Raw genomic sequence first — 57,452 nt, 5'->3', positions numbered from 1 at the left:
ACTTACTGCTTCCATGGTTTTACCTTTTGTATGTGGGAATAACTTGAATACAAAGGTAACGTATTGGTTATTAACCAATACTTAGGCAAATGTTCATATTCAATTCACAATATGAATAGATAATCCAATAACGCCTTCTTTACAAAAACACCTTTACTTGTACAAGTTCCAAGCAAACGCTCTAAAAAGGTTAGATATTTCACTGAAAAGGAAGGCTTACTATTGCCCGAAGTATAAGAGGATGTTAGTATCCGCGCTCGCTCAAACAGGAACTTGTTCTTGTATGAGCATTAGCACACTGACAAGGTCGCATTGTCGTGTGAAATTAAACTTTTACTAATTTGAGAGTAAAACTATGAAATTCGAAGCAGTAGTACGTACTGAACTAGGTAAAGGTGCGAGCCGCCGCCTACGTCACGCTGGCAAATTCCCAGCAGTTGTTTACGGTGGTGAAGCAGCACCAGTATCTATCGAACTTGTTCACGCTGACGTGATCAACCAGATGGATAAGCCAGAATTCTACGAAGCAATCACTCTAGTGATTGACGGCGCAGAAGTTAAGGTTAAGCCACAAGACGTTCAACGTCACGCGTTCAAGCCAAAAGTTGAGCACATGGACTTCATCCGCATCTAATTCCCTACCAAGGAATTAGTTGGATAAATCCAACCTTTTGCATAAATAAGATGATCGACCTTACCAATCGAGAAGTCTAAAAATTAGAAACCCCGATGCTACCAACATCGGGGTTTCACCGTTTTTGAGCCCTCAAAAACGCCATAAATCTCGCGCAATACACTGAAAATAATCAACTTTCCTCTTCCTACCTTACCCCTACTTTTCTTAATTTCTTGTTATGCATCTAGAAGTTTTTCCATTAGAACCGCTTTTTTTTCCGTAACTAGAAGATACATTAACTCCTTTTATCTCTTGGAAACCAAGTATCGACCAAAAGCTTTCCGCACCTTGTATCGCGACTAGACTTATTCTGTTAATTCATTTTTGTTGTGCCACTTCAAACAACTTTAGGGCTGCAGCTCGGCCTATTCCCTTCCCCTTTGATTGAGGGCTGATTGCAATATCATGAAGATATAAATACTCGCAGTTTTCGACATTTGGTAAAGGCTCAAACAGTTTTAGAGGAGAAATTCCACGCCACGGATGGGCTAACAAGTAACCGACTACAGATTCACAGTCTGACAAGCATACAAAGCAAGTATCAGGAGATGCGTCATTTTTACTTTTGAGTACATCTAGTTCTTCACAACCAATCTCCCGATAAGATTTATCCTGTATTTCTAAAATACTATTCCAGTGTACTTCTTCTATTTCTCTAAATATCATACGATTCCTCGGCCCCATAACGCTAAGCTAAGTTACAGCTAACACCGCACTCAACTAACCACCTTAACCAAAAAACTCTCACCCATTAAAACATACTAATTAGCAACACCGCTGAAAATAGACCGGCAACAAAACTTGATAGATGAAACGATTGTTTTTTTGAAACCTTATACTCTCGTGATATTTCTTCTTGAAAACTTTTTGTTGCTAACTCTTTTACGTAATTATTTTGCATAACCTACCCCTTTTGGCTCATTTGGGGTAAGCATAAAACCTCAAGTTAAGTTGAGGTCAACCGCATTATCAAACTCCAGAAATTTATCTAGATTGCCAGTTTCGACACTCAGACAAATCTAAATATCACCCACAGTCCTGACTCCAAGCGAAATTTCATGCTCGTATGAATGCTTTGAACCATCGCTAATTAATCGAGCTTATACCCTTTTGGGATATACACTTGTCACGTCCCCCTTAATAAGCCCTTTGAAATCGCAACCCTTATTCATGGTTTATAGTTAACACTATCAGTTTCGAATACATGCGGGCTAAGAGGTTATCGACATGGCTAAACGTTTTTCAATTTCGCGGAAAATTTATCTAGGATTCGGCTTTATGGTTTGTATCTTAGTGGCAATCTCTACCGTCGCAGTACTCTCTCTCGATGCTTCAGAAAAAGGATTCAATGAGTATCGAAGCTATGCCAGAAATACAAATAATGTCGGCCGAATTCAGGCGAATCTACTCAGTGTTAGGATAGCGGCACAGCGCTATATTATTCATGGCGAGCAATCGGATTTGAGGGCTTCACAGCGACGCTTTGAACTGTTTAAAGAACTGATGATTCAGTCAAAACTTGAGGCTATTAACAAGAATCAGTTACAAACCTATGAAGAGATTGAGCGACTGTTTAACCAATATATTGAAGTTTTTGAAGAAATAGAAAAAAAGATCAATGCTCGTAATGAGGTAGTAAATAGCCGACTTAACGCTTTAGGTCCATCGTTAGAAGTGGCGCTATCGAAAATTCTGGTTACAGCTAAAAACGACAACGATACTGAAGCTGCCTACTCTGCCTCTATTTCAATGAGGAACCTACTGTTGGCGCGTCTGTACGTGATGAAATTCTTGGACACCAATGCTCTACCAGAACAAGAGAGAGTCATTAAAGAGTATCAAGAACTCCAAGCCAATTTAAGCCAGTTGGACGTCGAATTGCAAAACTCGGAACGTCGACAACTCTATGCTGATGTAAGACAAAAGCTGCCTCAATATATAGAGGCCTTTACTGAGTTAGTCGAACTCATTAAAAGTCGTAACGAACTTAAGAGAGATCAACTAGACAGAATTGGTAGTCAGGTCGCCGACATTGCAGAGAACTTGAAACTTGACATCAAAAGGTCCCAAGATACCTTAGGCCCAGATTTAAAAGAGAAAAAAGAAGGGTACCTCGCCTTCTTTGTTTTATTCAGTAGCGCTGCGTTTTTTATTGCTAGTACCATTGCATTTGTTATGGCGAGAACCATAACAAATCCAATTCAAAAAGCAGTGAAAGTTGCGAATCAACTCGCGGACGGTTACCTCACCATACCTATTCAGGTGACGACAAAAGATGAGACTGCAGAGTTACTTAATGCGATGAAAAAGATGGTCGCCAAGTTCAAAGAGGTGCTCTTGCAAGTGAATGGCTCCGCAGATCAATTAGCCCAAGCCTCCAATGATGTAAATAAGAATGCAAGTACAATTAATGCCTCGGCTCAGCACCAAGCGGAAAGTGTCAAACAAACCATTGAAGAGCTGGAGCGAATGACCTCATTTATTAACAAAAACAAAGAGGTTGCTATTGCAACCGATGTCTCGACAACACAAGCATCAAGTGATACCGAAAAAGGTGGTAAAGCAGTTGCAGAGACTGTGGATGCGATGAAAACCATCGCGCAGCGGATAAACATTATTGACGAGATTGCTTATCAAACTAATTTATTGGCGCTCAACGCAACCATTGAAGCCTCGAGAGCTGGTAAATTTGGCAGCGGTTTTTCAGTAGTGGCAGCAGAGATTCGCAAATTGGCAGAGCGTTGCCAGATAGCAGCTGAAGAAATAGGGAAAATTGCTGATAACAGTGTCGTATTGGCAAACAAAGCGGGTCAATTACTTGATGCCCTTGTTCCTTCTATCGATCAAACTTCAACGTCAGTTCAATCGATTTCTGAAGCCTCAATTGAGCAGTCACAACGTGCTAAATCGGTGAACTCAAGTATGAAGTCACTCGATCAAGTCGCAACCTCTAACCTAAAATCGAGCCAAGATTTACTTAGCACCGCAGCTCGAATGGATCACGAATCTAACTCTTTAAGGGAGGCTATTTCATTTTTTGATATATCGAGTTCTTCAGTGACGCCAAAAATTGATCCATTTGGCGCCCCTAAATCATCAACCTAAGTAAGTATCCGTGATCCTTGTCTACTAAGCTCTTAGATATACGCTATGAAGCGTCGATTAATTTATGGTTACGCATCACTCACGTGAGCAACCGCATCTCGAACTAGTGCACCTAGTTCGTCCCATTTCCCTTCATCCATGAGTTTTGTCGGAACCATCCAAGTACCACCACAAGCCAGCACTGATGGTAAAGACAAGTACTCATCCACATTCTTCAGACTCACACCACCAGTTGGCATAAAGTTAACAGGGTAAACAGCTGTAAGTGCCTTTAGCATGCCTACGCCGCCAGAGGCTTCTGCTGGGAAGAACTTTAGAGTACGTAGCCCCATGTCCATCGCTTGCTCAACTAGGCTTGGGTTGTTGACACCAGGAACAATTGCGACACCTTTATCAATACAATATTGCACGGTGCGAGGGTTGAAACCAGGGCTAACAATGAAATCTACGCCCGCTTCGATAGAGGCATCTACCTGCTCATTAGTTAGCACAGTTCCTGAACCAATTAACATATCAGGGAACTCTTTACGCATTAAACGAATCGCTTCAATGGCACACTCGGTACGAAGAGTAATTTCGGCACAAGGCATGCCATTTTCAACCAATGCACGGCCTAGTGGAATTGCATCTTCAACTTTGTTTATTGCAATAACAGGAATAACTTTTAGGTTTGCTAAATGTTCATTTAACGTAGTCATTAGGACTCTCTCTTCGTTGAACGGGTTATAAATACAAATCTGGCATTACATCTCTGGGGATGATTGCGCCTTTATGTTGAATTACGGTGCTGGCTACAATGTGCCCTGCTTCCGCTGATTGTGTTCCGCTACCACCACTAAGGCGCTTAGCGAGAAAACCAGCACTAAATGAATCACCGGCTGCTGTCGTATCCACCACATTTTTAACTTTATTCGCAGCGACTGAGGAACAAGCGCCACCTTCATAAACCAGGCAATCTTTACTGCCTCGTTTCACAATGATTTCAGAGACACCAGCGTCTTTCGTACGTGCGATACATTGCTCAATGTCTTTATCACCATATAACGCTTCTTCATCATCAAAGGTCAACAAGGCGGTATCTGTGTAAGACAGCATTTTTAAATATACTTTCTGAGCGTCTTTACGGTCTTGCCATAACTGGGGGCGGTAGTTGTTATCGAAGAACACTAGACCCGCAAAACTATCCAACAGTTTAAATAGCATGTTGCGACTGGTTTCAGTCAAAATCGCCAGCGTAATACCACTAAGATAAATCGCATCAAATTGCTCTAGTTTAGCTAGTAATTCATGCGCGTTATCCTGGTCAAACATGAACTTTGCAGACGCTTCATTACGCCAATAATAGAAGCTACGCTCACCCATTGAATCGGTTTCAATGTGATAGATTCCCGGTTGTTTGCCCGATACTTGATGGACTAACGAAGTATCAATCCCCTCTTCTTGCCAAGCGTCTAACATCGCTTGACTATAAGGGTCTTCACCTAATGCCGTTACATAAGTGGTTTCGATATCCTGAGCCTTGCACAAGCGAGATAGATAAAGGGCGGTATTTAATGTATCTCCGCCGAATGACTGCTGCAGAGTCCCATTTTTATGCTGTAGCTCTACCATGCATTCGCCAATAATGGCTATTTTTGTTTTTTTCATCTTTAGTCTCAGCAGCGCTGGGGGAATTAAACGTCCGACAATAGTTGTGTACCGGTTGTAGAACAGCCCGAGTATCATCAAACTGGGCTGAACCCACTATTAGCGCACGACTTATCGTCTAGTTACTTGCCAATTTGTTGCGCCTGCAAGTTATCCCAGGCTCCAAGGATATACATAATCCCCAGAGCTCGGTCATACAAACCATACCCAGGGCGAGCCCATTTTTCTTCACCCCAAATATGGCGTCCATGATCTGGTCGAACATAGCCTTGATAACCGTGCTTATGAAGTGTTTGGATGACTTTAATAATGTCTACTGAACCGTCACATGCTCGGTGCGAAGACTCTATAAAGTCTCCATTTTCAAATCTTTTTACATTACGTATATGTATAAAATGAATTCGTTCGTGAACTTCATCGATAATGTCTGGAATATCGTTATTGCTCGAACCAAGTGATCCGGTACATAAACTTAATCCGTTATATGGACTATCGACCAAATTTAAGAACCTAAGAATATTCTCTTTATTAATAATAATTCGAGGTAGCCCAAAGATAGGGAATGCTGGGTCATCTGGGTGAATTCCCATTTTAATATCGTATTCTTCACAAACAGGGATAACTTTTTCTAAGAAATACTGAAGGTTTCCCCAAAGGTCTTCCGCTGTAAAACCTTTGTATTTTTCGAACGTTTCTTTTAATTGGGATAGTCGCTCTGGTTCCCACCCTGGCATTGTTACAGATACGTTCTTTGATAATTTTTCGATAAGTTCAATAGGCTCAATATCACTGATTTTGCTCTTTTCAAAAAACAGAGCGTTAGAACCGTCTTCCATTTCTTTATACAGCTCGGTTCTGGTCCAATCGAATACTGGCATAAAGTTATAGCAGACAACTTTCACCCCGACTTTAGCAAGCCTTTTTAAGGTTTCAATATAGTTGTCAATATACTTATCTCTTGATGGCAGACCGAGTTTAATGTCTTCATGAACATTAACACTTTCAACGACATCAATATGAAAACCTGCTTTCTCTATTATTTCTTTTTCAGCGAGAATGCGTTCTTCACTCCAGACTTCTCCAGCAGGCATATCATGTAATGACCAAACAATACCTTCTACACCCGGAACCTGTTTAATAAAAGGTAAACTTACCTCATCATTCCCTTCACCATACCAACGAAATGACATCTTCATATTTATCTCCCAAAAAGTTTTTAATTATTTAATAAATCGGATGAATAAAATTTAGAGATTTGATGCGATATTAATTGAGATAATATAGATTCAACCCTATAGACATAATTCATATGCCCATCCAATAAATATTTTTATTACAGAAACGTACCAACCTAGTTATTCGATAACGAGTAACTATTTTCCAAAATTAAATGAGCGTTTATTTATATCTAGTTTGCGAGGAACTCTGACAAATCAGCGGGGTTCTCACACCTAATTTGTTCCATCACTTGAGTAAGTTGCTGCATTAACACTTCGATTGCATGCTCTCCACCTTCCTTACCCAAGGACGACACGGCGTACATGAAAAAGCGCCCCAAAAATGTAAATTGAGCACCAGATGCTAAGGAAGTGGCAATATCCACACCCGATCGGATACCGCTATCCATCATCATCGTCACTCCCGAAGGGACTGAATCTCCATCTATTTTTTTTAGAAGATCTATTGGGGATTCACAAGCATCTAGCTGCCGAGCTCCATGGTTAGATAAAATAACCCCGTCGGCATTCACTTCTTCAAGTAACTTGAGATCGCTACTAGAACAAACGCCTTTTACGATTAAATTCCCTTCCCACTTGTCTCTTATTCTTTTCAAGCCTTCCGTGTCCACTTTCCCCATCGCCATCGAGCGCATCATTTCTGGCAAATCGAGACGATGCTCTCTCATGTATGGTTCCAAATTTTTAAATTTTGGAATTCCATACTTGAGAGTTTGAGTCGCCCAATGCGGCGTTTTGCATACATCGATGAAGTTCTTCACAGAATGCTTAGGAGGCATAGTTAACCCATTCACGATATCATTGGGCCTAAACCCAAACGTCGGAATGTCGACCGTGACAACCAAGTTTTTATAGCCGCAGCTCTTCAAACGTCCCAGTATTGAATCTTGTATTGTTTCATCCACTGGGTTGTAGAGCTGAAACCATGCATTGTCTTCTGCTAACTCTGCGATTACTTCTATCGACTCAGACGAAACGGTGCTTAGAACATATGGGATATTGTATTTCTTTGCTGCTTTCGCCAAAATCACCGGTGAATTAGGCCAAATTAGACCTTGTAAACCGATTGGTGCAATGCCGAATGGAGCGCTATATCCTTTCCCAAGGATTGTGGTGTTTAAATCGCACTTTGAATACGGCGCTAAATACCTCGGTGCTAACTTAGATTTCTGCAATGCTAAACGGTTTGTCTCCAATCCAATATCATCAAAACATCCTCCTTCCAAATATTCATATATAAACTTGGGGATATTCTTTTCTGTTTTTTTTCTCATTCGAGAATAATCTGGGTATCGACCATCTAACATTGCATCAACTCTAATTGTTTATAAGAACACGCTTGGTAGCCAAAGTGATAATGCTGGTATATATGTGACCATCAATAACACGGCTAAATTACACAATAAGAAAGGCACGATTGCTTTCACGACTTTCTCCATTGGAATACCACCAATTCCTGCAGCAACGAACAAACAAACTCCTACAGGTGGTGTAGTTAGACCAATCATTAAGTTAAGCACCGCGATAATGCCAAAGTGCACCGGGTCTACACCAACAGCAGTCGCTACGCCTAATAATGTAGGAAACAGTATGATCAGTGCCGCAATGGTTTCCATGAACGAGCCTACCAACAGCAACAATAAGTTGATGATTAGCAATACAATAATTGGATTTTCACTGATCGTTAGTATCGTAGACGCTATCATTTGTGGGATTTTTTCTGACGTTAGTATCCACCCAAACACATTAGCTAAGCCAACCAGTAGCATTAATGATGCAGTGGTTACAGCAGTCGAAAGTAGTATTTTTGGAAGATCTCTAAATGAAAGCCCCTTATAAACAAACATACCAATAATCATTGCGTAAAGTGCCGCGACGACAGAGGCCTCGGTCGGTGTAAAGAAGCCACCCACAATGCCAATCAGTATTAAGAATGTCAGTGAAATCGCCCAACAACTTGTACGTAAGTGAAGGATAATTTCAGATAACGTTGCACGCTTTTCTTTCGGGTAGCCTCGTTTTACCGATAGAAAATAAGTCGTTGCCATCATCCCCACACCCAGTAACAAGCCCGGTACAGCACCAGCTAGAAACAGTTTTCCAACCGATATACTGGTCAACGTACCTACAATGATCATAGGTACACTAGGAGGAATAATTGGCCCGATGGTTGATGAGGCAGCAGTCACCGCGGCTGCAAATGGTTTGTCGTAACCACTTTTTGCCATACCAGGGATCATGACCGAACCAATCGATGCAGTATCAGCAACCGCAGTACCAGACACGCCACCAAATAACATTGAGCCACTAACATTCGCTAGCCCAAGTCCGCCACGAATATGCCCTAGCATCGCGTTACTTAACCCGATGATCTGCTCGGTGATGTTCCCCCGATTCATCAAGTTTCCGGCGAGGATGAAACCACCGATACAAAGGAGTACAAACGAATCAATGCCCGCAAACATTTTTTGTGGAATTACGGTCAATGAAATATCAGCCATCAATAAGTAAGCCATTGATGCTATTCCAAGCGTAATTGCAATAGGAAAGCCTAATATTAATAAAACAAAGAAAACCGAAAATAATATATAGACTTCCATATCATCCTCTCCGACTTGTGTGTTTAATAATTATTTTTATAGAATCTAAAGCTATAAATAGTTGTAGGTTTGCAAAGATAAGAACACTTGAAAAAAAGATGTAGTCCATTTGAACTGCAAGTACTGGTGATGTTTGCCATTCACCGATACTCATAAATTGAAATGCATTTGGTAAAGCAATAAAGATAAAGATAGAAATAACGATATTAACAATTAGTTGATATATGCTTTGCCATTTTTCACTTAGCCTGGAGACTATAATATCGACACTAACTAGTTCTTTTGACTTAAAGGCTAAACCAGCTCCAAAAGCAACCGTATAGATGAAGAAGTAGCGAGAAAGTTCTTCTGTCCAAGCAGGAGTACTTTCTAAAAACATTCGAGCAAATACTTGTAGTAAAACCACACCACATAAAGCGACTAAACTGCAGATTGTAAAAAAGCTAAAAAAACGAGTGGCAAGTCGATCAATGTGATCTACGGCTCTCGATACGAGTGACTCTTTTGGTTCTTCGGCCACATTTACGATTGTCGTCATAATTTCCCTCATGAGAAAATAGGGAGGCTATCCACCTCCCCAAGGGTTACTTATAGTTTTTGAATATCTTCAAACAGCGGTAACTGCTCTTTATTCAAACTTTTACGAACAGCCGGAAGCGCAGCTTCACGGAATGCTTCTTGATCAACATCTACGAATTTCATCCCTCTTTCTTGCAATAACTCAGCTAGCTTTCTTTCATCTTCTAGGAATAACTCTCGCTCGTAGGCTTGTGTTTCAGCAGCGGCTTCTTTAACCACAGCTTGTAAGTCCTTAGGTAGTTTTTCTAATTGACGCTTACCCATAACGACGTAAATCCAACTACGTACGTGCTCTGTTTTGTTCACGTAGCCTTGAACTTCAAAGAACGATGCACTGTTAATCAGTGATAACGGGTTCTCTTGGGAATGGATCGTGCCTTGTTGTAAAGAAGTAAACACTTCCGAGAATGCCATCGGAGTCGGCTTAGCACCAAGTTGTTCCCACACTTTCACAAAAATTGGAACATTAGGAACACGTAGGATCGTACCGTTGAGATCTTCTGGCGTTGTGATTGGTTTATTAGAAGTCAGGTTACGCGCACCACGTTCGAACCAAGTTAGTGGCACTAGACCAGAACGTTGAGTGATTTGTTCTTCAATCTCTTTACCAACCTCACCATTTGCTACCGCCGCTAAGTGCTCGCTATCGCGGATTGCATATGGGATTGCAAGTAATGCCGCTTTAGGTGCCCAGTTTTGCAATGATTCACCCGAGATTGTTAGGTCAACTGTGCCTAATTGGATACCGTTAATAATATCCATCTCTGAACCTAGCTCGGAGTTCGGGTACACCAAGACTTCAATTCGTCCTTCAGATTTTTCTTCCACCGTTTTTTGGAAATGTAGAGCAGCTTTGTTCCAAACATTGTCATCGTTTGCCAGATGGCCAAATTTCAAAGTGTAGTCGGCAGCAGATGCAATTCCAGTAAAAAGAGAAGACGCTAATATAGCGGCGCTCAATAGTTTTTGCTTCATCATATTCTCCATTTTTATCCATTTTTATCCATTATTGTACAGACCAATTAAATCTAACATCGGATAAATGTTTCACAATTGATAAAAACGTTAAGTGTGATAAATATGACAGAAACACGGTACTTAGCATGGCGTTTTTATGCGCAAAGTCTCAGCTTTAGCACTCTATAATTTCTATTTTCCAACCTATAAACAGTAATTCCCCATGTTAACCACTCAATTTTCATGCTTGTTTTACCTTCCTTTATTTAAGTTAAATTCACGACAAGCACTCCACATTGCTTTAAAGCTATCGAACAACCCCACCTTTCCCCCACACACAAAACAAAACAAAAACACAAATAAAAACAATAACTTAAAAAGAAAAAACCAACTAACCCCAAGCTAATCAGTGAGTTAGCCTTGTTACAAAATTCACCAAAATACTATTTTCAACAAATTCTGAACACAGCCAGTCATAACTATAAAGGCTGCTTTTTTACTAAAATAATGTAAGTCATTGACCTTGTGCATTTTTCACCATCTGTCGATCTATAAAAATGTCACAATATCGCCTAGCGCGACTTGCTAATTATATATTCTCGTTATATTCACCCGTCGAAAAATTGATTTGGTCGCACATAAAACCAAAATAAACCAAATTGGTCTAGACAATATCATCACGTTAACTTGCCTTTGGTCACATAACTTTTTAATAAATGATGGTTTAATTGGTACATAACAGTGCTTGCATAATGAGCCAACACCCCCTCAAAGCAATTTTTCTGGGTTAATTGCATTAGATGGAATGAGCTAAGAGACGAACACACGGCTCATAGCAGCACAAAAAAACGGATTACGAACAAGGTAGATATAGGCATGACAACAAAAACTGACCGGCTGTACATAACTGTCGCCAATCAGATCATTAACCGGATTAATGCAAAGCAGTACCTTGTAGGGGACAAAATCCCACCAGAACGGAAGCTGTCAGAAGAGCTCAATGTTAGTCGTACCGTCATACGCGAAGCTATGGTGTATTTAGAGCTTTCTGGAATTGCTGAAATTAAAAAAGGGGCTGGCGTTTTCGTCTTACAAAGTCAGCCTCAACTGCCTTCTCCTTCAATAAGCGAATTTACGCCGAACGATATTTTGTCAGCGAGAAAACTCATTGAAGGTGAATTTGCGAAACAAGCAGCGTTAAACAATACGCCAGAGTTGATAAACGAACTTCAGCAATGCCTTGACATGATGAATGCCTCTCAATTTTTCTCAAGTATCGAATTGAGGCATCAAACATCTCATGACGCAGACCAACAGTTTCACTGTGCGATCGCTAGCGCTTGCCAGAACCCACTGTTAACTATTTTCCACCAAGATCTGATGTCGCTACATATGAAAGGAAAAATGTGGGATCGCATGGAAGTCATAGCTAACGAGCCGACAGCAAAAGGAATTTGGGTTGACGATCATCAAGCGATCTTCAACGCGATCAAAGCCGGAGATCCTGAGCAAGCAGAATCGGCAATGATCATGCACATCGATAACGTGATAGATAAGTTGAGTAACTAAAAATGAAATCGTTTATTGTAAATGGAATTAATGACTACCAAGTCGTTGAGCAAAACGTACCCTCTTTCTCTGATGACCAGGTATTGGTTCGTGTAGAGTACGCCGGGATTTGTGGCTCTGATCTGCATATCATTCACGGTCAAAACCCATTTGCTACCTACCCTAGAATCACCGGACATGAGTTTGTAGGATGCATTGAAAAGGTTGGAGACAACGTAACTGGACTGGAAGTTGGGACAAAAGTTGTCGTTAACCCCGTGATCAGTTGTGGTCAGTGCCGCCCTTGCAAAATCGGTCGCTCGAATGTTTGTACTGAACTTCAAGTGATAGGTGTTCACACCGATGGCGGATTCACACAATTTCAAGCCGTACCTGCAGCCAATATCATTGCACTACCAGACAGCATCAACTTAAGAGATGCAACCTTAATAGAGCCTTACAGTATCGCCGCTAATGTGTTTAACCGATTAGATGCTTCTTCGGATGACACAATATTGATTTATGGCGCGGGCGTTATTGGCTTAACCATCGTACAAATTGCTAATGTTCTAGGTATTCCATCTATAATCGTCGATCTTCTCGATGAAAAGTTAGAAACCGCCAAGCAATTAGGTGCAACTCATACCATTAACCCTAAACAAGAAAACACCGAACAACGAGTCATGGAACTGACAAATGGGCAGGGTGTACCGCTAATCGCTGACGCAGCATGTATTCCAGCTCTTATTCCTGAAATTATGAGGCTTGCAGCTCCTGCAGGAACTGTTTGCTTGCTCGGTTTTTCTAGTGAACATAGCCCACTTCAACAAGTCGAAGTGATCAAGAAGGAGCTGACCATTGTAGGCTCACGACTAAATAACAATATGTTCCCTAAAGTGATTGACTGGATGGCTCAAGGAAAACTCGACACCGAATTTTTAATCAGTCATGAGTTCACCCTAGATACTGCTCCTGATGCTATTGCACTTATTGAGAACGACCCACAAAAAGTACGTAAAGCATTGATAAAAATGCACTAACAGCTCGTACTGGCAATCATCCGTATACATTTTGTTCAATATATAGAGTCTCCAATACTCATTTGGAGACTTCGATAGCTCATTCGCTCTCCCGAATTCGCTTTACCTCTAAGGATATTTATATGGCTTCTAGTCGAACTGAATATGATCAGAAATCACATGCAAACTATGATCGCTCGGCACTTAAAAACCGAATTGTTCATATTGGTTGTGGTGCATTTTTCCGTGCTCACCAGGCTTTGGTATTAGAAAAACTCAACCAGATAACGCCTAGTGATTGGGGCTATACGACCGTAAGTTTGTTTAGTGGAAAGCCCTTTATTCAAGAGTTGAGAAATCAGAGGCATCGTTACACCGTCGTTGAACAAGATCATACCACCACCAATGTTCACACTATCGAATCAGTGATAGATAGCATGCATCCGGGCCTTGACGGTATTGACTCTATTATAGAGAGAATGGCAGAGCCTCAAGTATCGATCGTTTCCTTAACGATCACTGAAAAGGGCTATTGTGTAGACCCGAACACTCGCCAATTTCATGCAGGACACCCGTTAATTACACAAGACATCGCCGATCCAAAAGCACCGAAATCAGCCTTAGGTGTGATAGTTGCTGCGTTAAATTTGAGAAAAGAACGAAACCTACCCGCTTTCAGTGTCATGTCGTGTGACAACATGCCCCATAATGGAGAAGTAACGAAAGCCGCCATTATTGAGTACGCCAAAATGATAGACCCAGCTCTATCTGAATGGATCTCAACCAATGCGAGCTTCCCTAGTACGATGGTTGATAGAATTGTTCCCGCAATAACCGACGAATCATTGAAAACTATCGAGTCATTAACTGGTAAATTTGATCCTTGTGGCCTGGTCACAGAACCGTTTTTACAATGGGTTATTGAAGATAACTTTGTATCTGGCCGCCCTGAATGGGAGCTAATTGACGGAGTATCACTCGTAAAAGATGTGCAGCCTTATGAAGAAATGAAACTAAGAATGCTCAATGGTAGCCACTCTTTTCTTGCTTACACTGGGTACTTATCCGGTTATGAATACATTTCGGACATGATGGAAAACCCTAGTTTCAAAGAAATGACTCGTCGCCTTATGCTCAATGAGCAAAAACCAACCCTACAAGAACTCGATAATATCAATCTTGTCGAGTACTCCGAGCTGCTCTTGAATCGATTTTCAAATCCCTATTTGAAGCATAAGACGCATCAGATCGCCATGGATGGCAGCCAAAAGCTCCCGCAACGTATTATTGAATCGATGGGAATTCTAGCCAAAGGCGAACGTAATTTTACCGCTTTAGCATTAGGCACTGCGGCATGGATGCGTTACATCAGAGGTATTGATGAAAACAATCAACCAATTGAGGTAGTAGACCCTCTCTCTGATCATTTATTGTCAATCAGCAAAAAGCACGACTCAGTTGAGCCATTGATTAACGCTCTTTTGAGTGAAGAAACGATCTTCGACCAATCCATTGTTCAGCAAAAATCTGTTATTGATGCTATCACTCAGGCGTACATCAATATTGAACAAAAAGGCGCTAAAAAAGCGGTGATGGAAGCAGCTATTTAGTTAATTGTGTTGTAGCGTTCTTCCTGTAATTAACATCACATTAATTCAAGAGTGCGTACAGCAAACTTTAATCAAACTGAGTAGCCCTTTCATATAGGATTAATCTGCAAGTGAGAAAGTATTGCTCACTTGCAGATCATCCATCGAGTATTTCTTACTTATCACCTACACTTTTCACTTATTTCTTATAACGCTTCATTCAGCTGAAATAAGCCCTACCCTCAACTTGATGACCCTAAAGTAATTAAAGCATTGCCAGGCTTGAAGGGACTAAGCCTCTCGCTTAACTAACAGCCATCTTTACAGCCATGATTAACAACAAAATCGAAAAGATCTTTTTGATTGTTGATACAGGTAACGTCTGAGTTGATTTTGCACCTAACGGCGCGGTAAACCAAGACGTGCACACGATCCCAGCTAAAGCTGGTAGATATACAAACCCTGCGAACCCGTCAGCTAACGAAAAGTGTGTACTCCCCGAGCTGATGTAACCTATCGAGCCAAATAATGCGATAACAATGCCACACGCAGAAGCGCAGCCAATGGCCTTTTTCATATCAAGTGAGAAGAAAGTTAACAGAGGTACCAATAGTGCACCGCCCCCAATCCCTATCATTGCGGATAGGCCACCTGTAATTGTGGTGAAAACAGTTAATAGCCCTTTGTTAGGCATTTTCCTATCTGTTGGCGCATCCTTTTTACTGCTTAAAAACATTTTCAGAGCAATAAGTACCACACTCACAGCAAACACAATACGAACAATCTGCTCTGGTAAAAGTGCTGCCATAAAGCCACTGATAAGTGCGCCAAAGGCAACGCCAGTCATGATCCAAGGAGCAAGTTCCCAAGGTACATTGCCATTTTTGTGGTGAGCAATGGCCGAAGAAGTTGAAGTGAACAATATCGATGCTAAAGACGTAGCAATTGCGGCAACAACAACTTGCTCTGTTGGTAAAACTTCAAAGTGAAGTAAAATGCTGCTTAGGATTGGAACGATCACTAGCCCCCCTCCGATGCCTAACAACCCTGCCAAAAAACCTACGCCACTGCCTAGTAATGCACAGTAAAAAATTAATAACAGCAATTCACTCACTTAGTTAACCTCATATAAATAATGGATATACATAGCAGTAAACTAGCCATGCTTAAATTAAGGCCACTAATATAACGGTTTAAAAAATAATGAAACATGAATATTTCTCATAATGAAAATGAAGTAAATCCATTGTCATTTAAGTAACGATAGAAGTTATAAATAACTCTCAGCTCGTTACTACCGCTTTGGAGTCATTAAGATGAAACCACCGCGAAGGTTATTACTGGAAATAAAGAAAACCACAAACCCAGTAAGAGTAAGGAATAAATTCAGCTTTCATCTTAGGAATTAGGATAACCAAATACTATGAATACAGACTTCAATTTCACAATCAAAAGCCTTAGTCTCGATGAAAATTACCACCCGTCAGACAGCACTCGTATCACAACCAATTTTGCTAACTTGGCTCGAGGTGAAAGCCGTCAAGCTAACTTACGTAACGCCTTAAAGATGATCGATAACAGTTTCAATGCCTTAGCGCATTGGGATAACCCAAAAGGCGAACGTTACTCTGTCGAGCTTGAGATTATCTCTGTCGATATGGACATTGAAGGTAATGACCAAGCCTTCCCTTCGATTGAAGTATTGAAGACAAATATTGTCGATCATAAAACTAACGAACGTATCGAAGGGATTGTCGGAAATAACTTCTCTTCTTATGTTCGAGATTATGATTTTAGCGTATTACTCTTAGATCATAATAAAGACCAACCGAAGTTTACTATTCCAGATAATTTCGGCGACCTTCATGGAAAGCTTTTCCAATACTTCGTTAATTCGAATACTTATAAGCAGCACTTTAATAAACTTCCGGTTATTTGTTTAAGTGTCTCTGATAACAAAGTCTATAGCAAAACGGATAATCAGCACCCTGTGTTAGGTTTTGAATATCAACCAAACGAATCATCTTTAACTGAGCAATATTTTAAGAAAATGGGCTTACAGGTTCGTTACTTTATGCCACCAAATAGTGTTGCACCTTTAGCGTTCTACTTCTTTGGTGATCTACTTAATAACTATTCAAACCTTGAGCTGATCAGCACCATCAGCACCATGGAAACGTTCCAGAAGATTTATCGTCCAGAGATTTACAACGCTAATGCGGTTGCAGGTAATTGCTATCAACCTAACTTGAAAAACCAAGACCACTCACTAACTCAAATTGTTTATGACCGCGAAGAACGCAGCCAGTTAGCAATTAAGCAGGGTAAGTTTGCTGAAGAACACTTCATCAAGCCATACCAAACCGTGCTTAAGCAATGGTCAGAAAGTTACGCATAATAATTAACGAGATTCGATAGCGGCATATACTATGAAAACACTATTACCTACTTCAACGGCAGGAAGCTTACCTAAACCTTCTTGGCTTGCACAACCCGAAACGCTTTGGTCTCCTTGGAAACTGCAAGGGGAAGAGTTAAACCACGGCAAAAAAGATGCGCTCCGTGTTTCACTCAAAGAACAAGAAATCGCAAACGTCGATATTGTTAGTGATGGAGAACAAACTCGCCAACACTTTGTCACGACGTTCATTGAGCACCTCAGTGGTGTCGATTTCGAAAATCGAAAGACTGTCAGAATCCGAAATCGCTACGACGCAAGCGTGCCGACAGTCACCGGTCCTGTTACCCGTCAAAAGCCCGTATTTGTGGAAGATGCGAAATTTCTCCGTCAACAAACCGATAAACCAATCAAATGGGCACTGCCTGGCCCTATGACGATGATCGACACGCTCTATGATGATCACTACAAAAGTCGCGAAAAGCTCGCTTGGGAATTTGCAAAAATCTTAAACCAAGAAGCTAAAGAACTCGAAGCAGCCGGCGTCGATATTATTCAGTTCGATGAACCTGCATTCAACGTCTTTTTCGATGAGGTAAACGACTGGGGAATTGCCTGCTTGGAAAGAGCAATTGAAGGGCTTAAGTGTGAAACCGCAGTCCATATTTGTTATGGCTACGGCATTAAAGCCAACACAGATTGGAAAAAATCGCTCGGCTCTGAGTGGCGTCAATATGAAGAAGTGTTCCCAAAGCTTCGTGAGTCGAATATCGATATTATCTCACTAGAATGTCAAAATTCACGCGTGCCAATTGAGCTGCTTGAACTCATCCGCGGAAAAAAAGTGATGGTAGGTGCAATTGATGTCGCTACTCATGAAATCGAGACTCCTGAGGAAGTTGCCGCTACTTTAAAGCAAGCACTTAAATTTGTAGATGCAGACAAGCTCTACCCAAGCACTAACTGTGGTATGGCTCCACTGCCCCGTGAAGTTGCGAACGCTAAGCTAAACGCGCTAAGTGCTGGGGCTGAACTCGTTCGGAAAGAACTCGCATAATATAGACGCATGAAAGTGGCTTTTGTGGCCACTTTCTTATTTTCAACACTATCACCTTCACTAAATTCAACGAGCTAAGTTTCGTAGCGGAGACACATGTTCGTCGAATGGCACCTGCCTTCTCATAAAAGATGTTCCTTCGATAACTTCAGGATGCTTAATGCGATCCATTCTAAAATGTCTGAAGTCATCTCTCATTGGATCCCATGCAACCAAATACCATAACGGCGGCAAAATAAGCATCGCTTGAGGCTCTACCGCTCGATGGGACTGCTCACCTTTCGCATCAACATATTCAAATTTAAGATGTAATCGCTGTAAGAAAGCCTTTTCAAAAACATGCAGTAACTCAGAATCCATCTCCTGCATATTTGAAATATCCACTTGAGGTGCAATTTTTCCAACAAACAAGCAATCGAGTAAACGTCGTAAATCATGAAGCTTGTCAGACGGTAGAGACTTTTCTATTTTCGTAAGAGCACTGTTTGCGGCCCCCGAGAAGGGCAGCCCACCAATTGCATACATGGTAGCCACGCTGACAAGAAGTGCAAAAACCTCCTCAACAGACAACCTTACGGTCGTTTGCACGGAACGTGAGTCCAATTGCAACCCCCCGCCCCTACCAGGCTCTGAATGAATCGCATAACCTTCATCTCTTAATGCAGCCAGGTCGCGTAACACCGTTCGACGCGACGCTCCAACTTGTGCCGCTAGCTCTGAAACTGTCAACGTCCCATTACGACGCAGGCTGCGGATGATCGCCTCATGCCTTACACGAATATTCATTTCCTAATTCACCATTTAATGGTGCCACTATTTGGCACCATTAGATTATATAAATTACTCATCGACTTCAGCTTTGTTCTCGCAAAGTTGTAACAGCATCGACGTTCTCTGAAAGAGCAGCATCCCACTCACATAAAACTATTAACAAATTAAAAGGCATAATTATGTTCAATCTCAATGACTTCCCGTTACCCACAATGATTCAACTCGAAAATGTTGAGCTTGAAGTGTTTGAAGCAGGACAAGAGAACCGTGGCAATCCCATCGTACTCTGCCACGGTTGGCCAGAGCACGCTTTTTCCTGGAGGTACCAAATTCCGAGCCTTGTCGAAGCGGGTTATCATGTCATCGTCCCAAATCAAAGAGGCTATGGAAAATCATCTCAACCAGCAGATGTTGAAAGCTACGATATTGTCCACCTTGCCAACGATCTCGCATTACTTCTAGATCACTACGGTTATGAAAATTCGACGTTTGTTGGGCATGATTGGGGAGCGATGGTGGTGTGGGGGTTGGCTTTATTACACCCAGATCGAGTCAATAAAATAATAAATTTAAGCCTGCCGTATCAAGAACGTGGAGCCACTCCTTGGCTCGAGATGATGGAACAATTTCTAGGTGAAAACTATTACTTTGTCCATTTCAATCGCCAGCCTGGAGTCGCCGATGCAATTCTTGAGAACAATACCCATCAATTTCTCAATAACTTATATCGGAAAAATACTCCTAAATCAGAGCCTGAAACAGGAATGGTTATGATAGACCTTGCTAACTCCACAGTTCCAAACGGAAGCCCGATAATGAGTGAGGTAGAACTTGCCATTTTCGTAGAATCGTTTGAATCATCAGGGTTCACGGGAAGTATCAATTGGTATAGAAACCTAGATCGGAATTGGCATTTGTTACGAGACGTTGACCCCGTAATCAAGCATCCCACACTTATGGTTTATGGTCTGCAAGATCCCATCCCTCAATCAGAAAGCTTGTCTAAATTTGTACCGAATGTAGATGTCGTCAGCCTAGATTGCGGACACTGGATACAGCAAGAAATGCCGAACGAGACAAACCAAGTTATGCTTAACTGGCTGAGCCGACAATCTGGAGATTAATCGAGCCCCCCAGCCCGGTCTAAGCTCACTGGCTCTAAAAATATAACACTCGCGTTATGGGTGAAATAGCCAAATTTATATTTTCACCCGTATCGCTTTAATAGATGTCTCACAAAACTCAATCTCAAATCGATAAGATTAGCGGTCGTATTCTAGTTACTGTTTAGCCCCTAATTCAAATAACCAATAAATCACTAAGCAATTAGTCAAAGTGTTAAACTGTTTCCATATTTAGTTAACCCAAATGAAACCAAAAACAGATTCATACAAAAAATATATAGATGTATCGCATCGTTAAATTTGAATCACTAATATGTAATCAGTAGATGAAATATATTAATTCAACTTTACAGCCAAAATCAGACAAGATAAAACCCTACCCAAGCCCATATAAAAGCCCATTCATCTTCAAAGCGATAATATTTCTACATTTTAATTCACACAGAAATTCCAAACACAGTACGCTGAGTTATATCACAAATTCAAAAATCAGAGAGAATAATAAGAAAATAAGCGCATAAGTTATTTTTAGATACTAAGTAACTGCTAAATATAACGCCCATCTATACGTGACATTTGCCGCATAACAATATGAATAGCGATGATTTGCCACATAATTCCGCCCAGAGCTGCTAACTTATTTTTAGGCAATTATTTATAAAATATCGCCCTAATTAACACGTGGAATAAGACAACAAAATATTTAACTGAAAGGTAGATTTATGTTTAGGATGAACAAGATAGCAGCCTCTTTGGCGTGTATTGTTTTAAGCGGCAACTTATTCGCTGCTGAGCCTTATGATTCAACTCAATCCTACTCTGGCGGAACTCAAGTAACCGTTGATGGGAACACCTATGAGGCCAAATGGTGGGTCAACGCAGGGCAAAGCCCAACAGATAGCTATGCGAATGAATGGGACTCACCATGGAAACTAGTCAGTGGAACGACACCTACTCCAGATCCAGACCCTACTCCTGATCCAACGCCAGACCCGGATCCGACTCCAACACCTGACCCAGACCCTACGCCGGATCCAGATCCAACTCCGACACCCGATCCAGACCCAACGCCAACACCAGATCCAACTCCGGGCACTGGTGCATGTGCTGAATTTAATGTGTATCCAAATTGGACACAAGGTGACCATGCAACCGGCGGCGACGTTATGGTCAATGACAATGTGGCTTACAAAGCAAACTGGTGGACATCATCAATTCCGGGAAGCGATAGTAGCTGGGGACATCACCTAGATTGTGGCGGTTCATCTTCTGGTGGCGGTTCGACAGCACTCTCTCTACCAAACCCTCTCGACCCAGTGCGCCTAGAAGTGAGCGGTTGGCCAAGTAATTTTGTTGTAGCAGGCCCTGCAACTTTAGATGCGCCATCTACCGTGACAGTTAATGTGCTGAATAGCCAAGATCTTGCAGACGTTACCAAACTTACCGATGCTTTTGTTGCTTTGATTCAATCAGCTGATGCTGCGGGCTCTACGTCTATCATTCTCAACAGTGATGTATTAGATGTCGCTACCGCCGATAAAGGTGCTGCTTTAGGCACAGTCTCGGTTAAACAAGCGCTAACAGCTGCAGTCGCTTCAACAGGCACACATAGCCAGATTGATGCTAACACCATTAACAGCCTCACTGATGATGTTAAAGGCTGGGCACAAGCACACAACCTTGTTATTTCAGCTTTGGCTCCTCAGGCAACCTTTGGTTGGACATTAAGCATTGGTGACTTCGCTTACAACACTCATTCAGGGAAACGAGCAGTATGGAACGCAGCTTCGGGAGCTTCTTCAGATTTACTGTCGACTTTTGAGCTGTACAAGGCTGATTCTGCCAATAAAGCGGATTTTATCGCGTTCACTAAGTCCGCGACCACTACAGCACTCACTGAAGAACAGTGGCACTATGCGTTAGAGTACGTTAAACAAGTTTCTGACCATATTAAGACGCCGGCTCTACTTTCTTCGGTTCCTACTTCTCAAGCCGCTAGTTATTTCTTGGGTAACACTTCAGGTGACCGTCATATCCGTAAAGCTGCGCACAGCAACATCTTCGCTATTTTGTTCGATACGGATAGTGCCGATCTAACTACGAAAATTGCGCGTTACCAAGCTGAAACTGTACCTTTGTATTATGTTGGTGAAAGTATCCAAAATGGTCCGCTAACTAAGCTCCCATCATTAAATGCTGAGTTAGCGAGCGCTGAAAGCGCAATGAACAATCAAGCCTTCCTCTATGAAGTAGCTCAATCGCAGTGGGCACCATCTACTGTATACAAATGGGCAGACTTCCTAGCCGGCTTGAACTCTATGCACAATGTTGGTGTAGCGGGTAATACGTTCTGGCTTCTTGATGAGACAGCAGACGATGCGACAAACACGCTTTACGCTAAAGTCGCTATCGCCGCTTTCTTGTCTCAAAGTATGCAAGAAACCATTCGATACAATGCGTGTGATGAGAACAACTGGTCTGAAGTTAGATACGGTGCACCAGTTAACTACCCAATGACAGCAAGTTGTGGTCAGTTAGGTCAGAAATACGCAGATTACGGTATGGATCCTAACACTGGTGTAGATCATCCATACTCTTGTCCTCGTGACCCGAAAATGGAAGTGAGCGCATTAACTAACGCAAAATGGTATGGCGCACCAGCTCCTATTTTTGCAGCACCAGACTCTGTACTAGCAGAGAAAGGCCTACTGGTTAACGGTAATGTTGGTCGCTGGACAAATGATGGTCACTGTATGGAAGTACCAACAAGTATTGATGCTACTAAGCAAGTCTGGGAACGTGGTGAATGTAAAATCTACGAAGGCCAGAAAGCGGGTAAATTCATCTGGGATGGTAGCGATACCACCGGTACTGTAGAAGGCTGTGGTTGGTGGGGCCGTGGTGTTATTCAAACCACAGGTCGTCAAAACTTCGGTACGTTAAACCACTTTATGGGCCGTTCTCACGTCGATCCAGAAACTATCGGAACCACTGTGAATGGAACGGTTGTAGAAGCGCCACCAGCAAACCCTCTATATGCTGACCTAGATTTCTGTTCAAACCCAGGGCTAATTTGTAGCTCGGAAGAGAATAGAGAGATCAAGTGGATTGCGGGTCTATTCTACTGGGTATCATCAGTACAGACATACAACGATGAAGGTGGTCCATACGCATATTGGAACTACCATGCTGAGTTGAAGAAGTATGTGGATGGTGGCCTACAGGGAACTGAGTTTATCGATGCGGTTTCAGGTATCGTGAACCGTGGTTGTCCAGATAGCCATTGTCCAATTAGTGGTGAAGTACACGCAGTGAAAGAGCGTCGTGCTAACTTCGATCTTGTGTTAAAAACACTAGGTGTTAACAAACCATAGCAGCTAACAGAGGGAACTCTCTCCTTAGCTAAAAAGGCTCCCTATTTGGGAGCCTTTTGTTATCTACAAGTGAGCTCTGAGGCTCTAATAAAAAAGGGCTTAGATAACTCTAAGCCCTTATAAACTTTCAGTGAAAGAACAATTAAATGTAGAACGCTTCTACTGTTCCTTTCAGAGTAATTAGCATTGGCTGACCGCGACGATCCAGTGCTTTAGGAGAAGGGATTTTTACCCAACCTTCGCTGATGCAGTACTCTTCAACGTCAAAACGCTCTTTACCGTTTAAGCGAATACCGATTTGGTGTTCGAAACACTCAGCCACGTGGTGTGGGCTACGTGGGTTGCCTGCTAGGCGATCTGGTAATGCTGGTTGAGATTTAGCGTCTGTCATAATATTCATCTGAATTTAATAAAAAGTGCGTCATTGTAGTGAATATCGGACCTACGCTCAAGAACTGAAAACACACATTTTATGAGGGTTACAATTACACCCGTTTTAAAGATTCACATGATTACTCTAATGGTCACTACGCTTTTTTCACAAACTTAGCGGTCACCATCATTTCACCTGCGCCATCTATTTTGCAATCGAGTTGATGGTCTTTACCTTCGACGATCCGGCGCACCACGGCTTTGGTGCCGATCTTGAGAATCAGCGAACTTCCTTTCACTTTTAAGTCTTTCGCTAATGTCACCTTATCCCCTTCCGCCAATAATGTTCCATTCGCATCTTTAATGTTCAACGCTTCATCTTCCGCGAGTTCTTGCGGATTCCATTCATGTGCGCATTCTGGGCAAATTAAATGGTTTTGATCGGCATAAACGTATTCAGATTGGCAGGCAGGACAAGGAGGGTAAGACATAGATACACACTTAGTTAGTTGGAATATAACGCTATGGTAATCGGTTAAATAGTTAGATGCGAGGAGATTTTTAGACAGCGCGGTTTACCTTAATACACTCACTCAATGACCAACCAATAATCAAGCTAATTGAGCCCTAAACTGGCTTGGTGTCTTATTCAACCAACGCTTAAATGCTCGTCTAAAATTAGCGGGCTCTTTGTACCCTAACTTTTCCCCAATGTCTTCAATACTCATCGTCGTAGCAATTAGAAACTCTTTGGCGAGTTCTGTACGCACTTCATCTAACAATACTTGATAACTGGTCTCATGCTCCGCCAGTTCTCTCCTTAAAGTACGTGACGAGCACCCATAGTCTCTGGCGACTTGTTCAATGCTAGGGAAATTCCCTACCGTTTGATAAAACATTGTCTTTATTTGATTGGTCAGTACGTACTTAGAATCAAGAGTTTCAATAATCGACTCACAAGAAGACAAATAACGCTTCAATGTGGAGGCATCATGAGTGGGCAAAGGCTGATCTAATACCGCGACATCAAAACGAAGCTCGCAACTAGCCTGAGAAAAATCCACCGGACATCGAAATCGCCCACGATACTCATCGCCATAATTCGGTTTTTGATAAGGTAATAAAAGCCGTGTTGCTACCAACGGATCCCCTGTCAATTCTTGATATAGCGTGGCAATAGAGCTGAAAAAATACTCACAACAAAAAGGAAGCAAGTCGCCTATATCTAGCGTATTCTCAATCACAATCGCGGCTTCATGCTCATCTGACACCACCTTTACAGAGAAAATTGGCCCATTCAGTTGCAAATACTTAAAGCCCGATTTTATCGCTTCTAGTACGTTTAAGCTGGTCGACAATGCATATCCAAGTACTCCGAAATGACTTAGCGTCGCATGCTGACCTAGCATTAGGCCTAATGCATCATTGGGATAAAGTCGTTTGACGTATTTAAACAAAACAAACTTATCTGCGTAGGACCACTGGTCATATTTCCCAGTGTGTTTGCTTGAACTTGAACCTAACCCTACTTCTGCTAGCAGCCGATTGATATCTACCCCTCTTTGCTCAATGGCTTCCAGTAACAAAACGGCATCCATCGCCCCAAGTTGGTGCTTATGCTCGGTTGGCAAATACTGTGCGAGAACTTCCAAGAGTATCTCCCTCAAAGTAGACAAAAAGGTGAATGAGATGCGGATTATGTCCGAATATGACCTCCCATTTTGCCTTATCTAGGCACAAAATAGTTCTAATTGTTAAGTTAATGTGAAATTCACACCTATGATAATGACGATACCTGCTCCCACACATTTAATTGATGAAAAAGGTCATCCCGCCATAGGGCATTTTGACGGCATCCCTAAAACAATCAATAGTGCCCAGTTCGATTATCGAAACAGCATGGATAAAAGGGTGCTTCCTTGGCAAAAACATTTCCACTACAAACAATTTCAGTTCGTCAGTATCGTTACGGAAGATTTTATTGTTGGCGCAGCAATTGCGGACATTCGCTACCTAGGTTCTGCTTTTTGTTATCTCTACGATCGAAACAGTAACGTGTTAGAAGAGAACTCTTGGCTGCGGCCTTTAAGTCTCGATATGGCGACGACTAACTCTCCCTATAATGGCGCAACTGAAATTGCCCGCCGCCAAGTTATGTTCTCGATTGCAAACGGACAATGGAAGCTTCACTTAAATACGAAAAACGTCAAAGCAAATATCCAACTGAATCCTAAACCCACTAGCCAGCCAATGGCGATGTGCAGCCCAACGGGCTACTCAGGTTGGACATATACACAAAAGCATAATGCCCTGGCACTCAGTGGAAACTTAGTCGTTCACGATAATGACGTCGACCTTGCTTCTGCCACGGGCGGTTACGACTTTTCTTGCGGTTATATGAGGCGAGAAACCAGCTGGCGATGGGCGAGTATTAACACCTATATTAATGGCGTCCCTTTCGGGCTTAATCTGGCGGCGGGGGTAAACGAAACCGGTGGGTGCGAAAATGCCCTTTGGGTTGATGGCGTTCGATTTCTACTTGGACCAGTCCACTTCAATTTTAGCCGCACCGATACCGAACAAGCGTGGCAAATACATTCAACAGACGGACGAGTCCGGCTGACGTTTTCTCCACTCAATAAACGCTCTGAAAAGCTGAACTTGTGGCTTCTAAAAAGTAACTTCAGGCAGTTCATTGGTTATTTCAATGGCTCGATTAAAGACCACCAAGGCATCATCCACCAGCTAGAAAATGTCATCGGCCTTACTGAAGATCACTTCGCACGTTGGTAATAAGGGAATAATCATGAACATCGATTCAATCATCAACCATCCTGAATACCTGTTATTGGTACTCGCGCCATTGTTTGTTGTTTGCATGTTTGCCGAGTACTTCATCGGCCAAAAACAGGGGCGTTTACCAAGCAATTCTAGCTATCGACTCCCCGAAGTGTTGTGTAATTTTTCTTTAGCTGGGATGCATCAAGCCACTGACTTAGTTACCGGCTTACTTGTTCTCAAACTCTACTTTTGGTTATTCGATTGGAAGATGCTTGATATCGAAATGGGGGCTCTCGCATTTCTTGTGCTTATCGTGCTGCAGGATTTCTTTTATTACTGGTTTCATAGAGCGAGTCACCGCATTCGCTGGATGTGGGCCGCCCACGTCACTCACCACAGCTCTGAAAGTATGAATTTCAGCACCGCATTTCGCCAAAGCTTGATGTATCCAATTGCCGGTATGTGGATGTTTTGGGTGCCGTTAGTCATTATTGGTTTTGAACCTAAATGGGTGGTATTCGTCGTGTTATTGAACCTTGGCCTACAGTTCTTTGTCCATACACAATGGGTACGTCATTTAGGCCCTCTTGAGTATATCTTTAACACCCCTTCTCACCATCGCGTTCATCATGGAGTAAACCCACAATACATCGATAAGAACTACGCTGGCGTACTCATTATTTGGGACAAAATGTTTGGAACCTATGAACCTGAGAGAGAAACTGTGCGCTACGGGGTAACGAAACCCGTCAACAGTTTTAACCCGATAACGGTAACGTTCCAAGAATGGAAAACAATATGGCAAGACATACAGAGTAAAGATCTTACATTTAGCGGAAAAATGAAACGGTTACTTTCACCACCATCCGACTAGGTTTCGTATTAGGCATAGGTTTTTTTGAATAAAATTGATGCAAAACCAAGTCCCCCCTTATTGAGCTTGTTTTTGCTCTAGGTAGCCTTCGATGATTTTCTGATAACGCCCGTCTTCTTTCATCGATTTGAGGATTTCATCAATGTCGCTGATAAGTTGGCTGTGCGTCCGGCGTTTTGTAAAAGCGATATAACTGGGCGTTGATTCTATCGGAGGGTCGACAAAATGGAGGTTAGCCAGTACCTGAAGATCGGCAGCAATGCTTTTAGCACCATATTCATTGCTTACCCAATAATCCGCGCGACCAGACAATAACATTCTTACGCACTGCTCTTGGTTAGAGACTCGAAAAACTTGGCGAAATTTATCCTGTTTAATCATGCTGTCTAGCCAGTTGCCGTAACTCACATTACTGACAACACACACGCTCCAGCGTTCTATTTCATTTTGATTCCAATGAAGTAAAGAGGAACTTAGCCGAATCATCCGAATGTTTTGGTCAAACAACACTTCATTACTGTAATCAGCAAACGTCTCTCTTTCTGGCGTTTTAAAAGCCGTGAAGATCCCATCAGCTTGACCATTTTCGATATAACTAATGGCTCTCCCCCACGGCAAGACTTCGATTTCAATTGGAGTCGACAGTTGAGCAAAAACACTGCGCACTACCCGAACGGCCAAGCCATCTATTTCACCGGTACGGGTTTCGATATAGGGCGGGTATTCAAGAGTCACTAACTTCAATGCAGCAACGGTTGGAGCCGTAAACAGCAGTAACACGCAATAGAACAGTACCTTCACCGTCATACCACTCCTTATATCCAATATCGATGATTAAGTAGCCTAAGTTTAGATGAAATCCCAAGAGCTTACGAAAACATGCCGCTACAAAACCCACACAATTCGTCTAAACCTTTATTGATATCAACATATCTTCAGTTCGGCTCTCATAGAATACGCTCACACCCAGCATTTAGTAGCAGCACATGAGTAAATCCGAACTTCAACGCACCATTGAGTCTTTTACCTCTATCGAACAAGCTCTCGATTACTTCGAAATAGGTTTTGATAGTCGTTTTATCGATGAATATCGTACGCAGCTAGTAAAACGCTTTAATGGCTATTTACTGCTTGAAAAGCCTGATGACTGGTTCTCGGGGCGACGCGCACTCAAAAATGCATACTGCAAAATTCAGCGTAGTCGACTGGATAAACACACGCGTTCCGCATGCAGAGGATGCACATCCTGTCAGCGTCGATAAGAAAATAGGAAAGCCGTTACTTTATAAGTAAGAATGATAAAAGGGGAAGCCACGCAGTGGCGCATCACACCACTGCATAAATCGTCCATTTACTCTAACAGCAGATAGTATTTACCATCTCGTCTTTGCTGAAAACCATTTTTAGCAAACAGACCTATCGAGCGATAATTTGGCGAATCAATATCAGCGAGCAATTTTTTAATACCCTGAGATTTAGCGTATTCAAGTAGCAATGGTAATGCTTCCGACATATAGCCTTGTCGCCAAAACTGGGAGTTCACTAGGCAACCTATTTCACATTCCCGGCCACACAGACTAAAAGTATGCAGCCCACAAGTGCCAACGACTTTGTTTTCGATCTTACATTCAATCGCCCACTCCAAAGCGTCACCCGACGCCTCCATTTCGGATACGCTTTCTAGCATCTCATGAACCGTGTCTATCGATTCAAATACTTCATCCGACGCAAATTCCATTGTCGCTTCATTCCCATAGATTTCAAATAGATCTTGGGCATCCGCAGTGCGCAAACACTTAAGCTCGACTTTCATTCCTTGTAAGCTAGGTTTCATCATTTCACTATCCTTTGAATGACTAATATTGCATAGTAATTGAGTTTCTAAACCCTACGCAATATTAAAAACCTGTTCATTGCCGCAGTTTTCTCTCCGTGGTCACCTTGCATCAATGAACTGTGACTTGGTCCCTCAATCGCGTGAATTTCAACGCTAAACACATTGGTTAAACTTATTAATCAATCTCTTAATACGTTTCCTTTCAGTGTAAACTGGCGTAATCTTATGAAATAGCAGTAGTTGAAAGGTTGGAAGATGTTTCCAAACGAAAGAATAAAAAAATACTACCAGCAATGTTCAGAAATACTGAACTTTGCGGGCGTATCTTGGTGGATTATCGATTTAGAAGATAACCCCGATGCTTTCTACTGTAATGACACCATGTGTCGCACATTCCATCTCGATCCGAACAAAACCCAGCATTCCGTTAGCAAAACCTGCCCAATCGCTGGTGATTACAACAAATTCATTGCAATTAATAACAACAAAAAAGCTCAAAAAGTGTTTGATGACTATCGAGATCTACGCCTCAACACTCTCAATGAATACTGTAACAGCTTCCCGTACTACGACGAGCACCAAGACAAAGTCCTCTTTTTCTCTAGCCGAGCAAAGGCGCTAATCCGAGACAAAGAAGGAAGAGCGACTCTGTTGTTTGGTATCATCGAACCAGAAACCGCCAATGAACTGCTTTATTTAAAAGCTTCTACAGACAGCCTAACGGGGCTAAAGAATCGCCGGGAATTCGATAGCCAACTCATGTTCTTAATGAACTTGGCCAAGCGAGAAAAACGTTTTGTTTCACTCATTCTCTGTGACATCGACCACTTTAAGGCCTACAACGATCTCTTCGGTCATTATGCTGGAGACGAATGTTTAATTACTATCGCCAACTCCATTGCAAGCAGCAGCAGCCGTTCTACAGACGTGGTTTGCCGCTATGGTGGCGAAGAGTTCGCAGTGATCAGTTATGGTGATGCCGAAGAAGTCGCCGTTTTGGCTGAAAAGATCAGAACCGATATTGAGCAGTTGCGCATTCCGAGCTCTCATGACAACGACGGAGGCATAGTCACCATTAGTACAGGCTACGTCTCTTTGATCCCATCAGAAAGCACCACAACAAAGTATTTAATTGAAAAAGCAGACTGCGGGCTCTACTTAGCCAAAGAACGGGGTAGAAACCAAAGCGCAGAATGCAAAGGCTAATACTGGCAATCACAAGTTCTTCGTTTTCCCGTATATCGCTTCTTCTTTTTTATCCCGACGTGCCCTTTACTATTCAGCCTTTCTCTACCCCTTTTTAACGCCCATCGACCATGAAATTGTTTATTTTATAAATTACAACCAAGTTGTGCAGAATTTCCATATTCTCACGTCTTAAAATAAATAATCACATTGTTGCATAATTGATTCTGCTACTTTTCCACTAAGCGCTACCTAAAAAAGCGCTAACACTCAAAACATAAAAGAACGACCGATCGCTCGTTCTAAAAACAACTGAGGAGAGTGACATGTGGGAGTCCCCAACGTCAGCAATTCAATGGCTTAAAAGTAACGGCTTTACGCGAACGGCAGCCTCTGTGGAGTTTGCAAACTGCCAATTCCCAAGGTTCCAAACCAGTGACCTTTCATCTGATGCTCATGAAGGACGAGTGAGGTACGTTGCCCTGATACTTCAAGTACTGTCAGTCATGCGCCCAGAGATCATCACTCGTGCACCACTTCCTGACTTAGAGCAAGTACCGATATACAACTGCGGTGACATTATTTATCTGAGCAACAATGTCATATTGCCTAAAGTGAAGTTACGTAACCGAGCGTATCTACTCGCCCAAATTAGAAATACCGAAACGGCACTGACAACACCGTATAATGAGAGTGTCGCTGAGTACTTTGCCTACCACAGACGCAGAACTGGTGAGATCCTTGCCAACCAAAGGCATTCCAATCCGGTTGCAACCTTCAAGCAGTTGTTTGAACAAAACCAGCGTGAAATGGCCATGCACCCAAGAACCGATCTCACGCTAACCATGTCAAAGATTCGAGGACAAAACCTCAACCAAGATCCTGTCGTTTTCATGGGGCTAAAAGCGGTGCCAGAAAACGTGGTGAACTCTATTCTCATTAATGGTTTAGTGCCATTAAGATACCTTTATGACAGTGGCGTGATGGGCAAAGCAAGCAGCTCCCTTAATATGCCTAATGACAGGCAAGCGAACTATTTGAGAAGGCGCTTCGTACTAGATTTGCCACAAGTACCACAAAACCATTTGAACGTTTACAAACTTCTGCAAATGGCCAACGCTCATAAATCAGGCCCAGGTGTGACCACGTCCGGTTTCCATTCAACCAGCGGCAAACCTGACTACGCCGTTGAATATTCAAGGGGATCAGCGAGTAGTAGTAAAACGAAAGAGTCATACAACATGGGGCTGGCCATTAGAGTCACTGAGCAATCTTATCCACTCATCATCCAAGATGGGATTGAGCTATGGAATAAGTTCAATAGTGAAAAGATTGTCATGGCGTTTAGTAAAGACGATAAGAAATGGAAGCATGACTATGAATCCGAAATATTACTTGGCGGCGCGACTCCCGCGAGCGATTTCCTTTATATCGGACTCGCTAAGGTGAAAGCGAAACCGTTAGGGAACTCACTGCTCGGTGATATCAGTGGCTTTAAGAAAAAATCAAAAAAACGCAGAAAGAAAACCAAAGAACCGGCTTTAACTGACGTGTAATGACAACGTCACTGTAAAATTCGCCGAAACCCGTGCGTTGCTGAACAAAAGCGTCGCACGGCTTTTTTAGGTTCAACTCTTTTTTCTAATAGCAAAGAGCTAGCCTAAAGCACTCGCTGGAAGTCTATTACGTTAAACGTCAAATCACTCAGCCAAAAATCACTATTAAGGTCCGCACCTTGAACATACTTCTTTCCGCCCATTTCCAATGTCACGATATACTTACCAGCCAGTAGCCCTTCCACCATATAGAAGCCATCACTTTCTACTTCACTCGAATACTCAGTGTCTTTTTCGATATGATTAAAATGAAGAAAGGCATGCTTTTCCAAGTTTCCCTCTACTCGCCCATCTACACCAAACGACGCGACCATTTCAATTTGCACATGTGTAAGACCAACTTGCTTTGTATTCACCAAAATAGGATTTTGGGTAGGAGTTAAATTCAAATCGAGCGCACCTTCATCAACGTAAATCGACAACTTTTCTCTGGCAGGTACACTCGCAAACGCAAACTCTCCCCTTTCATCACTTTCGGTGCGCTGGTCGAGCACTTGTAAACTCGCCCCTTTGATCGGTCTCCCTTGTTGGTCCAACACTCTTCCGGTTAACTTGGAGTGATTGTATTTGTTCCATTCAATAAACTCGCCGATGTTTTCGTCAAAGTACGTTCTAGCGCCAAACTCTGCTGTCATCTCCAAACCGTAACTTTCTTCTGTCCCTTCCATTTTCACAAGAAAGTATGGATTTACACGAGCTTCCATAGACGCGGTAAACTCCACTTGCTGTTTTTGATAACGCGCAGAAACATTCGTCGTAAGTTCTTGAAAGGTGTCCCATGGGTTGAGCAAACACTCTTTACATGCATTACGCATCGACACTTCTGTTCGTTCGTGATGCCCTTTTTCATCCACTGTCCCCGATATATTCCAAGACGTATCTGAAAATCCGCTTTTTGCTAACTCAAGTGTGTGAAGGTGCCGGTCATCATTAGCAGCTTTGGCATACCGATAGTCGGATGAGTATGAAAGGAACCAGTTACGCGAGATGCGAGAGTTTATCTTGGGTTCTATCGTCAACTCTTCATCTGAGTCTCGAACCGTCACGTAGGCGGTTAAGCTAGAATTGGAGTAACTGTATTTGAAAACATCGTATTCCGGAGAGTCAATATCCAGCTCGTCGGCTTTATTGAGCTCAACTGACGCAGACTGGTCACTACCCAGCAAGACATCAAACTCCATTGGATATCGAGATAAATCAGGAACCCAGCCAACATGCCCAGCAAACCAATGTGTCGGCAAATAACGCGCCTGCACTCCTACCAAATCACTGCCCTCATGACGCATAAACGCACTACCAACGGTAAAGTAATCGGCGATGCCATATTCTAGAGAGACAGCCCCTGCTCTATCACTCCCTTCGTTCCCAACAACATGCACGCCCCATTCATTGCTTGGCAAAAATGAATCCTCAAGCCCAGCTACTGTAATTTCTTCTTCTTTCCATATTCCTTTGGAGAGGTAGTAACGAAACTTAATGGTGTCACCGGGTGCAATGTTGCCTTCATCAATAACAAAGCGACCAAATTCATCTGAACGATAAGTGTTTTGATAAATGCCATTTACTAGCACGTCGATACTGATATTTGGTTGTGTGGTTCGCTCCAATTGAAGGTTGCCCGACTCCGGTTGTCGCTTTCGGTTGGTGTAATACAAACCGTGCTCTAAGGTCTGATTGATAGTAAACACACTGCCATCCAGAAGCACATGCCCAATTTCTAAGGTTCCATCTCCTTCATGAGCCTCTACAGCAATGTTGTAGTAAACAATGGGTTGTTCTTCTCGGGAATCAATAGACAGCCTAGAAAACGAAAGGTCGGTACTTAAGATGGAATCAGACAACAAGTAGGTCTCTCGCCCTGTCTCGCTATCGTGATAAACCGATCCGGCAAGCCGAGTCGCAAGGCCAATACTTTCTTGTGGGTCAATCGCGGGTAAATCTTTGAATTTTTTTAAGTCTTCCGCTTTTTTTCTGGAATCTTCTTTGATCTTTGAAATGACGGCTTCGAGTTCAGACAACGAACTGAACTCACGGCTAATATTCAGGCGGTAGTCATCAATATTCCAACGAAGCTTAACGGGAATACAGGCCTGCAGACTATACCAATGGACAAACGCTTCACCTTCGACAACCTCCACTTTTATCGCTTGGATATCGGAGTCATCTCGATAACAAACAGCCTGTTCTATGTCGACAATAAAAGGCGGTGATTCTTTCCCGACATCTTTAGGAAGGTATATTTCACAAAGGCTACCATCGCACTCCCCCACCATCTCTAACAGTGAAAATGCGATGTTAGGGATGGAAAAATACGGCTCTTCATCGCCATCCATCATAACGCGATAAAAGCTATCCCCAACCTTACCTAACCGCACCTCTATATGCGCGGGGTAAAGTTCAGAATCCTCCGCTTTAACGTGTGCAGGTAAAGCAAGTAGCGCGAATGACAGAAGTACCAGCCAGCAAACCGTATTGGCCATAAATGGTTATAAGGTGCACTCGAAAAGTGTTTGCTGTTTCTGGGTCAAGGTAATGTTTGCCCCCTTAGGAAAGGGTTTAACCAACTCTGCATTCCTAAGCAATACAATTTTCTCTACATGGTCATCCACTTTTAGCTGGGCATTGAACTGAAAATTGCCGTCATTACGAATGTGCAATGCTTCTTTTCCACAAGATACCTTTACATCTTGCTCTGCTTTCCCTTTTTGTACATACACTGGGATGTAGCTATTGATATGGAAGTTCAACTGAAAGGCAGAGCCGTTACTCGAATCGTCCGCTTGTGTTACTTCCGGTGCTTTCACTATTGGCGCAAACCATAAGTACGCACGATATTCACCGTCGGGCATGTCTTTTGGAAGCGCATTCATTCGTAATCTGACTGTCCGCCTTTGATTCGGCTTTAGCTCTCGAATAATAGGCGGAGAGACTTTTAGCCAATCTGCGATGTTTTCTGCTTCAGCGACATTATCGTCAGTTCGGCTGACTCCATTCGCTTTCACAGGTCGATAGATGGCCTTGATTTCCAAGCGAAGTGGTTGTTCTGATTTGTTCTCTACCACAATTTTTTCTGTGACTGATTTATCAGCATCAAGAACAAAACGTGTCGGAGCAATAAGGAGTTGAGCATAGGCCTGAGTGGATAAGAGTAAACCCAGAATGCATGAAATTAACAACTTCATTTATAATTAACCTCAAATGGGATGGTGCTGGTGTAAGTACCTGCAGGATGATTCGCACCAATTTTCACTTTGGCACCGATACACAGTATTTTGGTTCTTCCATTACTTTTAATTTTTGCCCGTCCACGCTTTGACAGGCCGCAACCAAAATGAAATTTACGAATTCGAATACGCTTAGATTTTCGAGAGTGATTCAGGTATTGCTTGGTTGGTAGGGAAACAACAATCTTTTTTCCTGGCTCTCCCTCGACATAAAAACGTACGACATGAACCTGATTGTTCGATGGGCTTGAGTCAGCATTTTGCCCTGAACCGGATATATAAACCCCTGGAAATCTCACTTCCATATTTTCGGGGATAATAGTTAGTGCATATAAAGGAAAAGATAATAAAAGTAATACAGCGCTAACTAGATACTTAATATGAGTTTTCATATAGATAGTGGCTGCCAATTCACAGCCACTAATATTAACTAAGTTTTATATTAATTACTGATAAGTAATGTCTACTGACACGTTCGCAGTATAAGTACCCGCTACTAGTGTTGCACTTGACGTACGAGCAGTGCCACCAATTTTAAGATCAGCGTTACCACCCGTTAATGTTAGAGCGTTAATGAAATCAAACTCAGCTGCAATAGTATTCGCGCCGTTTACTAGGTTGGTATTTGCAATAGCTACACTTACCGAATCACCGGCTTCGCCAGAAACAGTAAATGCCGCAGCTCCTGCATCATTTTGGGCGATCACGATGTCAGTTGTGTTATCTGTTGTGATGATACCAAAATCAAGGTCGCTTGTTTTAACCATTGAAATTGCTTGTTTTACTTCAAGTGTTGCATCAAAAGTCTGGCTCGCTGCGAAAGTGCTAGCAGAAGAAAGGGATAGAGCAGATACAGCTAAGACCTTAAGAACATTGTTCATGTTTGAATCCTTTATATCAAAAACGGCATTATTATTAGAGTGTCTCACCATGCAAATAAAAATATAACAAGTGAGTAACAATTATCCTATTTGCAAAATATATATATTGATACAAGTTTATTTACCAAAACGAATGTAGTGAGAATAAGATCACGCAAATCACCAGTAATAACAACAATATTAATAATGACATTGGAGATATCGATCGCACCTAATATAAAACATGTTTTCTATTATAATTAGCTTTCGTTAATACATTAAAGTCTAATTAACACCATAAAAATTTAATTAACCGTCAATTAAAACACTAAATTAATTAGACGTACTCGTTAATATTAATAGATTGAACATTTAAAAGACCTGAGAAAATGCAATGTCAGTCTCAAATGTTGGAAATTCTTATGATTTATTAATATTGTAATATAAATGAAATATTTCAGTGAAGTTCAACTTCCAGCACCTGCCATAACAAGAGCTACGTTCACCAAATTCTAAAGCTTGACGCTTTCGAACAGTTACCCTATTTAAAACCGTTTCCTACTATTTAATTCACCTCTGAATTCACTACTAATGTTTTAAACACGGCTTTCAATTACAATAGAAAACCGCACAAGTGCGGTTTTGATTACAATGATAATGTTCGCCAATATTTACCTGCAGCAACCTCTTGGATAGCTACATGCTGCCGCTTGCGACTTTGTAATACACCACACCAAACAGCGCCGCGAAGACCAACACCGTAATAATGACTTTTAACCAAACAAACTTCATTTCTTATCCTTATTGGGTGATTCTCCAATGTGGGAGAAACCTTGAAACCTGATACTCATAAGTGCCTATAAAGTACCGACACTGATGAATCGATAATGCTAGTCACCATTTGCTTCAATGTTCTTCATCATATTTAGTCCTGTAATTGAAAAGCCGACTTCCTGATAAAGCTTAAGTGCACGTTCATTGTGATACGCCACACGCAGTGTGATTTGCTCGATACCAACCTCAACTAACTGAGCTTCCAGAAGTTTAATTGCTTGCTTGCCTATTCCCTGCCCTCGCATTGAATCAGCAACGAAAAAATCATAAATAAAGGTGGAGTTTTTATTGGTGTTTATTGAATGCCACAGGTAACCAATCACATTTGACTGCCCCTCTACCTGTTGTTCAATACACAACAATTCATGGTCATTTAATTCATAGCCGTTCGGGAAGCTATTTTGTAAATCTTGTCTTGCCAGCTCGATTGCGCGCTCTATTGAGTGCCCATAATTTTTTGAGATCTCCTGGCTATAATCCTCAATAAAGCAATCGCTGTACGCTGGAAATTCTTCTTCTCGCATTCGACGTAAATTGATCATCCATTTCCCTTAATAAAATACTGCTAGCCAAATTGTTACTTCGTCTTTCGAGGTAGACGCTACTTTATGTTTCTTATGAGCAGGGATCGTGACGTAGTCCCCCTGCTGTAACACGACGATTTCCCCATTTTCAAACTCTAAGGTGCCGGTGCCTTTTAGTACCATCACCCATTCATTTTCTTTTTGATCATACCAGCCCGATTCTGGTGAAGAGTGACCATAAGACAAGATTCGCTCAATTCTGATGGCATCTGTTTTGACAATGTCTTCAAACACCTCGTCAGGTAGGTGAGCCGGCAGTGACTGAAATAGGTTACCAACGCTGTTCATCTCGCTACTCCTTGTTACTTAGGCGCGAGCCCGAGTTCATCTAACCTCAGCAAAATCTCGGTCTTTCGAGTTCGAGCGATTTCTTGCCAATGAACGTCTTCCTTAGCGCCTATGATGGCGTAAATCGAATTCAGCCCTGTACCTTTGACGTTTGCTTTTAATCTTGCGTATATCTCATAAGTATCAACCGCAAAGAAATCCTCTACAGAATAGATCTCTATCTGTTCAAAAATCGCTTCGCTTTTTGGGCCAAAACCCTTCAAATCGCTAATTCGTTTTGCTTTCAACTTTCACCCTATCTACTTAATCAAAGACAAAATTTCTTTAAATACTGGTGCTCTTGAATCTTCCACTAGTTCGTATAAACACATTTCTAATCCAGTCACTGCCACTCCTTCAGCCTGTAGCTTAGACAAGGCAAGAGCCTTGTTTTCAGGCGTTCGAGAAGAACAACAATCACTTACGACTTCGACATTATGCCCTTCGATGGTCAGTGTTTTAGCCGTTTGATAAACACAAATATGAGTTTCAATGCCGCATATCAACCAAGAGTCGACGTTGGCTTCGCTCACCGCTTCATTAAATTTGCTTTCCGAGCAGCCACTGAAGGTAAATTTTGAGATAGGTTCGATGCCCGCATCGCTCAGAAGAGAATTGATCCCTTCCACGGTTGGCCCCAAACGCTCAGGGTTTTGTTCTAGCCATATAATCGGCAATTCTAGTGCCAATGCCCCTTTGACCAACTTAATCGTGTTTTCAATGATCACTTCACTCTCATGAACGAGACTTGCAAGCTTGCCTTGCACATCTACGATGATCAGCCCTGTATTATCTTTAGTTAACATTAAACGCTCCGTGTTTCTTGTACATATGGGAAAGGTACTCGCTAGTAAACAACGGTCAATTTCGGCCAAGTCACCAGCCAGCCTTTGGCTTCGACCCTTTCTTCAAACTCCAACCTTCGCCGATTAGGGTTATAAGAAAGGTGCAGTGCAAACAAAGATTCAAATCCAAAAGAAGAGATACATTGATAACGGTGCTCTGATAACTTCCTCACCCCGACAGCTGTTTCTTTCTCTGGCCAAAAGCTCATCGCGTCGACGACATCTTGATATGGCCGATCTCCGTTTCTAACGTGCATACGAGCTTGGTTTCTGACTTGCCATTGAATGTCCGGCATAGCGTCAGACAATTGCTGCTCTAATTGAATATCCCGTTCATCACTCGTGTCTTGTGGGTCAAAATAAATCACGTCGACATCATTTAGCGGAGTCCGCGAAGTTTTCTCGTGGAGATGATCCCAAACTAGGTTTCGTACGAACCCAGCCGCGCAATAGCATTGAGGAAGATCCAATAGTTTAATTTGTTCAAGCACTTGAACTCTCATTGGGTCTTGTTTGATTAGCTGTATTACTTTTTCCATTTACTACCCACATCAGAAATCGTTTTACATATCTCGATGGCGATAATTGTTACCTAATAATCAGCGCCAATATCAAAGTCCACTGACTAGCATAGTCCCATAAGTCTTAAACGAGGAATAATGATGAACTTCATACTCTGTGATTAAAGTAGAGGATTAGACAGAATTTAAAAACCGTGATGTGACCTAGCCCAAACCAATCGATTGATTCGCGATATAACTGTGGGTTACGACGAAAAAACCGCCGCTAAGTTCTCCTTAGCGGCGGTTTATTAATGAGCTTTTGCTCGCCAATACTAATTAGCTATCTTCACTCAATTTCTTGGCTTTCAATTGGTCTATCACGTATTTCGGCGCGACGTTACTTAACTCTTCCAAACAATCATCAGCATTAGTATGACTGTAGCGCACATAGATATCGCACACGGCATATAACGGCTCCGGGGCTCCGGATATTAAGTAAGCTTGCTCAAAAGATCCTGTCGATTTATCTATGTCGAATTGCTCCTGCAAAACACCATTAAGGTACCAGTAATAGCTATTGTTCTTAGCTAAATTGGCTGCCACGTCTATCTCACCGGCGGCAAGACGCTTTTCGTCTAGTCTCACTAAAGTCAGTGATTTGGAATAATGTAGTGCTCCCGAACAAGGTTCGAGGCCGCAGTGTGGCGCACCATTTCAACTTTATCTTTTAATAGTGGAGCCACCATTTTCCAACGGTGTTCTAATTGATAAGGCTCTGACCCTATGACCGCCGCTTCACGAATTTCAGGATTGGTGTCCTTAAGGCCTCTCGCCACCGCGACTAAGGCATTTTGACTTGGGTACGCAGCCAACTCCTGAAGTGCCCTCGCTCGGTTAACCACCGACTGATTTTGATCTTGTGCGATATAAGAAAGCTGGCTAATTCTACTCTGAACATCTGTAGTTTCTGCCTGTTCCTGAGTATTGTCAGTCGCTAATGGTTGAATATTTTCTGCAGACATTACTGGTGCCGTCGCCAGTAGTGCTATTGATAATGCGATGCTTCTTTTCATCATGTCTGCTCCTAAAATTTAGTTTCGAATACTGGAGTTTTTGCTTTTTTGCTCTCAATTCTGCGTCACTGTACTTACCATGTGCCACAGGGTGTCCCGTCGCTCTTAAAAATAGGCAAGTGATTGATCCGCATGAGCAAAGAATTTATTCCAACCAGCACATAAGTAATTCAACCCCGCCTCCCCAGAACGCGTTTTAATGAAACGATTTTTTGGGTACTCGCCATGACATGCAAATTTGTAATCGCATTGCTGGCACTGTGTTGTCAATGTACGAGATTTTGAAAAGCCAAAGTTTTGTTGGGGCTTGCTGTATGCAAGGTCATCAAGCTTTTGATGATGAATGTTGCCAATCTTGTATTCTGGATACACGTAATGGTCACAAGCGAACACATCTCCATTGGGCTCCATCGCCAAACCTTTCCCGCAGAGGTCACTTAAGGTACACAGTGGGTTTTTACGCCCCATCCATGTTTCGACACTCGCTTCAAAATATTGCACAAAGACTTTGCCAATATCATTTTGAATCCACTGGTAAACCAGCGAGAACTGCCTATATCGATACTCAAGAGGATTTTTTCGTTTACGCTGAATGCGTTGATTTCTCCGTCTGCTGCTGGGCTGTCTTTATCACCCAACCACGACTCTATTTCAATGTGATGGCCTTTGACTAATTGGTGCATGCTCATAGCAAAGCTTGAAGTGCTAAAGAGAACCGTCAGTAATACCGCTACAGTAAGTAGCAAACTTGCTAGTGGAGTTCGGCTCTTCAACAGAGTGAGTTTGTCGTTCATCGTATTAACTCATGACTACTTTGTTGCGATTGCTCTCTAAGCTGGAGCTGAAATTTGGTTTTGAGAAAATATTTCGGGGCCACCTCAACTCGTTTTAACCACTTGTTCGCAAGCTCGCCACTGCCCAATATTTCATTCGTCTTGAGCGTCTCTCTTATCATCAATTCCGCTACGTTTTGCTCCTCAGCACCATCTCCGGTTTGGGGCATGTCTTCCTCTAAAGTCACTCAATAACAAAGCCGCCGTTATTCTCATAACGGCGGCTTTTTCATTTTTTGGATAACTAGGTTTGAACTAACCCATGAAACTCACACGAACAATCAAACCATCGACCACTTCATAAGCAGCGATCACAGTGACGCTATTATCGATCTTATTTGGGTCAGTACTCGCAGATTCTGCCAGTTCGTGATCCACCAAATACTGGCCTTGCACGATTCGTTTCATCGCTGTCGCATGGAGGTACTTCAGCTCCTTAAATTTTTGCTCGTATCGCTCTTTTAAAGCTTGCTTACCTTTTATCTGAAGGCCAACAGAAAATAGGCTGATTTCAATATCATCATGGTAAGTAGCGATAAACGCGTCTATATCTCGCGCGTTGTATGCAGCGAGCTGAGCGTCAACGACCGCGATCGTTTGGAGTTCTTGTTCAGTGTATGTGTCACTCATGGTTTATTCCTTTAAATATCCTTTTAAAATAATAACCTATTCTCTGAACTTTGCTGCGTTGGGTATCGAACTCCAACGAGAAAATATACCCTGCTATGCCCCTAATAAAGGCAGATGCTTGAGCCTCTTGTACTGAAAAGCCATCAACAAGCTTTGCTCGAGTTCCGCCGTAGGGAGTGGTTGTTCGATGTCTAGAACGATGGCGCGATTACCTTGGAAGGTTAAGCGATCAGAGTGCAGTTCCCGAAAGGTTTCTATTAATTGAGTCTGGCAATGAAAATAGACATAAAAATGATTGGGTGTCTTCATCTTCCAATCGATTCTTACGCTACTGCCCGTTTCAACTAGATAGCTCGGTTCTCCCCATTTAAGTGTTTCCTCAACCGGGCCAAGCTCCTCTCGCTCAATAAGAGACAGAATGAAACGACGTAACTCTATCATTCTGACTTTCACAGAACCCGGGTAATCATCAAACTTTGCTTGTACATCCTTATTCACGCCTGACTCCTGTCCTTTTGTGTATGTATCTCTCACGCATAGTCGCTAGAAATCAAGCAAGTATAACTTACTCTTTTCGAGTACTACGCGATGAGATAAACGCTAGTAAACCTCGTTGAGACTCACTTTAGAATTTCCTTTTATCAGAACACTACTGACACGTAATTATCAAAAATAGTGACCGTTAACTAGCATAATAATCTTGCGAAATTAGGTTTGGTAGCAGTGAATATCTTCAATCCTTAACATTTAGAGTAAAAGAAAGCCATATTTTCCTCTGTTTCTCCCCCTTCTCCGCTTAATTTAATCGACTACCATTCCTTTAAATAGAGCATAATTTAACATTTTAGTTACACTTAATGTATCTGGTTATATCAAGATGCATCACTAAATAGAGTGATGTTACTAGTAATATTCAATATCGCTAGACGCATTCCCAGAACAATATTTCAAGCCGTGGTTCTGATTAGCTCGTTGAAGACAACTAATCTCGATATGACTTTTCACACTAATACGTGACTTGCTGAACTTTGCTCTCGACCAAGAGCACAGCATCAGAAGGAGCTTGAGATGAATGTTCAGGCATTACCCATGCATAGGTTTATCGACCATCATGGACGCTGTGTTAGCCCCCTACCAAGCTGGGCTGAACCCTCAATATTAAAGCGATTCTATCGCGACATGGTTTTAACCCGTACCTATGACAACAAAGCAGTAGCACTTCAACGGACGGGAAAACTCGGTACCTACCCGTCTCACCTTGGCTCTGAAGCCATTGGCATCGCGGTTGGCCGGGCTCTTAGAGCTGATGATGTTTTTATTCCCTACTATCGCGATATGCCAGCCATGTGGGCTCGTGGGATCCCAATGGAGAAAAACCTCCAATACTGGGGGGGCGATGAACGAGGCAGTGATTTTTGCCCATCCAATGATCCGAACTTTGACAGTACCGTACATACACGCTGCCGAGATTTACCTTTCTGTGTTCCGATCGCCACACAATGTACTCACGCAGTAGGTGTGGCTTCAGCTTTGAAAATAGAAGGCAACCATAAAGCCGCCTTGGTGGTATGTGGTGACGGAGCAACCTCTAAAGGCGACTTTTTAGAATCAATCAACTGTGCGGGCACCTGGAATATTCCATTAGTGTTTGTCGTCAATAATAACCAATGGGCCATCTCCGTCCCGCGTGCGCTGCAATGCGCGGCTGACTTCCTTTCAGAGAAAGCCAAAGGTGCAGGTATTCAGGGCGTGACCGTTGATGGTAACGACATCATCGCAATGTATGACTGCGTGCTCTCCTCTCTCGACAGTGCTCGAAAAGGGAAAGGCCCTACGCTCATCGAGGCCATCAGCTATCGATTAAGTGATCACACCACAGCGGATGACGCGAGCCGATACCGCAGTGAAGATGAGCTCAATCAAGCGTGGAAATTCGAACCTATTGCTCGCTTAAAAGCCTACCTTGAGTCCGAACAACAATGGTCAGAGCAAGAGGAACAAGAGCTACAGGAATACTGCCGAGTTGAAGTCGAAAAAGCAGTCGAACACTATCTGCAACTTCCACTTCAGGCACCTGAAACGGCATTCGACTACCTTTACGAGACTGCTCCACAAGAGATCAATCAGCAACGTGACGAGCTGATTCACCGTGCGATGCGTATGCAAGGAGGTAAACATGGCTGAACTCACTTTACTAGAAGCTGTTAACCTCGCCCTGCATCATGAAATGGAAGCAGATTCTAACGTAGTCGTGCTTGGCGAGGATGTTGGGGACAACGGTGGAGTATTCCGTGCAACGGTCGGGCTAAAAGATAAGTTTGGGCTTAAACGTGTGATTGATTCGCCCCTAGCGGAAGCGCTTATTGCCGGAGTCTCCGTTGGCATGGCTTCACAAGGGCTTCGCCCCGTCGCCGAGTTTCAATTCCAAGGTTTTGTCTTTCCAGCCATGGAACACTTGATGTGCCACGCTGCAAGAATGCGCAACCGTACTCGAGGTCGATTAACCTGCCCTGCTGTCTTTCGTGCTCCATTTGGCGGAGGGATCCATGCACCAGAGCACCATTCAGAAAGTGTTGAAGCGCTGTTTGCTCATATTCCAGGGTTCAAAGTGGTGATCCCATCTTCACCGCAGCGGGCTTATGGCTTACTGCTCGCCTCGATACGAAGCAACGACCCTGTAATGTTTTTCGAACCTAAACGTATCTATCGTACCGTGAAATCAAACGTCGAAGACAATGGTCAAGCCTTACCCCTTGATACTTGCTTCACCCTACGCAAAGGCAGAGACTTAACTCTTGTGACATGGGGAGCCTGCGTTATTGAGTCATTACAAGCTGCCGATACCTTATCGAAACAAGGTATCGAAGTGGAAGTCATCGACCTCGCTAGTATCAAGCCCATTGATATGAATACCATTTTACGTTCCCTTGAAAAAACAGGGCGTTTGCTAGTGGTTCATGAAGCCAGTAAAACCTGCGGAGTGGGTTCTGAGATACTTGCCAGAACGGCAGAGAGCGCCATGTGCTTACTGAAAGCCCCACCTAAACGAGTCACCGGGATGGACACCGTTATGCCGTATTACCGAAATGAAGATTACTTCATGATTCAAGAAGATGACATTGTGCTCGCAGCAAGAGAACTAGTGGAGGGGTGGAAATGAAGTCATTTATGCTACCTGACCTCGGAGAAGGTCTCGCGGAATCTGAAATCGTCCAGTGGCACATCAAACCCGGGGATGACGTCAAACTGGATCAAATCGTTGTCACGATAGAGACTGCCAAAGCCATTGTAGAAGTGCCTGCGCCATACAGTGGAACAATCATCAATCGATATGGCGAAGAAGGAGATGTCATCAACATCGGTAGCCTACTGCTCGAAATTGAAGAAGTTGGTGAAACTGTTGAAGCCTCTACTTCGGCTAAAGCGCAAAAAGAGGATGCAGCGACCGTTGTCGGGAATGTGTCTCATCAAAGTCACCACGTGGAAGTCGATAACTTTTGGATCGGCGGTGACTCTAGCCAATCTTCTGCCGATGATTTGATCACAGCCATGCCCTCTGCTCGCTTGCTCGCTCAAAAGCTAGGGGTGAACCTAGAAACCGTAAAAGGAACCGGGCCGAACGGATTGATCATTGATACGGACATATACGCTGAATGCGACAAGCAACTTCCAGGTACAGAGGTGCTAAAAGGCGCTAGGCGCACAATGGTCAACACCATGGCGGAATCGCATCATAACGTGGCTGCCGTGACCATTACCGAAGAGGCACTACTTTCAGACTGGCAATCTAAGGAAGATATTTCGATTCGTTTGGTCCTCGCCATTGTGAGCGCATGCCAAGAAGAGCCAGCGCTGAATGCGTGGTTCGATGCAGAAACCATGACTCGGTGCGTTCATAGTGCCGTCAACATTGGTATCGCGGTCGACAGTTCTCACGGGCTTTATGTTCCGGTTCTTCGCCATGCTGATGATTACAGCCCCAAAGGCATTCGCCAGTGGCTAGACACCACAGTACAAGGGATTCGTGAGCGTAAAATTGGCAGAGAACAATTGCAACACGGCACCATTACGTTATCAAACTTTGGTGCCATCGCAGGTATTTATGCCACGCCAGTCGTATCTCCACCTCAAGTCGCGATTGTGGGTGCAGGGCGCATCGTGACTAAGCTGATCATGAAAGACGGTCAACCAATGGAAGTCAAAGCCATGCCTTTATCCATGACTTTTGACCATAGAGCGTGTACCGGTGGTGAAGCGGCGCGCTTTGTGAGGGCGTTAGTTAAGCACTTGCAAAAACCAACGGCCTAATAATTCGGAAAGGTCTTAAGGAATCGATAATTCCCATAAAAAAAGCGGCGCAAAGCCGCTTTTTTATAACTATGAACCTGACTCAACCACTACAAGGTTTGCTGAAGTTCAGCTAACGGTAAAGGACGATAGAAATAATACCCTTGCAGATACTGACAGTTATGCGACTGTAAGAACTGCTGTTGCTTCTCCGTCTCCACACCCTCTGCCACAATCTCAACTTTCAACTTATGTGCAAGCTCGATGATCGTCAGCAAAACAGGGGCATTCACCGTATCCACACCAACGGTATCCACGAAGCACTTATCTATTTTCAGATAGTCGAACTCAATATTTTGTAGCACAGCCAAAGAAGTGTGCCCTGTACCAAAATCGTCGATTGAAACTTTAAAGCCCATTTCTCGCGCTTTTTTCAGCACTTGTTGTGACTCTTTATCTAATAGCTGACGTTCGGTTACCTCGATCGTTGGGATCCACTGAGTCTCTGCAAAACATTGAGCGTACTGCTCAAGTTTCTCCATGCAGTTTTTACTCGCAAGATAAGAAGGTGGAACATTCACGCCAATATGAAACGCTTCGCTCGATTCGATATTCAGCCCATTTAGATCATTTATGACTTGTCCAAACACGTAATCCGTCAAGCGGTTAATGAGGCCGTGCTGCTCCGATAATGGGATAAAGACATCTGGCCTAACCAAACCAATGGTCGGGTGCTGCCATCGGATCAGAGCTTCCATTCCTCCCACTTTATTCTTGTGTGTGCTGCTCGGGTTCACTAAAGGTTGATAAACCATAAAGAACTCACCTCGAGCGAGGCCTCGTTTGATGTCATCCACCATCGAGTTTTGGTTCTTCAAGCGCCTCGAAGCAAGAATAAACATGAATGACACAAACAATGAAAGTGGGATGCTGCTCAATATCATCAAAACGTATTGGCTGATCACATAAGATTGCTTGGTCTCGACAGTGACGGAATAGTTATATGCTTTTGATTTTACTGTTTTGAAATAACTATTTATTGGTTCAATTTCTGCTGGGTAGGTTTTATTACCAAATCGACCATAAACTTGATCAATCGTACCGTTTAGCTCTTTCATCATTCGCGCTGCAATATAGTTGCGATCGATAACAGAAAACGCACCAGTGCGCGGGCTGTCCGGCAAAGAACTGACCACCACCAATGTTCTCGAATCAGGCTCTCCTGTTACGTCAAACAAATACTGCCCGGGCACTATGTCTCTTGGCGGAACATACCGCTGAACATCTTGAGCTTGCTCACCTAATTTCGACGAGCATATCGATACTTGATCTTCCACGATCAAGAGTTCGCGCACAGCCCCTTCAAACAACAACTTCTGCTGTATCCAACTACAATGTTTTTTATTCTTTAATGCCAGCTGGTTTTCACGAATACGGTCTTCGATGATTTGATCGACCTCGACCACATAATGCTTGGCAATACTTTTTAAGTCTTTAAAGATTAGGATATTGGCGATGACACACGCGGCCACAATGAACACGAACATAGGGGCGATGAAGGATGCAAAAATGAATTTTTTTCCATATTGCGGAACAGGCATAGATAAGAGCGCTCTGGTAGTCGATACGAGATCTTAATGATAGGTAGTATGTATAGGTTTACATCATATATTGATTAAATTGTGGCTTGTAAGCTCTTTGTAAAAAGCAGGTGAATTCAATGTCGTTTCAATAGAAACAACCTCACTCTGCTTAAAATCCAACACTCAGTCACACCGAATTTTTGGTACGTTTAATACCAATATAGGCTATTCAAAAAAGTACCTGACAAGGTTGTGCTTAGGGTATCGCAATGAGATCTACACGTCATACCGAGCGAATAAACTCTGGCATAATGTCAAACAAATCCCCGACTATTCCATAATCTGCGATTTGAAAAATTGGCGCTTCAGGATCACTATTGATCGCAACAATCACTTTAGAGTCTTTCATACCCGCAAGATGTTGAATTGCGCCTGAAATCCCAACGGCGATGTATAACTCTGGAGCCACAATCTTACCTGTCTGCCCGACTTGCAGATCATTCGACACAAAACCAGCGTCTACCGCTGCACGCGATGCGCCTATCGCCGCACCTAATTTATCAGCGAGCTGCTCCACTAAAGCAAAATTCTCTTTACTGCCGAGGCCGCGACCGCCAGAAATAACAACTCGAGCTGCCGGCAATTCAGGACGTTCACTTTCCACTTTTTCTTGGGAGATAAAAGTCGAACTGGTTGAGGAAATACCTTGATCCAAATGCTGAACCTCTATGCTGCGCTCTTCCCCAATCTCCACCGCATCAAATGAAGCACTCCGAATGGTCATCACTTTGATCGCGTCGTTTGACTTCACTCTAGCCAATGCATTCCCTGCGTAGATAGGCCGAACTACCACTTCCAGTGATTCAATCTGGCTGACATCCGACAACTGCCCCACTCCAAGCAGAGCGGCGACTCTAGGCATCACGTTTTTGCCAAAGGTGGTTGCCGGAGCTAATACATGTGAGAAATCTTTCGCGATGGTTGCCGTCAACTCAGCGTAATTTTCCGCAAGTACTTGCTGACAAGATTCTGAATCGATAAGCAGCACACTCTTTACTGAACCGATTTGACGCAGTGTATCCACAACAGATTGACACTGATAACCAATGACCAAAGCCGTAATATCAAGCGAGGTTCCATCTTGATGAAGATCATGCGCCGCTCGTAATGTTCGAAGTGTATCTGTACCTAGCGCGCTATTATCATGTTCAACCAGAACCAATGTTGACAGTGTTGAGCTACCCATAAGAGCACTCCTTATAGAGGGTGTAATCGGTATTGATGATTACTCAATAACCTTTGCTTCATTTTTTAGCTTATCCACTAGCTGGGCGACATTGTCCACCATCACCCCTGCTTGCCTTTCTGGTGGTGGCATCACCTCAAGTACTTCTTGATGCTGTACCAAATCGACGCCTAGCGAATCAGCCGTTATCACTTCTAATGGCTTCCGCTTGGCTTTCATGATGTTTGGTAAAGAGGCATACCTAGGCTCATTCAGCCGTAAATCCGTACTAATAATGGAAGGAATTGTCAGTTTCAGAGTTTCCAAACCCCCATCGATTTCCCGAGTCACGGTGACAGTCTTATCGTCGTGAACAGTAATTTGAGACGCGAAGGTGCCCTGTGGATATTGCGTTAACGCGCCAAGCATTTGCGCGACTTGATTGTTGTCAGTATCAATAGATTGTTTGCCGAGCAAAATAATTTGAGGGGCTTCATTATTCACAATGGCCTGCAAGACTTTCGCTACAGATAAAGGCTCTAGAGAGGAAACAGTATCAACATGAATAGCGCGGTCGGCACCAAGCGCTAAGGCGGTACGTAGTTGCTCTTGGCAGGATTTATCTCCCAAGGACACCACTACCACTTCTTCGGCGTGTCCTGCTTCTTTTAGCCTAACCGCTTCTTCCACTGCTATTTCACAAAATGGGTTCATGGTCATTTTGACGTTGTTCGTCTCAACGCCTGACCCATCACTTTTCACCCTGATCTTTACGTAAGGGTCAATCACTCGTTTAATCGCTACTAATACTTTCACAACGCCTTCCTTTTAAATTTGGATGCTTTCGTGCAAGCCTTAATGGGCTGATTTTTATCGTTATTTCATTGCTTTTCATTTTGAATTTCAGCCGATTGAACTGACAAACTGAAACAAACGCGATGTCATAACTCACCTACTTCTGAGCTTAGTAAAGTTTACGTTTACGTCAACTGGACTATATTTACACTTATATCAGTCATGGGAAGGCAGGTACGCAATATGGACAGAGAATGCATGGAGTTTGATGTTGTCATTGTTGGAGCTGGGCCATCGGGCTTAGCGGCTGCGTGCCAACTGGCATTACTAAATCAAGCGGCAGAGCCTGAACAAGCAATTTCGATTTGCGTAGTAGAAAAAGGGGCTGAAGTCGGCGCACATATTATTTCTGGGGCGCTATTTGAGACAACCGCATTAGATGAGCTTTTTCCTGATTGGAAAACAATGGATGCTCCACTTAATACCCCTATCACAGACGATCAATTTCTTTACCTCACCACTCGCCAAAATCATGTAAAAGTACCTCATTTTCTGACACCAAATCCCATGCGTAATTCTAATCAAACGTATGTCATCAGCCTTGCGAACCTATGTCGATGGTTAGCTCAACAAGCTGAATCTCTCGGGGTAGAAGTGTTTCCGGGTTTTGCAGCCGCAAGCATCAATTATGATGATTCGGGCCGGGTTACCGGAATCAATACATCCGACATGGGTTTAGATAAACAAGGGGAGCAAAAAGCGAGTTTTGAGGCGGGGATTGAGTTAAACGCTAAATACACCGTATTCGCAGAAGGCTCCCGAGGCCATTTAGGTAAAGAGTTACTCAATCGGTTCTCACTGGATGAAGGCAAGTCACCCCAGCACTATGCACTAGGCTTGAAAGAAATTTGGGAACTACCGGAAACCTCTTCTCACCAACCGGGGAAGGTCCTACATATGGCAGGCTGGCCGCTGAACGAGTCCTCAACCACCGGAGGAGGTTTTCTTTATTGCATGGAGAATAACCAAGTCGCTGTGGGGCTCATTACCGACCTCAATTATAGCAATGCTTACCTCAGCCCTTATGAAGAGTTCCAGCGTTTTAAACATCACCCTGTGGTCAGTGACATGCTGACTGGCGGGCAAAGGTTATCCTACGGGGCAAGAGCGATTACCAAAGGCGGGTTATCATCCTTGCCTTGTCAGCAATTCAGTGGTGGCTTGCTTATCGGTTGTGACGCCGGAACGTTAAATGTCGCGAAAATAAAAGGCAGCCATACCGCAATGAAATCAGGCATGATTGCAGCCCAAGCCATATTCGAACAGCTACAATCAAGCACACCTCAGCCTGAAGCCGATTATCATGCTTATTTCGAATCTTCTTGGCTCTATGAAGAACTTAGTTCTACAAGAAATTTTGGGGCCGGAATACACAAGTTCGGTAGTTTAGCGGGCGGAGCTTTAGCGACATTTGAACATAACCTTTGGCCGAGACTGTTCGACCAACCAGTACCTTGGACGGTCATCGACTCAACCGCTGATCACCTAGCTCTCAAGCCCTCTTCTCAATCAAAACCGATTCATTATGATAAGCCTGACGGAGAGCTTAGCTTTGATAAACCTTCTTCCCTTTACTTGTCTGGAACTCAACACGAAGAAAACCAACCCTGTCATTTAAAGCTTATAGACCCAGACTTGCCGATCTCAACTCACTTAAAACAATTCGACGAACCTAGCCAACGCTATTGCCCTGCTGGGGTCTATGAGATCGTCAACGTCAATGGCTCAGTTCAACTACAAATCAACGCCGCGAATTGCCTTCATTGCAAAACGTGTGACATAAAAGATCCCTCTCAAAACATAGACTGGCAGCCACCCGAAGGAAGTGGTGGGCCAAGTTATCAAAATATGTAACAAATACCACTAACAACCCTCTTCCATTATTAAGGGTTGAATCAATAACCCATTGATAATTTTATGTACGCTTTGTAGCACATAGAATTATCAGTTCACGGCAAGCTATTGATATTAAATATACAAAATTTTTACCGTCTCATCCCCCGATCTTCATTATTTTATAGAATGCAAACCTTTATTAACATTAGAGAAAGCTTAAATTCACCACCGATTCGCACTTTTTATCAACCCATCCTAGTTTTAAAATGCGAACAATTCGCAACCAACACAATCCATAACGCGTGATTGTGCATAATAAAGTTAACCATCTCTAGGATTGAGAAATGAAAAAATATCAACGTCAAAATGCTTTGGTTTTACTCGCAGGCTTTGCTACTGCATTACCATTATCAGCGGCACAAATGGTCACAGTAACAGACAGTGAGTTGTTAAATCAGGGGCTTAACGCTCAGTCAAACTCGGTGGTACTGAATCAAACGGGCTTTAAAGCGGTTAAGACAGTCAAGTTACCCAATGGAAAAGTAAAAACACGTTACCAGCAGACCCACGGTGGTTTGCCAGTGTTCAACACCTCTGTCGTTGCAACGCAGTCAGAGCATGGGGTCAGTGAAGTGTATGGTGAAATGGCACAAGGTATTGCCGACGACATTGTGACCCTGTCTGCTGACATTGACCTCAAACAGGCCATTACCCTCGCTAAAGACGCTCACTTCCAGCAGCACGGAGCAACCTTTGTCGCACCGGATGTTGAGAACGAGCAAGCAGAGCTAATGGTCCGTTTAGATGAAAATCAGCAAGCGCAAGTGGTGTACCTTGTCGATTTCTTTGTCGCTTCCGATCATCCTCAACGCCCTTTCTTTTTCATTGATGCCAATACCGGAGAAGTTCTCCAAACTTGGGATGGCTTAAACCACGCGATTGAGCATGGTACCGGACCTGGCGGTAACGCAAAAACAGGCTTGTACCAGTACGGCAGTGACTATCCAAGTTTTGAAGTCGAGAAGTCCGGCACCACGTGTACGATGAACACCAGTTCCGTGAAAACCGTCAATCTAAACCATGGAACGTCAGGCAATACCCCTTTTAGCTATACCTGTTCGGACGCCAGCAATTACAACGATCACAAAACGATAAATGGTGCCTACTCGCCACTTAATGATGCCCATTACTTCGGTAAAGTAGTTTTCGATATGTATCAAGATTGGATGAATACTTCTCCTCTCTCATTCCAACTTGAGATGCGTGTTCACTACAGTTCTAACTACGAAAATGCCTTTTGGAATGGCTCTTCGATGACCTTTGGTGATGGCTTAAATACCTTCTACCCATTGGTCGACATTAATGTCAGCGCTCACGAAGTGAGTCACGGTTTTACTGAGCAAAACTCAGGGCTCGTTTATGCCAACATGTCCGGAGGCATGAATGAAGCGTTCTCTGATATCGCAGGTGAAGCGGCCGAGTTTTATATGAAAGGTAGCGTCGATTGGATCGTCGGTAGTGACATCATGAAAGCCTCTGGAGGGCTGCGTTACTTTGCCCAACCTTCTCGTGACGGACGCTCTATCGATCACGCATCTCAGTACAGCGATGGCTTAAACGTTCACTACTCCAGTGGAGTGTATAACCGCGCGTATTACTTATTGGCGAACAAGCCGAATTGGACGGTGCGTAAAGGGTTCGAGATCTTTACCGTCGCTAACCAACTGTATTGGACGGCAAACAGTACCTTTGATGCGGGAGCTTGTGGTGTAGCGAAAGCTGCAGCCGATCTCAATTACAACCTAGATGATGTTGTCGACGCGTTTGCTAGCGTTGGTGTCGATGCATCTTGTGAGGGAACACCGCCAACCGATGGAAACGTGCTGCAAAAAGGGACACCAATTATCGGACTGAGTGGCAACAGAGATACTGAAGATTTCTATACGTTTACCGTCGCATCAGCGTCCAATGTGAAGGTATCGATTTCATCAGGCTCTGGTGATGCGGACTTGTATGTCAAGGCTGGCAGCAAGCCATCAACCAGCTCATGGGATTGTCGTCCCTATGTCAGTGGCAATAACGAGCAGTGCTCGGTTTATGCTCAACCAAGCACCACCTATCATGTGATGTTAAAAGGCTATACTGCCTACTCTGGCGTGACGTTAACGTTAGACTAGACTTCGAGCACCATTTTCTCCCGTGATTGCTTTCCAATAAGCATCACTCAAAGCCTAACCTTCCTTTGGTTGGGCTTTATTCACTGTTACCCACACTAAACTGCTGGCGATAACGCTTGGGGGAAACACCGACAAGTCTGCGAAAATGATGACGCATGGTGATCGCGTTATCAAACCCTGCCATAGAAGCCAATTGCTCCATATGATGAGAGCGAGTTTCGAGTAGCCCTTTCGCTCGTTCGATGCGCTGTCTAATCAACCATTCCTTGGGAGATAAGTTAAAGCTCGCCCGAAACTTTCTATCAAATGTCCTTCTCGACATATTGGCTTTGCAGGCCAACTCATCAATTTGAATCGCTTGAGTTAGGTTCTTTTGCGCCCATTCCAACGCATCAGAGAACTGGTTCGGGACTTCCAAAATTGGCGATTCTACGAACTGGGATTGACCTCCCGAACGATGCGCTGAGATAACCAAACGCTTAGCCACTTGGTTGGCTATCTGATACCCATAATCACCTCGTATCACCGCCAGGCCTAAATCTAGGCCTGCGGCACTTCCAGCAGAACAACCTATTTTTCCATCAAATACATACAAGACATTTGGCTCATACTCTACATGAGGAAATCTTTGTCGAAATTCCTTTTCATAACGCCAGTGAGTAGTGGCTTTTCTGCCATCAAGTAAGCCCAACTCCGCTAATAAAAAAGCGCCTGAACAAAAGGATATGACTCGTTTATCCGATTGGGCAAATTGTTCAATCTGCTCTCGAATCAAATGTGGAACCGGGTAATCGTCTGTCGGCCAACTAGGAATAACAAGTAAGTCATAATCTTGCAGCGATTCGGTATATCGAGACTGAAGCGTGACGTTTCCAGTACATTCCATGGCACAATCTTCTAGGTTGACGACTTCAGCATGATACCAGTTGGAAAATTCTGGTCGGGGTAGCGCAAACAGTTCTGCAGCACATGCAAGCTCAAACAGCGCCACATGACGGTGCGCTAAAATGGCGACTTTAGTCATCTGAATTCCTTATCTTTGACCACTAACTGGCTCGATATTATCGAATATTGACCTTTGCGCCAATGGTCAAATAACCATCAAGACATCACAATAGATTTTCATCAAACAAACAAGGATCTGTTATGGCTCAAAACAACGCCTTAAGCGCACATTCCGCTGAGGAAGATACTTTCACATTAGTCGTCGGTACTGATTCAACGTGGTCACTACGTGCTTGGATTTGCGCTCATTTGGCGGAAATATCAGTATCTGTACACATCATTGATTTAGCTAAGGAAAATTATAAGAAAGACATACTTCAGTACTCCCCTACCGGCTTAGTTCCCGCATTATTGACGCCTAATGGGGTGATTCACGATTCTTTTGCGATTTGTGAATATTTGAATGAAGTAAGTGCACAACGTCTCTTTCCAGACTCTTTGGATCAAAGAACGCTTGCTCGCAGCTTGTGTGCTGAAATGCACTCCGGCTTTATGCACATTAGAAGCCAATGCCCATTTACGTTAGATAAAGTTAACTCCGTCACCTTAGTGACTGACGAGCTGAAACAAGAACTCAAGCGCGTCGAAAGTATTTTTGGTTCAGCAAAGGGAAAGTTCATGTTTGATAACGCGAGTATGGTTGACGCCTTCTATGCCATTTTAGCTTACAGGATTGACCACTATGGCATTCAATTTTCAGAGCAAGCCGGTGAATACCAACAAAGCCTATTGAACTGGCCGCTCCTACAACAAGCGCTCCAACAAGCAGCGCTATGGCGAGAGGAACAGCTATGAACATAGGTATCTATATTTATGATGACGCAGAAGTTCTGGATTTTTCTGGCCCGTTCGAGGTGTTCAGCACCGCAAAGCGACTATCCGAGAAACATTGGAATGTGTCTCTTATTGGAGAAACACTCGCTCCAATCACCGCACGAGGCGGCTTCCAAGTTATCCCGCATTTCTGCATTAACACGCACCCAGATCTTGACGTAGTGATTATTGTTGGCGGGCTTCATAATCAGGAAATCACAAATACAAGCGTTATAAATTGGGTTCAGCAGCAAACACACCTCGTACAACTGACAGCATCAGTTTGTACAGGTGCCTTTATTCTCGCAGAAACAGGAATACTGGATGGACTTACGGTCACAACGCATTGGGAAGATATTCCAGAACTACAAAAGAACTACCCAAAACTCACCGTTGAGGCTGAAAGGCGTTGGATAAAAGATGGTAGTGTCGTGACCTCTGGGGGCATTTCTGCGGGTATCGATATGAGTTTGTATCTGGTATCAGAATTGGCTTCGGAAGATATCGCCAACCTAACAGCAACACAGATGGAATACCGTTGGAACAAGAAGTAACCATTGCCCACGGAACATGCTTTCCAGCAGTTCGTGGGCAGAGCTAAATTTGATTGTTTTGGCCTAAAACTCGCCTAGCTAGCGCCCTACTCCCAGAATTTCCACCATTTTTTGCTATTTTCATCTCGCTGTTCTTGTCCGGTTTCGGAACCTTTACCTGACTCTTTTCGCTCTTGAGTCGCTTTCTTTTGTTTCTGCTTTTCGAGGCCTTTTAGCTTTTCGTCCAACGCTTTTTTACTTTCTTCCAGATCTCGCTTCTCTTTTTCTAACGATTCCAGTTCCTCATTTAATTTGGATTTGTCTTTCTTTCCTTTCTTTTTTTTCGCCTGCTTCTTCTTATCTTCGATCAAAGCGTCCAGTTCATCTGAGCGCTCTTCAATATCACTTTCTAGCTTTTTCGCTTCAGCATGAGACTTAACTTGTTCGAGATCTGGCTTACCTTTACCCGCCCATGCAGGTTTTTCTGCCATCGTCATTCCCGAAATAAAAAGCAGGCACGAAACCGCCGCCATGGTGAATGATTTTTTCATTAGCTAATCCTTTAATAATGAACATAGTTTTAAGATAGCTGTAAGCATTCATATTTACCAACCGCTGATTAACGCTCAGTTTTTGAGGGTGTGCGCTTAATGGCGACGACCGAAAATACATGCCAGTGCTTCTCCTTTCCAATCGCTGTCATTCCATCTTCGTCTAGCTCTCTAAAACGAACAACGTCAAACTCCGAAAACAATGCCAATACTTGAGCTTCTGTAAACGGGGTAATGTCACTCCTATATCCCTGCGCCCAGGTATCTTTCACTCCCATAAAATCACCTGCGAAAACCCCGCCAATTTCTAGGCTGTCAGTGAGCCTTTTCCACATTTGATGAAAAGTTTTCGGGGTTGCGAAAAACAAACTAGAGTTCGCTGTGATCACTCCAGAACGCGGAAAAGTAAAATTATCAAAGGACGCACACTCAATATCCACCAGCGAATTACATGCAAAACGTGCTTGGCAAATTTCAACCGAATCTTGATTAAGGTCGAACCCAATCACTTGATAGCCAGCTTGTGC

General features: G+C 43.1%; 56 protein-coding genes and 3 pseudogenes (2 of these 59 cut by a window edge). 21 read left to right on the top strand and 38 right to left on the bottom strand.

Features of this window, described 5'->3' with window-relative positions; translation table 11 throughout:
* On the bottom strand, nt 1-15 hold the start of the coding sequence (locus tag ACHUFI_RS09750; RefSeq protein ID WP_394248584.1) for a glycosyltransferase family 2 protein. The gene continues 717 nt to the left of window position 1, outside the view; the window shows 15 of its 732 coding nt (coding positions 1-15); the start codon lies at nt 13-15; its stop codon lies beyond the left edge, outside the window.
* Nucleotides 16-355: 340 nt separating this feature from the next.
* Between ACHUFI_RS09750 and rplY the strand changes: the two genes are divergently transcribed.
* Nucleotides 356-634 carry a 50S ribosomal protein L25 gene (gene rplY, locus ACHUFI_RS09745; protein WP_394248582.1) on the top strand — a complete coding sequence of 93 codons (279 nt, stop codon included), beginning with the start codon at nt 356-358 and terminating at the stop codon, nt 632-634.
* Nucleotides 635-994: 360 nt separating this feature from the next.
* Here the strand turns inward: rplY and ACHUFI_RS09740 are convergent, their stop codons facing one another.
* Nucleotides 995-1,342 (bottom strand): GNAT family N-acetyltransferase, encoded by a 348-nt coding sequence (locus tag ACHUFI_RS09740; protein ID WP_394248580.1) that lies wholly within the window; start codon nt 1,340-1,342, stop codon nt 995-997.
* 85 nt (nt 1,343-1,427) lie between these two features.
* On the bottom strand, nt 1,428-1,577 hold the full coding sequence (locus tag ACHUFI_RS09735) for a hypothetical protein (protein ID WP_394248578.1): 150 nt from the start codon (nt 1,575-1,577) through the stop codon (nt 1,428-1,430).
* A gap of 326 nt (nt 1,578-1,903) precedes the next feature.
* Between ACHUFI_RS09735 and ACHUFI_RS09730 the strand changes: the two genes are divergently transcribed.
* Nucleotides 1,904-3,781, top strand: a complete 1,878-nt coding sequence (locus ACHUFI_RS09730) for a methyl-accepting chemotaxis protein (RefSeq protein WP_394248576.1) — start codon at nt 1,904-1,906, stop codon at nt 3,779-3,781.
* A gap of 68 nt (nt 3,782-3,849) precedes the next feature.
* Here the strand turns inward: ACHUFI_RS09730 and ACHUFI_RS09725 are convergent, their stop codons facing one another.
* The 7 genes from ACHUFI_RS09725 to ACHUFI_RS09695 all read right to left on the bottom strand — a co-directional run bounded on the left by ACHUFI_RS09725 (nt 3,850) and on the right by ACHUFI_RS09695 (nt 10,823).
* On the bottom strand, nt 3,850-4,479 hold the full coding sequence (locus ACHUFI_RS09725; RefSeq protein ID WP_394248574.1) for a bifunctional 4-hydroxy-2-oxoglutarate aldolase/2-dehydro-3-deoxy-phosphogluconate aldolase: 630 nt from the start codon (nt 4,477-4,479) through the stop codon (nt 3,850-3,852).
* A gap of 25 nt (nt 4,480-4,504) precedes the next feature.
* Nucleotides 4,505-5,428, bottom strand: coding sequence for a 2-dehydro-3-deoxygluconokinase (gene kdgK, locus ACHUFI_RS09720; RefSeq protein ID WP_394248572.1), 924 nt, complete (start codon nt 5,426-5,428; stop codon nt 4,505-4,507).
* Between the two features lie 122 nt (nt 5,429-5,550).
* Complete coding sequence (uxuA, locus tag ACHUFI_RS09715; protein ID WP_394248570.1) at nt 5,551-6,624, bottom strand: mannonate dehydratase; 1,074 nt, start codon at nt 6,622-6,624, stop codon at nt 5,551-5,553.
* Between the two features lie 212 nt (nt 6,625-6,836).
* Nucleotides 6,837-7,973 (bottom strand): alpha-hydroxy acid oxidase, encoded by a 1,137-nt coding sequence (locus ACHUFI_RS09710; RefSeq protein ID WP_394248568.1) that lies wholly within the window; start codon nt 7,971-7,973, stop codon nt 6,837-6,839.
* A gap of 18 nt (nt 7,974-7,991) precedes the next feature.
* Nucleotides 7,992-9,266, bottom strand: a complete 1,275-nt coding sequence (locus tag ACHUFI_RS09705) for a TRAP transporter large permease (protein WP_394248566.1) — start codon at nt 9,264-9,266, stop codon at nt 7,992-7,994.
* A gap of 1 nt (nt 9,267) precedes the next feature.
* On the bottom strand, nt 9,268-9,804 hold the full coding sequence (locus ACHUFI_RS09700) for a TRAP transporter small permease (protein WP_394248564.1): 537 nt from the start codon (nt 9,802-9,804) through the stop codon (nt 9,268-9,270).
* A 50-nt stretch (nt 9,805-9,854) separates the two neighbouring features.
* Entirely contained in the window at nt 9,855-10,823 is a 969-nt protein-coding gene (locus ACHUFI_RS09695) for a TRAP transporter substrate-binding protein (protein WP_394248562.1), read from the bottom strand.
* An 855-nt stretch (nt 10,824-11,678) separates the two neighbouring features.
* On the opposite strand from ACHUFI_RS09695, the gene ACHUFI_RS09690 reads away from it, so the two are divergent.
* The 3 genes from ACHUFI_RS09690 to ACHUFI_RS09680 all read left to right on the top strand — a co-directional run bounded on the left by ACHUFI_RS09690 (nt 11,679) and on the right by ACHUFI_RS09680 (nt 14,979).
* On the top strand, nt 11,679-12,371 hold the full coding sequence (locus ACHUFI_RS09690; protein ID WP_394248560.1) for a FadR/GntR family transcriptional regulator: 693 nt from the start codon (nt 11,679-11,681) through the stop codon (nt 12,369-12,371).
* Between the two features lie 2 nt (nt 12,372-12,373).
* Entirely contained in the window at nt 12,374-13,390 is a 1,017-nt protein-coding gene (locus ACHUFI_RS09685) for a Zn-dependent oxidoreductase (RefSeq protein WP_394248558.1), read from the top strand.
* A gap of 122 nt (nt 13,391-13,512) precedes the next feature.
* Nucleotides 13,513-14,979 carry a mannitol dehydrogenase family protein gene (locus ACHUFI_RS09680; protein WP_394248556.1) on the top strand — a complete coding sequence of 489 codons (1,467 nt, stop codon included), beginning with the start codon at nt 13,513-13,515 and terminating at the stop codon, nt 14,977-14,979.
* Between the two features lie 283 nt (nt 14,980-15,262).
* Here ACHUFI_RS09680 and ACHUFI_RS09675 read toward each other — a convergent pair whose 3' ends face one another.
* Nucleotides 15,263-16,072 (bottom strand): sulfite exporter TauE/SafE family protein, encoded by an 810-nt coding sequence (locus ACHUFI_RS09675; RefSeq protein ID WP_394248554.1) that lies wholly within the window; start codon nt 16,070-16,072, stop codon nt 15,263-15,265.
* A 309-nt stretch (nt 16,073-16,381) separates the two neighbouring features.
* Here ACHUFI_RS09675 and ACHUFI_RS09670 point away from each other — a divergent pair, with 309 nt between their 5' ends.
* Nucleotides 16,382-17,356 carry a DUF1852 domain-containing protein gene (locus ACHUFI_RS09670; RefSeq protein WP_394248552.1) on the top strand — a complete coding sequence of 325 codons (975 nt, stop codon included), beginning with the start codon at nt 16,382-16,384 and terminating at the stop codon, nt 17,354-17,356.
* A 31-nt stretch (nt 17,357-17,387) separates the two neighbouring features.
* Nucleotides 17,388-18,413: a methionine synthase gene (locus tag ACHUFI_RS09665; protein WP_394248550.1), complete on the top strand. Its 1,026-nt coding sequence runs from the start codon at nt 17,388-17,390 to the stop codon at nt 18,411-18,413.
* Nucleotides 18,414-18,479: 66 nt separating this feature from the next.
* Here ACHUFI_RS09665 and ACHUFI_RS09660 read toward each other — a convergent pair whose 3' ends face one another.
* Complete coding sequence (locus ACHUFI_RS09660; RefSeq protein WP_394248548.1) at nt 18,480-19,199, bottom strand: helix-turn-helix transcriptional regulator; 720 nt, start codon at nt 19,197-19,199, stop codon at nt 18,480-18,482.
* A 164-nt stretch (nt 19,200-19,363) separates the two neighbouring features.
* Between ACHUFI_RS09660 and ACHUFI_RS09655 the strand changes: the two genes are divergently transcribed.
* Nucleotides 19,364-20,308: an alpha/beta fold hydrolase gene (locus tag ACHUFI_RS09655; RefSeq protein WP_394248546.1), complete on the top strand. Its 945-nt coding sequence runs from the start codon at nt 19,364-19,366 to the stop codon at nt 20,306-20,308.
* Nucleotides 20,309-21,030: 722 nt separating this feature from the next.
* Nucleotides 21,031-23,682 carry a cellulose-binding domain-containing protein gene (locus tag ACHUFI_RS09650; protein ID WP_394248544.1) on the top strand — a complete coding sequence of 884 codons (2,652 nt, stop codon included), beginning with the start codon at nt 21,031-21,033 and terminating at the stop codon, nt 23,680-23,682.
* A gap of 142 nt (nt 23,683-23,824) precedes the next feature.
* On the opposite strand, the gene ACHUFI_RS09645 is transcribed toward ACHUFI_RS09650, so the two are convergent.
* The 3 genes from ACHUFI_RS09645 to ACHUFI_RS09635 all read right to left on the bottom strand — a co-directional run bounded on the left by ACHUFI_RS09645 (nt 23,825) and on the right by ACHUFI_RS09635 (nt 25,706).
* Entirely contained in the window at nt 23,825-24,073 is a 249-nt protein-coding gene (locus ACHUFI_RS09645; RefSeq protein ID WP_394248542.1) for a DUF3297 family protein, read from the bottom strand.
* A gap of 136 nt (nt 24,074-24,209) precedes the next feature.
* Complete coding sequence (locus ACHUFI_RS09640) at nt 24,210-24,545, bottom strand: zinc ribbon domain-containing protein YjdM (RefSeq protein WP_394248540.1); 336 nt, start codon at nt 24,543-24,545, stop codon at nt 24,210-24,212.
* Nucleotides 24,546-24,665: 120 nt separating this feature from the next.
* Nucleotides 24,666-25,706: an AraC family transcriptional regulator gene (locus tag ACHUFI_RS09635; RefSeq protein ID WP_394248538.1), complete on the bottom strand. Its 1,041-nt coding sequence runs from the start codon at nt 25,704-25,706 to the stop codon at nt 24,666-24,668.
* A gap of 127 nt (nt 25,707-25,833) precedes the next feature.
* Between ACHUFI_RS09635 and ACHUFI_RS09630 the strand changes: the two genes are divergently transcribed.
* Nucleotides 25,834-26,847, top strand: a complete 1,014-nt coding sequence (locus ACHUFI_RS09630) for a DUF2804 domain-containing protein (RefSeq protein ID WP_394248536.1) — start codon at nt 25,834-25,836, stop codon at nt 26,845-26,847.
* Nucleotides 26,848-26,860: 13 nt separating this feature from the next.
* The gene (locus ACHUFI_RS09625) at nt 26,861-27,709 is read left to right on the top strand and encodes a sterol desaturase family protein (protein WP_394248534.1); all 849 of its coding nucleotides are present in this window, start codon (nt 26,861-26,863) and stop codon (nt 27,707-27,709) included.
* A 57-nt stretch (nt 27,710-27,766) separates the two neighbouring features.
* Here ACHUFI_RS09625 and ACHUFI_RS09620 read toward each other — a convergent pair whose 3' ends face one another.
* On the bottom strand, nt 27,767-28,516 hold the full coding sequence (locus tag ACHUFI_RS09620) for a substrate-binding periplasmic protein (RefSeq protein WP_394248532.1): 750 nt from the start codon (nt 28,514-28,516) through the stop codon (nt 27,767-27,769).
* 179 nt (nt 28,517-28,695) lie between these two features.
* Between ACHUFI_RS09620 and nifW the strand changes: the two genes are divergently transcribed.
* The gene (nifW, locus tag ACHUFI_RS09615) at nt 28,696-28,971 is read left to right on the top strand and encodes a nitrogenase-stabilizing/protective NifW family protein (RefSeq protein ID WP_394248530.1); all 276 of its coding nucleotides are present in this window, start codon (nt 28,696-28,698) and stop codon (nt 28,969-28,971) included.
* Between the two features lie 89 nt (nt 28,972-29,060).
* Here the strand turns inward: nifW and ACHUFI_RS09610 are convergent, their stop codons facing one another.
* Complete coding sequence (locus tag ACHUFI_RS09610; protein ID WP_394248528.1) at nt 29,061-29,546, bottom strand: GNAT family N-acetyltransferase; 486 nt, start codon at nt 29,544-29,546, stop codon at nt 29,061-29,063.
* A gap of 255 nt (nt 29,547-29,801) precedes the next feature.
* Here ACHUFI_RS09610 and ACHUFI_RS09605 point away from each other — a divergent pair, with 255 nt between their 5' ends.
* Nucleotides 29,802-30,752, top strand: coding sequence for a GGDEF domain-containing protein (locus tag ACHUFI_RS09605; RefSeq protein WP_394248526.1), 951 nt, complete (start codon nt 29,802-29,804; stop codon nt 30,750-30,752).
* A 305-nt stretch (nt 30,753-31,057) separates the two neighbouring features.
* Nucleotides 31,058-32,287 (top strand): hypothetical protein, encoded by a 1,230-nt coding sequence (locus ACHUFI_RS09600; RefSeq protein ID WP_394248524.1) that lies wholly within the window; start codon nt 31,058-31,060, stop codon nt 32,285-32,287.
* Nucleotides 32,288-32,391: 104 nt separating this feature from the next.
* Here the strand turns inward: ACHUFI_RS09600 and ACHUFI_RS09595 are convergent, their stop codons facing one another.
* The 15 genes and pseudogenes from ACHUFI_RS09595 to ACHUFI_RS09525 all read right to left on the bottom strand — a co-directional run bounded on the left by ACHUFI_RS09595 (nt 32,392) and on the right by ACHUFI_RS09525 (nt 42,558).
* Nucleotides 32,392-34,827, bottom strand: a complete 2,436-nt coding sequence (locus ACHUFI_RS09595) for a carboxypeptidase-like regulatory domain-containing protein (RefSeq protein WP_394248522.1) — start codon at nt 34,825-34,827, stop codon at nt 32,392-32,394.
* Nucleotides 34,828-34,833: 6 nt separating this feature from the next.
* Complete coding sequence (locus ACHUFI_RS09590) at nt 34,834-35,529, bottom strand: fimbrial biogenesis chaperone (RefSeq protein WP_394248520.1); 696 nt, start codon at nt 35,527-35,529, stop codon at nt 34,834-34,836.
* A complete protein-coding gene (locus ACHUFI_RS09585) occupies nt 35,526-35,876 on the bottom strand; it encodes a DUF4402 domain-containing protein (protein WP_394248638.1) in 351 nt (116 codons plus the stop codon). The genes ACHUFI_RS09590 and ACHUFI_RS09585 overlap by 4 nt, the downstream gene beginning before the upstream one ends.
* A gap of 141 nt (nt 35,877-36,017) precedes the next feature.
* Nucleotides 36,018-36,452 (bottom strand): hypothetical protein, encoded by a 435-nt coding sequence (locus ACHUFI_RS09580; RefSeq protein ID WP_394248518.1) that lies wholly within the window; start codon nt 36,450-36,452, stop codon nt 36,018-36,020.
* An 869-nt stretch (nt 36,453-37,321) separates the two neighbouring features.
* On the bottom strand, nt 37,322-37,807 hold the full coding sequence (locus ACHUFI_RS09575; protein ID WP_394248516.1) for a GNAT family N-acetyltransferase: 486 nt from the start codon (nt 37,805-37,807) through the stop codon (nt 37,322-37,324).
* A gap of 9 nt (nt 37,808-37,816) precedes the next feature.
* A complete protein-coding gene (locus ACHUFI_RS09570) occupies nt 37,817-38,137 on the bottom strand; it encodes a cupin domain-containing protein (protein WP_394248514.1) in 321 nt (106 codons plus the stop codon).
* A gap of 14 nt (nt 38,138-38,151) precedes the next feature.
* Nucleotides 38,152-38,424 (bottom strand): TfoX/Sxy family DNA transformation protein, encoded by a 273-nt coding sequence (locus tag ACHUFI_RS09565; protein WP_394248512.1) that lies wholly within the window; start codon nt 38,422-38,424, stop codon nt 38,152-38,154.
* A gap of 12 nt (nt 38,425-38,436) precedes the next feature.
* Nucleotides 38,437-38,982, bottom strand: a complete 546-nt coding sequence (locus ACHUFI_RS09560; RefSeq protein WP_394248511.1) for an isochorismatase family protein — start codon at nt 38,980-38,982, stop codon at nt 38,437-38,439.
* 41 nt (nt 38,983-39,023) lie between these two features.
* Complete coding sequence (locus tag ACHUFI_RS09555) at nt 39,024-39,560, bottom strand: nucleotidyltransferase family protein (protein WP_394248509.1); 537 nt, start codon at nt 39,558-39,560, stop codon at nt 39,024-39,026.
* 300 nt (nt 39,561-39,860) lie between these two features.
* A pseudogene (locus ACHUFI_RS09550) lies at nt 39,861-40,600 on the bottom strand (HEAT repeat domain-containing protein).
* An 8-nt stretch (nt 40,601-40,608) separates the two neighbouring features.
* Nucleotides 40,609-41,131: pseudogene (locus tag ACHUFI_RS09545) on the bottom strand (SPASM domain-containing protein); the annotation flags it as partial.
* Complete coding sequence (locus tag ACHUFI_RS09540) at nt 41,035-41,391, bottom strand: hypothetical protein (RefSeq protein WP_394248507.1); 357 nt, start codon at nt 41,389-41,391, stop codon at nt 41,035-41,037. The pseudogene ACHUFI_RS09545 and the gene ACHUFI_RS09540, both read right to left, overlap by 97 nt.
* A pseudogene (locus ACHUFI_RS09535) lies at nt 41,388-41,612 on the bottom strand (hypothetical protein); the annotation flags it as partial. The pseudogene ACHUFI_RS09535 and the gene ACHUFI_RS09540, both read right to left, overlap by 4 nt.
* A gap of 73 nt (nt 41,613-41,685) precedes the next feature.
* On the bottom strand, nt 41,686-42,060 hold the full coding sequence (locus tag ACHUFI_RS09530; RefSeq protein ID WP_394248505.1) for a nuclear transport factor 2 family protein: 375 nt from the start codon (nt 42,058-42,060) through the stop codon (nt 41,686-41,688).
* Between the two features lie 93 nt (nt 42,061-42,153).
* Nucleotides 42,154-42,558 carry a DUF1801 domain-containing protein gene (locus tag ACHUFI_RS09525; RefSeq protein ID WP_394248504.1) on the bottom strand — a complete coding sequence of 135 codons (405 nt, stop codon included), beginning with the start codon at nt 42,556-42,558 and terminating at the stop codon, nt 42,154-42,156.
* Between the two features lie 570 nt (nt 42,559-43,128).
* Between ACHUFI_RS09525 and pdhA the strand changes: the two genes are divergently transcribed.
* The 3 genes from pdhA to ACHUFI_RS09510 are packed head-to-tail and all read left to right on the top strand — an operon-like array spanning nt 43,129 to nt 46,368.
* Entirely contained in the window at nt 43,129-44,244 is a 1,116-nt protein-coding gene (pdhA, locus tag ACHUFI_RS09520; protein WP_394248503.1) for a pyruvate dehydrogenase (acetyl-transferring) E1 component subunit alpha, read from the top strand.
* Nucleotides 44,237-45,220 (top strand): alpha-ketoacid dehydrogenase subunit beta, encoded by a 984-nt coding sequence (locus ACHUFI_RS09515; RefSeq protein WP_394248501.1) that lies wholly within the window; start codon nt 44,237-44,239, stop codon nt 45,218-45,220. The genes pdhA and ACHUFI_RS09515 overlap by 8 nt, the downstream gene beginning before the upstream one ends.
* Complete coding sequence (locus ACHUFI_RS09510) at nt 45,217-46,368, top strand: dihydrolipoamide acetyltransferase family protein (RefSeq protein WP_394248499.1); 1,152 nt, start codon at nt 45,217-45,219, stop codon at nt 46,366-46,368. Before ACHUFI_RS09515 ends, ACHUFI_RS09510 begins: the two co-directional genes overlap by 4 nt.
* A gap of 89 nt (nt 46,369-46,457) precedes the next feature.
* On the opposite strand, the gene ACHUFI_RS09505 is transcribed toward ACHUFI_RS09510, so the two are convergent.
* The 3 genes from ACHUFI_RS09505 to ACHUFI_RS09495 all read right to left on the bottom strand — a co-directional run bounded on the left by ACHUFI_RS09505 (nt 46,458) and on the right by ACHUFI_RS09495 (nt 49,971).
* Nucleotides 46,458-47,948: an EAL domain-containing protein gene (locus tag ACHUFI_RS09505; RefSeq protein ID WP_394248497.1), complete on the bottom strand. Its 1,491-nt coding sequence runs from the start codon at nt 47,946-47,948 to the stop codon at nt 46,458-46,460.
* Nucleotides 47,949-48,213: 265 nt separating this feature from the next.
* The gene (locus tag ACHUFI_RS09500; RefSeq protein WP_394248495.1) at nt 48,214-49,176 is read right to left on the bottom strand and encodes an electron transfer flavoprotein subunit alpha/FixB family protein; all 963 of its coding nucleotides are present in this window, start codon (nt 49,174-49,176) and stop codon (nt 48,214-48,216) included.
* A gap of 39 nt (nt 49,177-49,215) precedes the next feature.
* Nucleotides 49,216-49,971 carry an electron transfer flavoprotein subunit beta/FixA family protein gene (locus tag ACHUFI_RS09495; protein WP_394248493.1) on the bottom strand — a complete coding sequence of 252 codons (756 nt, stop codon included), beginning with the start codon at nt 49,969-49,971 and terminating at the stop codon, nt 49,216-49,218.
* A gap of 222 nt (nt 49,972-50,193) precedes the next feature.
* On the opposite strand from ACHUFI_RS09495, the gene ACHUFI_RS09490 reads away from it, so the two are divergent.
* Complete coding sequence (locus ACHUFI_RS09490; RefSeq protein WP_394248491.1) at nt 50,194-51,864, top strand: electron transfer flavoprotein-ubiquinone oxidoreductase; 1,671 nt, start codon at nt 50,194-50,196, stop codon at nt 51,862-51,864.
* 326 nt (nt 51,865-52,190) lie between these two features.
* Nucleotides 52,191-54,023 carry a M4 family metallopeptidase gene (locus ACHUFI_RS09485; protein ID WP_394248489.1) on the top strand — a complete coding sequence of 611 codons (1,833 nt, stop codon included), beginning with the start codon at nt 52,191-52,193 and terminating at the stop codon, nt 54,021-54,023.
* 76 nt (nt 54,024-54,099) lie between these two features.
* On the opposite strand, the gene ACHUFI_RS09480 is transcribed toward ACHUFI_RS09485, so the two are convergent.
* Nucleotides 54,100-55,047, bottom strand: coding sequence for a helix-turn-helix domain-containing protein (locus ACHUFI_RS09480; RefSeq protein ID WP_394248487.1), 948 nt, complete (start codon nt 55,045-55,047; stop codon nt 54,100-54,102).
* 122 nt (nt 55,048-55,169) lie between these two features.
* Between ACHUFI_RS09480 and ACHUFI_RS09475 the strand changes: the two genes are divergently transcribed.
* A complete protein-coding gene (locus ACHUFI_RS09475) occupies nt 55,170-55,823 on the top strand; it encodes a glutathione S-transferase N-terminal domain-containing protein (protein WP_394248485.1) in 654 nt (217 codons plus the stop codon).
* Entirely contained in the window at nt 55,820-56,395 is a 576-nt protein-coding gene (locus tag ACHUFI_RS09470; RefSeq protein WP_394248483.1) for a DJ-1/PfpI family protein, read from the top strand. Before ACHUFI_RS09475 ends, ACHUFI_RS09470 begins: the two co-directional genes overlap by 4 nt.
* 86 nt (nt 56,396-56,481) lie before the next feature.
* Here the strand turns inward: ACHUFI_RS09470 and ACHUFI_RS09465 are convergent, their stop codons facing one another.
* Together ACHUFI_RS09465 and ACHUFI_RS09460 are read right to left on the bottom strand one after the other, a co-directional pair.
* Nucleotides 56,482-56,925 (bottom strand): hypothetical protein, encoded by a 444-nt coding sequence (locus tag ACHUFI_RS09465; protein WP_394248481.1) that lies wholly within the window; start codon nt 56,923-56,925, stop codon nt 56,482-56,484.
* Between the two features lie 68 nt (nt 56,926-56,993).
* A protein-coding gene (locus ACHUFI_RS09460; protein ID WP_394248479.1) for a class I SAM-dependent methyltransferase crosses the window boundary here: on the bottom strand, nt 56,994-57,452 show its 3' portion. The gene runs 156 nt beyond the window's last position; only the last 459 of its 615 coding nucleotides appear in the window; its start codon lies beyond the right edge, outside the window; the stop codon is at nt 56,994-56,996.

It is taken from the genome of Vibrio profundi, assembly GCF_043642225.1.
GTDB classification, from domain to species: Bacteria; Pseudomonadota; Gammaproteobacteria; order Enterobacterales; family Vibrionaceae; genus Vibrio; species Vibrio profundi_A.
This window is presented reverse-complemented; position numbering and strand designations above follow the sequence as displayed.

Excerpts from the sequence above, each read along its gene's own strand:
- rplY (WP_394248582.1), top strand. The coding sequence starts at position 356 with ATGAAATTCGAAGCAGTAGTACGTACTGAACTAGGTAAAGGTGCGAGC.
- ACHUFI_RS09740 (WP_394248580.1), bottom strand. The coding sequence starts at position 1,342 with ATGATATTTAGAGAAATAGAAGAAGTACACTGGAATAGTATTTTAGAA.
- ACHUFI_RS09735 (WP_394248578.1), bottom strand. The coding sequence starts at position 1,577 with ATGCAAAATAATTACGTAAAAGAGTTAGCAACAAAAAGTTTTCAAGAA.
- ACHUFI_RS09730 (WP_394248576.1), top strand. The coding sequence starts at position 1,904 with ATGGCTAAACGTTTTTCAATTTCGCGGAAAATTTATCTAGGATTCGGC.
- ACHUFI_RS09725 (WP_394248574.1), bottom strand. The coding sequence starts at position 4,479 with ATGACTACGTTAAATGAACATTTAGCAAACCTAAAAGTTATTCCTGTT.
- kdgK (WP_394248572.1), bottom strand. The coding sequence starts at position 5,428 with ATGAAAAAAACAAAAATAGCCATTATTGGCGAATGCATGGTAGAGCTA.
- uxuA (WP_394248570.1), bottom strand. The coding sequence starts at position 6,624 with ATGAAGATGTCATTTCGTTGGTATGGTGAAGGGAATGATGAGGTAAGT.
- ACHUFI_RS09710 (WP_394248568.1), bottom strand. The coding sequence starts at position 7,973 with ATGTTAGATGGTCGATACCCAGATTATTCTCGAATGAGAAAAAAAACA.
- ACHUFI_RS09705 (WP_394248566.1), bottom strand. The coding sequence starts at position 9,266 with ATGGAAGTCTATATATTATTTTCGGTTTTCTTTGTTTTATTAATATTA.
- ACHUFI_RS09700 (WP_394248564.1), bottom strand. The coding sequence starts at position 9,804 with ATGACGACAATCGTAAATGTGGCCGAAGAACCAAAAGAGTCACTCGTA.
- ACHUFI_RS09695 (WP_394248562.1), bottom strand. The coding sequence starts at position 10,823 with ATGATGAAGCAAAAACTATTGAGCGCCGCTATATTAGCGTCTTCTCTT.
- ACHUFI_RS09690 (WP_394248560.1), top strand. The coding sequence starts at position 11,679 with ATGACAACAAAAACTGACCGGCTGTACATAACTGTCGCCAATCAGATC.
- ACHUFI_RS09685 (WP_394248558.1), top strand. The coding sequence starts at position 12,374 with ATGAAATCGTTTATTGTAAATGGAATTAATGACTACCAAGTCGTTGAG.
- ACHUFI_RS09680 (WP_394248556.1), top strand. The coding sequence starts at position 13,513 with ATGGCTTCTAGTCGAACTGAATATGATCAGAAATCACATGCAAACTAT.
- ACHUFI_RS09670 (WP_394248552.1), top strand. The coding sequence starts at position 16,382 with ATGAATACAGACTTCAATTTCACAATCAAAAGCCTTAGTCTCGATGAA.
- ACHUFI_RS09665 (WP_394248550.1), top strand. The coding sequence starts at position 17,388 with ATGAAAACACTATTACCTACTTCAACGGCAGGAAGCTTACCTAAACCT.
- ACHUFI_RS09660 (WP_394248548.1), bottom strand. The coding sequence starts at position 19,199 with ATGAATATTCGTGTAAGGCATGAGGCGATCATCCGCAGCCTGCGTCGT.
- ACHUFI_RS09655 (WP_394248546.1), top strand. The coding sequence starts at position 19,364 with ATGTTCAATCTCAATGACTTCCCGTTACCCACAATGATTCAACTCGAA.
- ACHUFI_RS09650 (WP_394248544.1), top strand. The coding sequence starts at position 21,031 with ATGTTTAGGATGAACAAGATAGCAGCCTCTTTGGCGTGTATTGTTTTA.
- ACHUFI_RS09645 (WP_394248542.1), bottom strand. The coding sequence starts at position 24,073 with ATGACAGACGCTAAATCTCAACCAGCATTACCAGATCGCCTAGCAGGC.
- ACHUFI_RS09640 (WP_394248540.1), bottom strand. The coding sequence starts at position 24,545 with ATGTCTTACCCTCCTTGTCCTGCCTGCCAATCTGAATACGTTTATGCC.
- ACHUFI_RS09630 (WP_394248536.1), top strand. The coding sequence starts at position 25,834 with ATGATAATGACGATACCTGCTCCCACACATTTAATTGATGAAAAAGGT.
- ACHUFI_RS09625 (WP_394248534.1), top strand. The coding sequence starts at position 26,861 with ATGAACATCGATTCAATCATCAACCATCCTGAATACCTGTTATTGGTA.
- ACHUFI_RS09620 (WP_394248532.1), bottom strand. The coding sequence starts at position 28,516 with ATGACGGTGAAGGTACTGTTCTATTGCGTGTTACTGCTGTTTACGGCT.
- nifW (WP_394248530.1), top strand. The coding sequence starts at position 28,696 with ATGAGTAAATCCGAACTTCAACGCACCATTGAGTCTTTTACCTCTATC.
- ACHUFI_RS09610 (WP_394248528.1), bottom strand. The coding sequence starts at position 29,546 with ATGATGAAACCTAGCTTACAAGGAATGAAAGTCGAGCTTAAGTGTTTG.
- ACHUFI_RS09605 (WP_394248526.1), top strand. The coding sequence starts at position 29,802 with ATGTTTCCAAACGAAAGAATAAAAAAATACTACCAGCAATGTTCAGAA.
- ACHUFI_RS09600 (WP_394248524.1), top strand. The coding sequence starts at position 31,058 with ATGTGGGAGTCCCCAACGTCAGCAATTCAATGGCTTAAAAGTAACGGC.
- ACHUFI_RS09595 (WP_394248522.1), bottom strand. The coding sequence starts at position 34,827 with ATGGCCAATACGGTTTGCTGGCTGGTACTTCTGTCATTCGCGCTACTT.
- ACHUFI_RS09590 (WP_394248520.1), bottom strand. The coding sequence starts at position 35,529 with ATGAAGTTGTTAATTTCATGCATTCTGGGTTTACTCTTATCCACTCAG.
- ACHUFI_RS09585 (WP_394248638.1), bottom strand. The coding sequence starts at position 35,876 with ATGGAAGTGAGATTTCCAGGGGTTTATATATCCGGTTCAGGGCAAAAT.
- ACHUFI_RS09580 (WP_394248518.1), bottom strand. The coding sequence starts at position 36,452 with ATGAACAATGTTCTTAAGGTCTTAGCTGTATCTGCTCTATCCCTTTCT.
- ACHUFI_RS09575 (WP_394248516.1), bottom strand. The coding sequence starts at position 37,807 with ATGATCAATTTACGTCGAATGCGAGAAGAAGAATTTCCAGCGTACAGC.
- ACHUFI_RS09570 (WP_394248514.1), bottom strand. The coding sequence starts at position 38,137 with ATGAACAGCGTTGGTAACCTATTTCAGTCACTGCCGGCTCACCTACCT.
- ACHUFI_RS09560 (WP_394248511.1), bottom strand. The coding sequence starts at position 38,982 with ATGTTAACTAAAGATAATACAGGGCTGATCATCGTAGATGTGCAAGGC.
- ACHUFI_RS09555 (WP_394248509.1), bottom strand. The coding sequence starts at position 39,560 with ATGGAAAAAGTAATACAGCTAATCAAACAAGACCCAATGAGAGTTCAA.
- ACHUFI_RS09540 (WP_394248507.1), bottom strand. The coding sequence starts at position 41,391 with ATGAACGACAAACTCACTCTGTTGAAGAGCCGAACTCCACTAGCAAGT.
- ACHUFI_RS09530 (WP_394248505.1), bottom strand. The coding sequence starts at position 42,060 with ATGAGTGACACATACACTGAACAAGAACTCCAAACGATCGCGGTCGTT.
- pdhA (WP_394248503.1), top strand. The coding sequence starts at position 43,129 with ATGAATGTTCAGGCATTACCCATGCATAGGTTTATCGACCATCATGGA.
- ACHUFI_RS09515 (WP_394248501.1), top strand. The coding sequence starts at position 44,237 with ATGGCTGAACTCACTTTACTAGAAGCTGTTAACCTCGCCCTGCATCAT.
- ACHUFI_RS09510 (WP_394248499.1), top strand. The coding sequence starts at position 45,217 with ATGAAGTCATTTATGCTACCTGACCTCGGAGAAGGTCTCGCGGAATCT.
- ACHUFI_RS09505 (WP_394248497.1), bottom strand. The coding sequence starts at position 47,948 with ATGCCTGTTCCGCAATATGGAAAAAAATTCATTTTTGCATCCTTCATC.
- ACHUFI_RS09500 (WP_394248495.1), bottom strand. The coding sequence starts at position 49,176 with ATGGGTAGCTCAACACTGTCAACATTGGTTCTGGTTGAACATGATAAT.
- ACHUFI_RS09490 (WP_394248491.1), top strand. The coding sequence starts at position 50,194 with ATGGACAGAGAATGCATGGAGTTTGATGTTGTCATTGTTGGAGCTGGG.
- ACHUFI_RS09485 (WP_394248489.1), top strand. The coding sequence starts at position 52,191 with ATGAAAAAATATCAACGTCAAAATGCTTTGGTTTTACTCGCAGGCTTT.
- ACHUFI_RS09480 (WP_394248487.1), bottom strand. The coding sequence starts at position 55,047 with ATGACTAAAGTCGCCATTTTAGCGCACCGTCATGTGGCGCTGTTTGAG.
- ACHUFI_RS09475 (WP_394248485.1), top strand. The coding sequence starts at position 55,170 with ATGGCTCAAAACAACGCCTTAAGCGCACATTCCGCTGAGGAAGATACT.
- ACHUFI_RS09470 (WP_394248483.1), top strand. The coding sequence starts at position 55,820 with ATGAACATAGGTATCTATATTTATGATGACGCAGAAGTTCTGGATTTT.
- ACHUFI_RS09465 (WP_394248481.1), bottom strand. The coding sequence starts at position 56,925 with ATGAAAAAATCATTCACCATGGCGGCGGTTTCGTGCCTGCTTTTTATT.